43 protein-coding genes (1 of these 43 running past the window's edge) are annotated in these 49,128 nt (G+C 30.1%); 41 read left to right on the forward strand and 2 right to left on the reverse strand.

Going from position 1 to position 49,128, the window contains the following annotated elements; genetic code table 11:
* The 19 genes from F6464_RS09925 to F6464_RS10015 all read left to right on the forward strand — a co-directional run.
* Positions 1-546, forward strand: partial view of a glycosyltransferase gene (locus F6464_RS09925; protein ID WP_151107651.1) — the 3' portion only. 372 nt of this gene lie to the left of the window's left edge; 546 of the gene's 918 nt are visible here — the last part of the coding sequence; the start codon falls outside the window, past its left edge; it ends in the stop codon at positions 544-546.
* 24 nt (positions 547-570) lie between these two features.
* Complete coding sequence (locus F6464_RS09930) at positions 571-1,569, forward strand: NAD-dependent epimerase/dehydratase family protein (protein WP_151107652.1); 999 nt, start codon at positions 571-573, stop codon at positions 1,567-1,569.
* Positions 1,570-1,587: 18 nt separating this feature from the next.
* Entirely contained in the window at positions 1,588-3,186 is a 1,599-nt protein-coding gene (locus F6464_RS09935) for a glucosamine inositolphosphorylceramide transferase family protein (RefSeq protein ID WP_151107653.1), read from the forward strand.
* A gap of 2 nt (positions 3,187-3,188) precedes the next feature.
* The gene (locus F6464_RS09940; RefSeq protein WP_151107654.1) at positions 3,189-4,328 is read left to right on the forward strand and encodes a glycosyltransferase family 4 protein; all 1,140 of its coding nucleotides are present in this window, start codon (positions 3,189-3,191) and stop codon (positions 4,326-4,328) included.
* Positions 4,325-5,413 carry a glycosyltransferase family 4 protein gene (locus F6464_RS09945; RefSeq protein WP_151107655.1) on the forward strand — a complete coding sequence of 363 codons (1,089 nt, stop codon included), beginning with the start codon at positions 4,325-4,327 and terminating at the stop codon, positions 5,411-5,413. Before F6464_RS09940 ends, F6464_RS09945 begins: the two co-directional genes overlap by 4 nt.
* A complete protein-coding gene (locus tag F6464_RS09950) occupies positions 5,400-6,515 on the forward strand; it encodes a glycosyltransferase (RefSeq protein ID WP_151107656.1) in 1,116 nt (371 codons plus the stop codon). The genes F6464_RS09945 and F6464_RS09950 overlap by 14 nt, the downstream gene beginning before the upstream one ends.
* Positions 6,512-7,453, forward strand: coding sequence for a GNAT family N-acetyltransferase (locus F6464_RS09955; protein WP_151107657.1), 942 nt, complete (start codon positions 6,512-6,514; stop codon positions 7,451-7,453). Before F6464_RS09950 ends, F6464_RS09955 begins: the two co-directional genes overlap by 4 nt.
* Positions 7,454-7,558: 105 nt before the next feature.
* The gene (locus F6464_RS09960; protein ID WP_225318061.1) at positions 7,559-8,653 is read left to right on the forward strand and encodes a hypothetical protein; all 1,095 of its coding nucleotides are present in this window, start codon (positions 7,559-7,561) and stop codon (positions 8,651-8,653) included.
* Positions 8,654-8,664: 11 nt separating this feature from the next.
* On the forward strand, positions 8,665-9,621 hold the full coding sequence (locus F6464_RS09965) for a polysaccharide deacetylase family protein (protein ID WP_151107659.1): 957 nt from the start codon (positions 8,665-8,667) through the stop codon (positions 9,619-9,621).
* A gap of 33 nt (positions 9,622-9,654) precedes the next feature.
* A complete protein-coding gene (locus F6464_RS09970; protein WP_151107660.1) occupies positions 9,655-10,764 on the forward strand; it encodes a hypothetical protein in 1,110 nt (369 codons plus the stop codon).
* Entirely contained in the window at positions 10,761-11,918 is a 1,158-nt protein-coding gene (locus F6464_RS09975) for a glycosyltransferase family 4 protein (RefSeq protein WP_151107661.1), read from the forward strand. The genes F6464_RS09970 and F6464_RS09975 overlap by 4 nt, the downstream gene beginning before the upstream one ends.
* A gap of 41 nt (positions 11,919-11,959) precedes the next feature.
* On the forward strand, positions 11,960-12,589 hold the full coding sequence (locus tag F6464_RS09980; RefSeq protein ID WP_151107662.1) for a sugar transferase: 630 nt from the start codon (positions 11,960-11,962) through the stop codon (positions 12,587-12,589).
* On the forward strand, positions 12,586-13,635 hold the full coding sequence (locus F6464_RS09985; protein ID WP_151107663.1) for an ATP-grasp domain-containing protein: 1,050 nt from the start codon (positions 12,586-12,588) through the stop codon (positions 13,633-13,635). The genes F6464_RS09980 and F6464_RS09985 overlap by 4 nt, the downstream gene beginning before the upstream one ends.
* Positions 13,636-13,729: 94 nt before the next feature.
* Positions 13,730-14,539, forward strand: a complete 810-nt coding sequence (locus F6464_RS09990; protein ID WP_151107664.1) for an NAD-dependent epimerase/dehydratase family protein — start codon at positions 13,730-13,732, stop codon at positions 14,537-14,539.
* Positions 14,540-14,561: 22 nt separating this feature from the next.
* Positions 14,562-15,122, forward strand: a complete 561-nt coding sequence (locus F6464_RS09995) for a sugar transferase (RefSeq protein WP_151107665.1) — start codon at positions 14,562-14,564, stop codon at positions 15,120-15,122.
* A gap of 77 nt (positions 15,123-15,199) precedes the next feature.
* A complete protein-coding gene (locus tag F6464_RS10000; RefSeq protein WP_151107666.1) occupies positions 15,200-16,345 on the forward strand; it encodes a DegT/DnrJ/EryC1/StrS family aminotransferase in 1,146 nt (381 codons plus the stop codon).
* Between the two features lie 43 nt (positions 16,346-16,388).
* Entirely contained in the window at positions 16,389-18,368 is a 1,980-nt protein-coding gene (locus F6464_RS10005; protein WP_317132237.1) for a polysaccharide biosynthesis protein, read from the forward strand.
* Between the two features lie 114 nt (positions 18,369-18,482).
* Positions 18,483-19,253: a polysaccharide biosynthesis/export family protein gene (locus F6464_RS10010; protein WP_151107667.1), complete on the forward strand. Its 771-nt coding sequence runs from the start codon at positions 18,483-18,485 to the stop codon at positions 19,251-19,253.
* A 6-nt stretch (positions 19,254-19,259) separates the two neighbouring features.
* Entirely contained in the window at positions 19,260-21,656 is a 2,397-nt protein-coding gene (locus F6464_RS10015; RefSeq protein ID WP_151107668.1) for a GumC family protein, read from the forward strand.
* A gap of 109 nt (positions 21,657-21,765) precedes the next feature.
* On the opposite strand, the gene F6464_RS10020 is transcribed toward F6464_RS10015, so the two are convergent.
* Positions 21,766-22,503 (reverse strand): tyrosine-protein phosphatase, encoded by a 738-nt coding sequence (locus tag F6464_RS10020; protein WP_151107694.1) that lies wholly within the window; start codon positions 22,501-22,503, stop codon positions 21,766-21,768.
* 264 nt (positions 22,504-22,767) lie between these two features.
* Here F6464_RS10020 and F6464_RS10025 point away from each other — a divergent pair, with 264 nt between their 5' ends.
* The 21 genes from F6464_RS10025 (at position 22,768) to F6464_RS10125 (ending at position 43,987) form a co-directional block, all read left to right on the forward strand.
* On the forward strand, positions 22,768-23,637 hold the full coding sequence (locus F6464_RS10025) for an ABC transporter permease (RefSeq protein ID WP_151107669.1): 870 nt from the start codon (positions 22,768-22,770) through the stop codon (positions 23,635-23,637).
* 9 nt (positions 23,638-23,646) lie between these two features.
* Complete coding sequence (locus tag F6464_RS10030; RefSeq protein ID WP_151107670.1) at positions 23,647-24,915, forward strand: ABC transporter ATP-binding protein; 1,269 nt, start codon at positions 23,647-23,649, stop codon at positions 24,913-24,915.
* On the forward strand, positions 24,902-25,636 hold the full coding sequence (locus F6464_RS10035) for an FkbM family methyltransferase (protein ID WP_151107671.1): 735 nt from the start codon (positions 24,902-24,904) through the stop codon (positions 25,634-25,636). Before F6464_RS10030 ends, F6464_RS10035 begins: the two co-directional genes overlap by 14 nt.
* Positions 25,633-26,430: a glycosyltransferase family 32 protein gene (locus tag F6464_RS10040; RefSeq protein WP_151107672.1), complete on the forward strand. Its 798-nt coding sequence runs from the start codon at positions 25,633-25,635 to the stop codon at positions 26,428-26,430. Before F6464_RS10035 ends, F6464_RS10040 begins: the two co-directional genes overlap by 4 nt.
* The gene (locus F6464_RS10045) at positions 26,421-27,257 is read left to right on the forward strand and encodes a glycosyltransferase family 2 protein (RefSeq protein WP_151107673.1); all 837 of its coding nucleotides are present in this window, start codon (positions 26,421-26,423) and stop codon (positions 27,255-27,257) included. The genes F6464_RS10040 and F6464_RS10045 overlap by 10 nt, the downstream gene beginning before the upstream one ends.
* Positions 27,254-28,183: a glycosyltransferase family 2 protein gene (locus tag F6464_RS10050; protein ID WP_225318062.1), complete on the forward strand. Its 930-nt coding sequence runs from the start codon at positions 27,254-27,256 to the stop codon at positions 28,181-28,183. Before F6464_RS10045 ends, F6464_RS10050 begins: the two co-directional genes overlap by 4 nt.
* A 3-nt stretch (positions 28,184-28,186) precedes the next feature.
* A complete protein-coding gene (gene wecB / locus F6464_RS10055) occupies positions 28,187-29,293 on the forward strand; it encodes a non-hydrolyzing UDP-N-acetylglucosamine 2-epimerase (protein ID WP_151107674.1) in 1,107 nt (368 codons plus the stop codon).
* 1 nt (position 29,294) lies between these two features.
* Positions 29,295-30,527, forward strand: coding sequence for a glycosyltransferase family protein (locus F6464_RS10060; RefSeq protein ID WP_225318063.1), 1,233 nt, complete (start codon positions 29,295-29,297; stop codon positions 30,525-30,527).
* A gap of 9 nt (positions 30,528-30,536) precedes the next feature.
* Positions 30,537-31,439 carry a glycosyltransferase family 2 protein gene (locus F6464_RS10065; protein WP_151107676.1) on the forward strand — a complete coding sequence of 301 codons (903 nt, stop codon included), beginning with the start codon at positions 30,537-30,539 and terminating at the stop codon, positions 31,437-31,439.
* 31 nt (positions 31,440-31,470) lie between these two features.
* Positions 31,471-32,478, forward strand: coding sequence for an N-acetylneuraminate synthase family protein (locus F6464_RS10070; RefSeq protein ID WP_151107677.1), 1,008 nt, complete (start codon positions 31,471-31,473; stop codon positions 32,476-32,478).
* Positions 32,475-33,635, forward strand: a complete 1,161-nt coding sequence (gene neuC, locus F6464_RS10075) for a UDP-N-acetylglucosamine 2-epimerase (RefSeq protein WP_151107678.1) — start codon at positions 32,475-32,477, stop codon at positions 33,633-33,635. Before F6464_RS10070 ends, neuC begins: the two co-directional genes overlap by 4 nt.
* 4 nt (positions 33,636-33,639) lie before the next feature.
* Positions 33,640-34,761: a class I SAM-dependent methyltransferase gene (locus F6464_RS10080; RefSeq protein ID WP_151107679.1), complete on the forward strand. Its 1,122-nt coding sequence runs from the start codon at positions 33,640-33,642 to the stop codon at positions 34,759-34,761.
* Positions 34,758-35,450 (forward strand): acylneuraminate cytidylyltransferase family protein, encoded by a 693-nt coding sequence (locus tag F6464_RS10085; RefSeq protein WP_151107680.1) that lies wholly within the window; start codon positions 34,758-34,760, stop codon positions 35,448-35,450. Before F6464_RS10080 ends, F6464_RS10085 begins: the two co-directional genes overlap by 4 nt.
* A 1-nt stretch (position 35,451) precedes the next feature.
* Positions 35,452-37,146: an asparagine synthase (glutamine-hydrolyzing) gene (asnB, locus tag F6464_RS10090; RefSeq protein WP_151107681.1), complete on the forward strand. Its 1,695-nt coding sequence runs from the start codon at positions 35,452-35,454 to the stop codon at positions 37,144-37,146.
* A 9-nt stretch (positions 37,147-37,155) separates the two neighbouring features.
* Complete coding sequence (locus F6464_RS10095; protein ID WP_151107682.1) at positions 37,156-38,022, forward strand: FkbM family methyltransferase; 867 nt, start codon at positions 37,156-37,158, stop codon at positions 38,020-38,022.
* Positions 38,023-38,063: 41 nt separating this feature from the next.
* Positions 38,064-39,161 carry an acyltransferase gene (locus F6464_RS10100; RefSeq protein WP_151107683.1) on the forward strand — a complete coding sequence of 366 codons (1,098 nt, stop codon included), beginning with the start codon at positions 38,064-38,066 and terminating at the stop codon, positions 39,159-39,161.
* A 79-nt stretch (positions 39,162-39,240) separates the two neighbouring features.
* Positions 39,241-40,179 (forward strand): polysaccharide deacetylase family protein, encoded by a 939-nt coding sequence (locus tag F6464_RS10105; RefSeq protein ID WP_151107684.1) that lies wholly within the window; start codon positions 39,241-39,243, stop codon positions 40,177-40,179.
* Positions 40,170-40,565: a MaoC family dehydratase gene (locus F6464_RS10110; RefSeq protein WP_151107685.1), complete on the forward strand. Its 396-nt coding sequence runs from the start codon at positions 40,170-40,172 to the stop codon at positions 40,563-40,565. The genes F6464_RS10105 and F6464_RS10110 overlap by 10 nt, the downstream gene beginning before the upstream one ends.
* Entirely contained in the window at positions 40,562-41,395 is an 834-nt protein-coding gene (locus tag F6464_RS10115) for a GNAT family N-acetyltransferase (protein WP_151107686.1), read from the forward strand. Before F6464_RS10110 ends, F6464_RS10115 begins: the two co-directional genes overlap by 4 nt.
* Before the next feature lie 8 nt (positions 41,396-41,403).
* A complete protein-coding gene (locus tag F6464_RS10120; RefSeq protein WP_151107687.1) occupies positions 41,404-42,807 on the forward strand; it encodes a glycosyltransferase family protein in 1,404 nt (467 codons plus the stop codon).
* A gap of 4 nt (positions 42,808-42,811) precedes the next feature.
* The gene (locus F6464_RS10125; protein ID WP_151107688.1) at positions 42,812-43,987 is read left to right on the forward strand and encodes a glycosyltransferase family 4 protein; all 1,176 of its coding nucleotides are present in this window, start codon (positions 42,812-42,814) and stop codon (positions 43,985-43,987) included.
* 73 nt (positions 43,988-44,060) lie between these two features.
* On the opposite strand, the gene F6464_RS10130 is transcribed toward F6464_RS10125, so the two are convergent.
* Entirely contained in the window at positions 44,061-44,486 is a 426-nt protein-coding gene (locus tag F6464_RS10130; protein WP_151107689.1) for a CBS domain-containing protein, read from the reverse strand.
* A 616-nt stretch (positions 44,487-45,102) separates the two neighbouring features.
* Between F6464_RS10130 and F6464_RS10135 the strand changes: the two genes are divergently transcribed.
* Positions 45,103-49,128, forward strand: a 4,026-nt coding sequence (locus F6464_RS10135; RefSeq protein ID WP_191963356.1) for a beta strand repeat-containing protein, incomplete at its 3' end; no start/stop codon positions are given.

The following is a 49,128-nucleotide window of genomic DNA, read 5'->3' on the forward strand; positions in this document are numbered from 1 at the left end:
GTTGGAGTTGTTGGACAATATTTTAATCGAGTTACAGGTTTTGTAAAAAGGGTTCCAAATGAATTGTTACAATCTGAGGGTGTTTTAAAAGTAGATACCATTGCAGGAGGAATGTCAAAAATTGTGAGCGGTGAAATGATTAGGAAACATCAAATTTTCCCTGATGAGAAATTGTTCTTTGGTATGGAAGAATTAGATTTTGATTTAAAAATAAAGAAAACGGGTTATCATTTATTGGTGGACAGACCATTTTATTACAAGCATCGTTTAAAGTGGGATAGAGTTGACGTTCCCAATAAAACCCTACAAGCCAAATCTGACAATGCTCTTGTTAGAGAATATTACTCGATAAGAAATGGTTTGTATATCTATAAAAAAAACGGTTTGGTTAGTGCTTGTATGATTTTTTTCGCTTATTATGCTACAAAACAAGTTTTCAGTTTTAAATTTGGAATCAAACATGGAAAAAGTAGATTTAAGTTATTTTACAAAGCAATATCGGATTTGTTTTTTTCAAAAATGGGAAGGTTTATACCTTCAAAATAGAAAATAGTAATTAGAATATAATTCATGAAAATACTTATTACTGGCGCTGCGGGATTTATAGGAATGCATGCAGTATCAAAATTTGCTTCTTTAGGACATGATGTCATTGGTTTAGACAATATAAACGCCTATTATCAAACCGATTTAAAGTATGCTCGTTTAGCCGAGTTAGGAATTAGTAGGGATGATTTAGAATACAATAAAAAAGTGAATGGAGGTAAAAATATTCAATTCGTTTTACTCGATATTCAGGATGCAGGAAATCTAAATTCATTATTTGCAAACCAAAAATTTGATATTGTCATTCATCTCGCAGCTCAAGCTGGTGTTCGATATTCAATTACAAATCCACGAGATTATATAGATAGCAATATAATCGGTTTTTATAACATATTAGAAGCTTGCAGAAATTTTCCAGTAAAACATTTGGTTTTTGCTTCAAGTTCATCCGTTTATGGCAATACCGATGCTATTCCGTTTTCTGAAAATCAAAACACCGATTTGCCAGTAAGTTTTTATGCAGCTACCAAAAAAAGCAATGAAGTCATGGCACATGCTTATGCCGATTTGTATCAATTGAAAATTACGGGCTTACGGTTTTTTACAGTTTACGGACCATGGGGTAGGCCAGACATGGCTCCAGTTTTATTTGCTAAAGCAGGTATGGAGCATAAACCCATCAAGGTTTTTAATAATGGCGAACAAAGTCGGGATTTTACTTATATTGATGATATTATACAAGGAATTGTTTTGGTATCTCAAAGCGAATTAAACGACAAAAAGTTTCAAATTTTAAACATTGGAAAAGGCAGTCCTGTTGCTCTTATGGATTTTATACATCTTTTAGAACGCGAATTAGGCACTCCTTTTCAATACGATTTTATGCCACCTCAAAAAGGTGATGTAGTAATGACCTATTCTAGTACTAAAGAAATAGAAAAGTTAGGGTACAAAGCAACAACACCATTAGAATTAGGGATTCCTAAATTTATTGAATGGTTTAAATCGTATTATAAATATTAAAGATCTATCTTTTATTTAATGAATTCACCAATTAAAGTTATAATTCTAACAGACGGTCAGCGCGTAAAAAAGTGGGTTGCCGATATTGTTGAATATGTTGCCTCATCTTCAGATTTTGTTGTTAGCGGTGTAGTTGTAAATAAAGGGAGTAAGCATTCCAATTCTTCTTTTTTATATAGAGGGTTACGCTATTTAGATAGTAAGTTCTTTAAAGCTAAAAGCAATCCGTTTCAGACAGTATCTCTAAATTTAGATACTAATTTAATTTATTCAACCACTCCAATACAAAAACAATTTAGCGATTGGCTCGATGAAGATTGCCTTTCTTTTTTAAGAGAAAAACAGCCTGATTTAATTCTTCGTTTTGGTTTCAGAATTTTGAGAGGACCAATTTTAGCGATGCCTAAATTTGGAATTTGGTCTCTACATCACGGCGATAATAAAGTTAATCGAGGTGGGCCACCAGGTTTTTGGGAAGTGGTTAGGCAAGAAGAAATTTCTGGAGTAACATTACAACAAATCACAGAAGATTTAGATGGAGGCAAAGTCATCGGTAGAGCTTTCACAAAAACAGATCTTTTATCATTTCATAGAAATCAAGTCAATTTGTTTGAAACTGGCGTTAGGCTTTTTCATGAAAAGTTAGACAAGCTAGCAATTGGTAAGCTATTGTCTGAAAGGGAACCATTTGATTTTTATAGCAATCCACTTTTTAAAAACCCCGATAATAAAAGGGCGTTAAGAATTATTTTTGATTTTGGAATTCGAATTTTGAAACGAACTTTCGAAAATCTTTTTTATGAAGAACAATGGATTATTAGTCATTCTAAAACCAACAATTCAGAAGAATCATTCTATCGATTTCAAAATTTAATTCCTCCTAAAGGGATAAGTTGGGCAGACCCATTTCCGGTTTATCACAATAATGAATTGTGGTTATTTGCCGAAGAAATTATAGGTAAAGGATTGGGCAAAATAGTCTGTTTTAAATACATAAACGAAGAAAAGCGTTTTGGAAGTCCACAAACAATAATTCAAGAATCCTTTCATTTATCGTATCCTTTTGTTTTTCAGTATGAAAATACATGGTATATGATGCCCGAAACAGGTGATTCAGGTAATGTAATCCTTTATAAATCCAAATCGTTTCCTTACAATTGGACGAAACAAAAAATAGTTGTTGAAAATAAAAAATTATACGATGCTACTCCTTTCGAACACAATGGGAAATGGTATTGTTTTGCTTCAGAACGATCCAAAGCTACATTAACGCCTAATGATTTATTGCAACTTTACATATTAGAAGATGGACCTTTAGGTTCGTGGAAAGAACACCCTGCAAGTCCAATAAAAATAGATGTTAGAGGTGGGCGATGCGCTGGTGAAATTTTTCAGAAAGAAGGAAAAACTTTTCGTCCTGCACAATTAGGAGCTCCAAAATACGGGTATGCCATTCAAATATATGAGATTTTACAACTAGATGATTTAAATTACGAGGAGCGTTTAGTAGACACCATTTTACCAAATTGGAGAAAAGAAAATTTGGCAACACATACTTATAATCAAGCAAATGGTTGGCAATTTATTGATAGTCAACAATTGGTAAGAAAAATATAAACATGCGAATACTATTAGTTATAGATTCTTTTTTTACAGGTGGAGCAGAATTTTCTACTTTGGAATTGTTCAGCTATTTAAAGGATATGGGAGAGGAAATCCTTATTTGTAAAACAAAAGAAATGCATCCTGAATACAATCCAGAATCATTTGGATTAGACAGTAAACTGATTAAAACTTTACCACAAAAAGGATTCTGGGAGAAAAGAAAGGCATTGCAACAAATTATTTTAGATTTTAACCCAGATTGTATTCATTCGGTATTGTTTAATTCCAATTTATTGGTTCGGTCTATTCGAGTTCTCGATAATTCCTTTGTGCATTTAGAAAGTTTAGTCAATCATACATATAGCGATAATCGTTTAAATGAACCTGGAGTTACAAAGTACAAATTAGAATTTTACAGATTTTTAGACATAATTACTAGTTCTTTCGGAACTAATCATTTTCATCCAAATGGGTATTCTGTGGCAGAACATTATCAAAAGAAACTTGGTATTTCTGCCAAAAAAATGACAGTGGTTCACAGGGGTAGAAAAGGAGAAAATTATGAAGTTGCTTCTTTATCTAAATCAGATTTTGGAATAGCTGAAAATCAATTGGTATTAATCAATGTGGCACGTCAAGAATATCAAAAAGGTCAAGATGTTTTGTTTGATGCCATTTCACTTCTTCAAAAAAATATAGTAGACAAAATCCATCTGTTAGTTGTTGGAAGAGAAGGTAAAGCAACTTTATCGTTACAAAAACAAGTTCAAGAAAAAGGGATAAGTTCTTATGTTTCTTTTTTAGGACACAGAACAGATATTCCTGCACTTCTAAACATGTCAGATATTTTTGTTTTTCCATCACGATTTGAAGGTTTGCCTGGAGTTTTGATTGAAGCTGAAGCTGCGAGTTTACCAATTATTTGTACGCATTTGTCTATGATGCTTGAAGTGGTAAAAGCGAATGAAAATGCTTTAACTTTTGAAATAAATAATGCAAGTCAATTAGCTTCGGCAATTGAAAAACTAGTAACGAAAGTTGATTTAAGAACTTGTTTCTCGAAAAAAAGCAAAGAAATTTTTAAAGAAAACTTTCAAATAGAGTCAGTACATCAAAAAATGTATGATTTGTATCAAAAACTAACTCATAAATGATTATTTTTCAACTGATTCAAAAGCCTCAAAAGCGAGGTGCAGAGATTTTCGCTGCTCAACTTTCGGAACAATTACAACAGCTAGGGCATAAAGTTATTTTAATCAGTTTATTTGAAGGAGTTTGCGATTTGCCTTTTTCAGGAAAAATTATTCATTTAAATAGACCTTTATCAAAACGCTGGTATGATTTTACTGCTTGGAAAAAATTAGCGCAATTAGTAAAAGAATACAAACCTGATTTAGTACAATGTAATGCTGGAGACACACTAAAATTTGCGGTTTTGTCTAAGCTAATATTTGGTTGGAAATCTTTGATAGTAGCTCGTAATGCAAGTACTGTTAGTGGTTACATAAAATCAAAGAGTACAAAGAAGATTAATGAATTTCTTTATTCTAAAACAGATGCAATTATTTCGGTTTCTGAATATTCCAAAAAAGATTTGAATCAATTATTTCCAGCTACCAAAAATAAAACAACTGTAATTCCTATAGGAGTAGAGAAGCAGGTTATTCATAAAGTTGATTGGAAAGAAGCTAATAACACTCCCTTTAATATCATTCATGTTGGTGGATTTACTTTCGAAAAAAATCATAAAGGGCTATTAGATATTTGGGAATTGTTTTTAAAAAAACAGCCTAATGCAATTCTTCATCTTTTTGGAGATGGTCTACTACGAAAAGAAATTGAGAAAATAGTAGAAGTTAAGAAGTTAGGGTCATCCATTCTTTTTTATGGTTGGGTCACTAATCCTTTAGATTATATAGCTAAAGCAGATGTACTAGTTTTACCAAGTATTATTGAAGGTTTACCGGGTGTTATTTTAGAAGCTATGTATTGTAAAACAGTAGTAGTTGCGAATAACGTAGGTGGTATTTCGGAGATTGTAAAGCCTAATGAAACTGGATTCTTAGCAGAAAAAGGGAATGAAGAAGAATTTGCATCACTAATGAAAAAAGCAATTGATTCAAATACTAATGATATTGCTAATCAAGCTTACAGTTTAGTTGAAGAAAATTTTAGTAATGAATACATAGTTCAACAATTTGAAAAGACCTATTTAAAAATAAGTAATGGAAAAAATTAAAATACTTCACATTATTAAATCACTAGGTCGCGGTGGAGCAGAAATGCTATTGCCTGAGACTTTGAAGCAGCATGATCAAGATCAATTTGAGTTTCATTATATCTATTTTTTACCTTGGAAAAATCAATTGGTTGAGTCTATTGAAAATGCAGGAGGGAAAGTAACCTGTTTTTCTGCTAAAAACAACATTCAACTCATTTTACATTTTACAAATATTATAAAATATTGCACCGAAAACCAAATACAACTTATTCATGCACACTTACCTTGGGCAGGTTTTGTTAGTAGGGCAGTTCATAAGTTAACGAATATTCCAGTCATTTATACAGAACATAATTTGCAGGAACGGTATCATTTTATAACAAAATATATCAATAAATGGACATTTAATTACCAAACCTTGGCTATTGGTGTTTCAGAAGATGTATTAAAGTCCATAATTAAAAATATTAATCCAAAAACAGCCTCTAAGACAGTATTAAATGGAGCGAATACTCAGCATTTTACAAGGTGTATGCCAGAAGAAAGAACTTCAATAAGAAACCAATTTAATATTCCTGAAAATGCAATAGTGGTAGGTACTGTGGCTGTATTTCGTTTTCAAAAACGTCTCGATAAATGGATGGAAATCATGAAAGCAGCTATCGATGTAAATCCTAATATATATGGAATAGTTATTGGAGCTGGGGTTTTAGAAGAGGAGATTAAAGCAAAGTATGTAGAATTAAATCTAGAATCAAAAGTTTTTTTTGCAGGATTACAAGCCAATGTAAAACCCTATTATGAGGTAATGGATGTTTTTATGATGTGCTCTTCTTTTGAAGGCTTGCCAATAGCACTACTTGAAGCTATGAGTATGAGTTGCGCAGTTGTCTCAACCAATGCAGGAGGAATTAAAGAAGTATTGCGGGATGAAATTGACGGACTTATAGTTGATGTAGATAATTGGCCAAAACTGTCTACACTAATTGTTGAATTAGCAGATAATCCAGCAAAAATGGCCCATTTACAATCAAAAGCTAGACTTAGAGTAGAAAGTTCTTTTAGTATTAATACTATGGTAAAACAATTAGAAACCATATATCTTTCATACAAATTATGACAATTAAAACTTCTGAAGTAAATGATATTTCTGCTATAGTTGATTTGTTGAAACTAAGTTTGGGAGAAAGCGTAGTAGAAAAAACTGCAAATATTTGGAATTTTAAACATGTTGACAACCCATTCGGACATTCTCAGGTATTAGTAGCTCTAGAAAATGAAGCATTTATTGGGGTTAGGGCTTTTATGAAATGGAATTGGCAATTAGGTAATCATGTTTGGACAGCTTATAGAGCAGTAGATACGGCTACTCATCCTGATTTTCAGGGAAAAGGAATTTTTAAGAGACTTACTTTAAAAGCTTTAGACGACGTTCAAGAAAATCAAGAAACTTTTGTTTTTAATACACCTAATGATAAAAGTCGACCTGGATATTTAAAAATGGGTTGGGTTATAGTTGATGCTTTGCCAATTACAATTGTACCAACAATAGGATATTTTTTTCAAAATATTTTCAAAAAAATGATTGTAAATACTAATAAAATTGAGGATAAAAGATTGCAAGAACTTTGTGAAATTCACAATAAAGTTTTATCAGAAAATAACGTCATCTTTACCCCAAAGTCAGCATCATATTTGAGATGGCGTTTTGAAAATAATCCAATGCAAAAATATAAAGTAGTATCTTCTAATGATTTCTATGTAGCGATGTACGTTAAAAAACGACGGCTTTTTAAGGAATTAAGAATAGTTGAAGTTATCAGTACAAATCAAAATTTAGTTGAAAATGAAATACGAAGTGTTATAGTTAATTATGCTTTCCAAAATCGATGCTGGATAATGACATTGGCAAATAAAAATTTATTTTACTTTAGATTACATGGTAAATTTGGTCCTAAATTTACTTTTAAAGCACTAACAAAAAATGACTCATTTATTAACAAAGCCTTAAACATTTACAATTGGAAGTATAGTTTAGGAGATTTAGAATTATTTTAGATGATAGACATTGATTTTGTTCTCACTTTAATTTTCTTATTTTTTGCAAACAATTTTATGCTAAATAATTTAGCAAAAAAATATTCGTTTTTTGATAAAAAATTAATGATGAAATTGTTATGGTATCATCTTTCTTTTTTCGTAATTTATTTTATTTACAGCCTTGTATATGGTACTGATGCTGGAATATATTACATAGAAGCCTCTTCAATTTGGGATGATTGGTTTATTAATTTTAGAACAGGTACTAAATTCATCAGTTTTTTTGCGGCTCCATTTATTCAGCTGGGACTTTCATATTCCTCGATGATGCTTGTTTTTGCTTGGATGGGTTATATTGGTTTTGTTTATGCTTATCTCTATTTTAAAGAAAACATTCCAATCAACGTAATTGTATTTGGACGATTTGATTTGCTTACATTACTCCTTTTCCTTCCTAATATGCATTTTTGGACAGCATCTTTAGGTAAAGGATCAATGATTTTTATGGGATTAATGCTTTTTACTTTTGCGGTAAAATATCCTCAAAAAAGAGTTATCCCTCTTATTATTGGAGGTTTTTTTATTTATATGGTTCGTCCCCACGTTATGCTTTTTGTCTTAGTTGGTGTAATGGTTGGAATATTGTTTGGTAAAGGAAAGACTAGTATTGGTATTAAACTTCTTGTAATAGTTGCTTCTTTAGGTTTTTTAGTAGCTGCAAGTAGTTCTATTTTAGCAGTAGCTAAATTAGAAAATTCTGAAAATGTAGTAGATGATTTTGAAGATTTTACTCAGGCAAGTGCTTCAAGGCTTGAAAGCTCTGCTGATTCAGGAGTATCAATGTCTAATTATGCTTTGCCCTTAAAATTGTTTACCTTCTGGTTTCGGCCATTATTTATTGATTCTCCTGGGTTAGTTGGACAATTTAGTTCGATAGAAAATTTAATTTATTTGTTGTTATTTGCTAAAATTATGAATATGCGTTTCGTTCGTTTTATTCTAAAAGCACCCTATATGGTAAAAATGTCTGCTATAGTTTTTTTATTGTCTTCATTTGCGTTAACCTTTGTTATGTCTAATTTAGGAATTATTATGAGACAAAAGTCTATGGTAATGTATTTTGGTTTTTTTGTAATTTACTATTTTTTAGGTTTAGAAAAATGGAAGTATTTGGAAAAAATGAAGCAAAAAAATATTTCCATACCAGAAGCAGTTTAAAAAAAATGTAAATGAAAAATGGAACACTAGTTATTTCTCTAGATTTTGAACTAATATGGGGTATATTTGATCATGCAGATATATTAAATAAAAAACAATATTTTGACAATACATTGAACGTAATTCCTGAAATTATAGAATGTTTTGACAAGAATGAAGTTCGTGCAACTTGGGCTACAGTGGGAATGCTTTTTAATGATAATTGGGAAGAATGGGTGGCAAATAGTCCAAACAATAAACCCACCTATCAAAACGAAAAATTAGATGCCTATGCCTACGGAGCAATGCATAGGAAATCAGGTTTAGATCGATTTTTTTTCGCCCCAAATTTAATTAAAGAGATTCAGCAGGCTAAAGGTCAAGAAGTAGGGACTCATACATATTCTCATTATTATTGTTTAGAATCAGGTCAAAATGAAGAACAATTTGCATCTGATATTGATATAGCGATTAAATTAGCTAGTAAATTCAACATTAATCTTAAGTCTCTTGTATTTCCCAGAAACCAATTTAATGAATCCTATTTAGCATGTTGTGCTCAAAAAGGATTAAGTTCTGTTCGTTCTAATCCAAATGTTTGGTATTGGAATACAATGGCTCCACAAACAATTGCAACAAAAGTTTTTCGAACCGCCGACGCTTACTTTCCACTAGGCACAAAATCATATGGAGCAGATAGTTTAATAAAAAATATTCCTTTATGTCAGCCCTCAAGTCGGTTTTTAAGACCACAACATACAATAGAGTTGATAAATTCATTACGATTGAATCGTATAAAAAATGAGATTATACAAGCTGCTCAAAAAGGTGAAGTGTATCATTTATGGTGGCATCCTCATAATTTTGGTATAGACCCTGAAGGGGCAATTAAAACATTAAAAGCAATTATAGAAGTGTACACCTATTGTAAAGATAATTTTGGAATGGAAAGTAAAACTATGCAAGAGTTACAGCTTGATGTTTCGTAATTTTATAAGAATTAATTATTTTATTTAACAAGTTTGAATAAAAAACACTTTATTTATTTGCCAACTTTATTTCAAAAACAATGGATATCAATTCTATTTATTTATCATTGTTTATTTATTTATTTTGCATACATAATTAGAATTGTTAGAGGTAAATCTGACGCTTTATTATATTGGGCTATAACTTTTGATATAGATAAATATTCATGGTTGTCATTTGCTAAATTTGGAACTCCATTTATTATTTTTATTAATTATCCTTTTATAAAATTAGGATTTCCCTTTTGGTTTGGATTTATACTTTATGGCTTAGTTGGTTTTTTGGGAGTTTTAATGTACATTAAATGGATTCATATTGTTTTGGGAACAAAATGGTTTATTCAAGGGTTTAATATGATTCCAGTTTTGTATTTTTTACCAAATTTACATTTTTGGACTTCAGGATTAGGAAAAGAACCTTTAGTTTTCTTCGGTTTAGCTTCTGTATTCTATGCATTTACAATAGAAGCATATAAATCATTTAGTTTTGTTGTAGGCGCTTTACTGATACTAATTATAAGACCACATGTGGCATTGATGTTGCTTTTATCTTGGGCTCTAGTTTATTTTTTCAAAAGAAAAATCTCGCTTAAAAAAAGGTTGTTATTTACTTTGATATATGTTTTAATTTTGTCATTTCTTTTATATATAGTTTTTAAAATGACCCATATTCGATATTGGGATTGGCAGCGGATTAATTATTTTAACGAGTATTCTATACATTCTTTTCGATTCTCAGGTTCTTATGTGCCAATGTTAGATTATAATTGGTTTTATAAGATGTTTTCTTTCTATTTCAGACCTTTATTTTATGATGCAAATTCAATTTTATCTCTTTTTTCAAGTCTAGAAAATGTTTTTGTTCTTAGTATTCATATTATTGGTTTGTACTTTATAGTAAGATTTAGAAATAAAATCATCTTTACAGAATGGTTAAAATGGATTTTAGTATTTACTCTAGTTTGTGGAATTCTTTACGTGGAGCGATACGCTAATTTAGGTATTTTTATGAGAACAAAAATGATGTTTCAGCCCTTTATCATAGTTGGTTTGCTTTTCATTATCAAACAAAGTTTTACGTTTCAGCGCTCTAAAATCATATGAAAGAAAAAATTATTCGTATCACTACGGTTCCAATTTCTTTAGAAAAATTACTCTCAGGGCAATTGCGTTTTATGAGTTCTTTTTATGATGTAATTGCTGTTTCTTCTGAGAAAGAGAATTTAGAAAAATTAGGTAAAGCTCAAGAAGTTCCTGTTTTTCATCTTGAAATGACAAGAAAAATAACGCCAATAAAAGATATAATAGCTGTTATTAAATTATTTTTATTCTTAAAAAAAACAAAACCATTAATAGTTCATTCTCATACTCCAAAAGCGGGAATTGTTGGTATGTTGGCGGCAAAATTAGCTGGAGTTCCTCACAGGTTGCATACCGTAGCAGGTTTGCCATTGTTAGAAGTTACAGGTTTAAAAAGGAAACTATTAAATGTGGTAGAAAAATTCACTTATGCTTGTGCTAACAAAGTGTACCCAAATTCTTTTGGATTAAGAGATATTATAATTGAAAATAATTTTTGTGAACCAGAAAAACTAAAAGTTTTGGCCAATGGAAGTTCCAACGGAATTGACACTTCTTATTTTAACTCTGAATTGTTTTCAGTAAATCAAAATTTGAATCTAAAAAACGAATTAGGAATTCATCCAGACGATTTTGTTTTTGTTTTTGTAGGGCGTTTAGTTCGTGATAAAGGTATTAATGAAATGGTTCTTGCTTTCGAACTGTTGCAAAAAGAAAATGCTAAAATAAAATTACTTTTAGTTGGCGATTATGAAAATGATTTAGACCCACTATCAAGCACAACAGTCAATAGCATAAATACAAATAATTCTATACTTGCTGTGGGTTTTAAAAATGATGTTAGACCTTATTTTGCAATTGCAAATACACTTGTTTTTCCTAGTTATCGGGAAGGTTTTCCTAATGTTGTGATGCAGGCTGGAGCCATGAATTTGCCATGTATAGTCTCAAATATTAACGGTTGCAATGAAATAATAATAGAAAAAGAGAATGGATTTATAATTCCAGTAAAAAATGACTTAGCCATTTTTGAAGCCATGAAAAAAATCTTGTCAAATACTTTATTAACTACAAAAATGAAAACGAATTCACGGGCAATGATTGTTTCTAGATACGAACAAAAGGTTGTTTGGGATGCCATTCTTTCAGAATATCGTACTTTTGATCCAAGAATTTAAATGCGAATTATATTTGCCAATGAAAAATAATTTACAACGAAATGTATAAATCAATAGTTAAACCATTTTTCGATTTTAGTATAGCATTTCTTGGATTTGTAATATTGTCTCCTGTTTTTTTAGCAGTAACTTTTTTATTGTTTATAGCTAATAATGGGAAACCTTTTTTCTTTCAATTGCGTCCCGGTAAAAATGGTAATATTTTTAAAATCGTTAAGTTTAAAACCATGAACGATAAAAAAGATAAAAAAGGTAATTTGCTTTCAGACGCAGAAAGACTTACAAAAGTAGGTTCATTTGTTAGAAAGACTTCTTTAGATGAAATACCTCAATTGCTGAATGTAATAAAAGGCGAAATGAGTTTAATAGGGCCACGACCTTTACTGCCAAGTTATTTAGAAATATATAGTGATTTTGAAAATAGGCGTCATGAAGTTAAACCTGGAATTACAGGTTGGGCTCAAGTTAATGGGAGAAATACCATCTCATGGGATGAAAAATTTGAATACGATGTTTGGTATGTTGATCATGTGTCAGTTGTGTTGGATTTGAAAATACTCTTTATCACTATAAAAAAAGTACTCATTAGAGAAGGAATAAGTAATAATGATGGACACATAAGTATGCCAGCATTTACAGAATATTATGAAGAAAAAAATAAAAAACCATGATTAAAAACGTTTTGGTAACAGGTGCTGGTGCTTTATTAGGGCAAGGTATTTTACGATTATTACAAATATCAGATTTTCCAAAGAAAATATTTACTGCCGATCCTGACCCAAGGTCTTCTGGACATTGGTTAGGAGATTATGCATTAACTTTGCCTAAAGTTAACGAAGACAATTATAGTAAAGTTGTAGAAGAAATTATCGTTAAATATAAGATAGATGCTGTATTGGTAGGTACAGATGTTGAATTACCCTTTTTTGCAAAACATAAAGATATTTTTTTAAAAAAATACAATTGTAAAGTTGTGGTAAGTAGTGAAGAAGTTATTACTATTGCGAATAATAAATTTTTAACTTCCTCTTTTTTGGAGGAAAATAATTTTCCATATCCATTTTCTGTAATGGCAAACAACAAAAGCAAACTGCTAGAAATTGAAGAAAAGTTGGGGTTTCCATTATTTGCAAAACCATTTGATGGTGCTCGATCATTAGGAATTATGAAGATAGAAAATCATGAAGAATTAATGGCTATTTACCATCCAGAAAGTAATTTGGTGGTTCAACAATTTTTGTCAGAATCAGAGGGTGAGTTTACCTCAGGGTGTATAGTTGTAGATGGTAAGTGTAAAGCAATTGTTACACTGAAACGTGATTTAAGAGACGGCAATACCTATAGAGCCTATATTGATGAGGAAACGTCAAAATATGATTCATTTATAATTCCAATTGCCGAAAAGTTAAATCCAGATGGACCCGTAAATTTTCAATTTCGAATTTTTAATGGCAAGCCTGTTATTTTTGAAATTAATGGACGTTTCAGCGGAACAACTCCATTAAGACATTTCTTCGGGTTTAATGAAGTAGAAGAGTTGTTGAAATACTATTTTTTTGGAACAGAAATTAACAAACCAATACTCAAAAACGGTTTAGTTTTAAGGACTTGGTCAGATGTTTTTGTAGACGAAAAAGAATTCAATACTCTTAAAAAAGAAGGAGAATATGAGAACTTAAAACCTGATTTTTATAATTTTAGTCTAAAAAATAGGTAATGAAATCGCCATTAACAAGTAGTTTACGTAAGTATACACCTTTAAATTATTAAGCGATACCATATATGACCACTAATAAATAATTTTTACATATATGAAAACAGCCGTAGTTGTTGGTGCAAATGGTTTTCTAGGAAGTGCTTTAGTGGATAAACTTTTATCTCAAAACCATAATGTTGTTGCAATTTATAATTCAAGTTTCAATAAAATAAATAAGTTAGCAACTATTTATACAAAGACTCAACTTTTTGAATCAGAAATTCTGCCTGATTATATATACTATCTGCCAGGAAATTACTCTCTAACTCATCATGAAATGTTACAACTAAATGATGATTTGTATCAATATTCATTAAAGTTTGCAAACTCAAAAATGGTGTACATATCGAGTACTAATGTTTATGGTAATTCCGATGAAATTATAACAGAGGATTCCGTTTTCAATAATCCTGGCTTATATGCGCTTTCAAAATTATCTGGAGAATTTATTGTAAGCGCCATGAAACATTTTTCGATTTTAAGATTGACTTATGTCTATGGACCTGGGATTGCTAATAAATCATTTATCCCTCAAATCATCGATGCTGCGAGAAATAATAAAAAAATAACTTTATTCGGAAAAGGAGAAAGAAAACAAGATTACATATATATTGATGATGCAGTAAGTCTATGTATTGCATGTTTACAAAGCCATGATAATAATCGATATCTTGGTGCGACAGGAATTTCAGTTTCAAATAAAGAAATTGCTGAGGAAATAAGAAAGCATACAGGAAGCTCTATAGAATTTATTGGTGATGAAACAGGGAAATCATTTTTTTTCAATCCAATAAAAACTTTTAAAGAGCTAAATTGGTCTCCTCAAACAGCAATTTCTAAGGGAATAAAACTAATGTTGTCCTAAATTCTATTAAGAAAATAAATCAATGCCAAAGCGTATTTTTGACATAGTGTTTTCTTTTGTAGCATTATTACTATTTATATTTCCTTTACTATTATTATTTATTTTTTGTAGTTTAGATACCAATTCAAATGGCATTTTCATTCAAGAAAGAGTCGGTCAATTTGGTAACTTTTTTAAAATGTTTAAATTAAAAACAATCAGATGTGATGATAGTATTTCATTATATGGGTCGTTTTTAAGAAAATTTAAAATAGATGAATTACCGCAATTTTGGAATGTATTTAAAGGAGACATGAGCATTGTAGGGCCACGTCCTGATATTTCAGGATATTACGATTTATTAGTGGGTAATGAAAGAGACATATTAAAGTTAAAACCAGGAATAACAAGTGTAGCCTCATTAAAGTATGTAAATGAAGAAGCTATTTTACAGCAACAAATTAATCCAAAAAAATATAATGATGAGGTTATTTTTAGAGATAAAGTAAAAATGAATTTAGATTATTATCATAATAATTCATTGACAATAGATTTAATGATTGTTTTTAAGACAATCAAGAAAATAATTTTCGTTAATTTGTAAAAATTGGATATTGTAAAAATGGCTTATTTTATCCGAGCTTTTTTTAAATAGCTTAATAATTTTTTTTAAACATTAAAATGAATAATTCCAAAATTTGGCTTTCATCACCTCACATGGGGGGAAATGAACAGAAATATGTAAATGAAGCATTTGAAACCAATTGGGTTGCGCCTTTAGGGCCCAACGTAACTGGTTTTGAACGAGATTTAGAACAATATATCAATGAAAACGGTCATGTAGCAGCTTTAAGTTCTGGGACTGCAGCTATTCATTTAGGATTGGTTTTATTAGGAGTAAAGTTAGGAGATGAAGTAATTTGTCAAAGCTTTACATTTTCAGCTTCAGCTAATCCAATATTGTATCAAGGTGCAATTCCAATATTTATTGATAGTGAATATGAAACATGGAATATGTGTCCAAAAGCTTTAGAAGAAGCTATAATAGACAGAATTTCAAAAGGCAAAAAACCGAAAGCTATTATTGCAGTTCATCTTTACGGAATGCCTTTTAAGGTTGATGAGATTAAAGTGGTAGCAAATAAATATGAAATACCAATTATTGAGGATAGTGCTGAGGCTTTAGGTAGTTCATACAAGGGTAGAAAATGTGGAACTTTTGGAGATATTGGTGTTTTGTCGTTTAATGGTAATAAAATAATAACAACTTCAGGGGGTGGGGCTTTAGTTGCCTCTTCAAAAGAATTAAAAGAAAAAGCCGTTTTTTTTGCAACTCAGTCACGAGACAATGCACCTCATTACCAGCATTCTGAGATAGGTTATAATTATAGATTAAGCAATATTTGTGCAGGAATAGGAAGAGGACAAATGGAAGTGTTAGACAAACATGTTTCATTAAGAAGAGAGATGCATGATTTTTATGCAAATTATTTTGCTAATAATGATGGAATTAAGGTGTTAAGCGAGCCTAATTCAGATTATTTCTCTAATCATTGGTTGAGCGCGATTTTAGTTGATCCAAATAAAAACAATGGAAAAACAAGAGAAGATTTAAGACTAGCTTTTGAAAACGCGAACATAGAATCTAGACCTTTATGGAAACCAATGCATTTGCAACCCATTTTTGAAAAGTACCCTTATTATGGAGAAAAAGTGGCACAAGAATTGTTTGAAAATGGTCTGTGCCTTCCTTCTGGATCTAATCTAGAAAATGAGGATAAAAAGAGAATTCGACAAACATTGAATGTTTTCTTTAAAATTGATTAATTAATTTGGAATAAAATGCTATTTTTAGCTAAATTTAACTCTATTGGATAATACTACTAAATCAAATTCAATTTTTGAAACAGCAAAAGAGAGCTTTTTTAAAAAGAGATTCAACAACTTTGGATATTTACCAAGATGGATAATTTATGGAATAGATGTAGCTATTGTTTTTTTTGCTATTGTTATTACCCATTTAATTATTACAAGCCTTAATGTCAAGTTTTATGATAATCGCAACTTTAGTTTAAGTTATTTGATAATCGTTTTTGTTAATGCTATGTTTTTTCTGTTTTACAGAACATATGCAGGAATAATAAGGCATTCTACTTTTATTGATGGGGTAAAATTACTAGTGTCAACTACAGCTTCTTACTTTGTTTTGTTATTCATTAATTATTCATGGTTTTTTGTTTTTGGAGATAAAATATTTTTAACTACAGGTCTATTTATTAGCTATATAATTTCTTTTATTCTTTTATTTTTATTTCGAATAGTTGTTAAACTTTTTTTTCAAAGGTTTATGAATTTTGAAGATAAAAAGAAATTGACTAATGCAATAATCTATGGTTCTGATGCAAATGCAATTTCAGTAGCAAATGCTTTAAGAACCGAAAAACCGAGACGATTTAAGTTATTAGGTTTTATTGATAAATTTAGCAACAATAAAACAGGAAAGAGAATTTTGAATCTTCCTATTCTTAATCAAAATAAAAGTATTCATGTAATATTAAGGTCGATGAAAGCAGACTCTTTGATTATTGCTGAAAAAAGTTTGACCAAAGAAGAAATTGTGGCTATTGTTGAAGAATGCCTAGAGTACAATTTTAAAGTATTCACAGTTCCTTTAATTACAGATTGGGAAGATGAAAAGCAAATTTCTAATAAAGTCAAAAGCTTTGAAATAGAGGATTTGCTAGAAAGAAAACCTATTGTCTTAGATACAAATACAATATCTTCACAATTAAATGATAAAACTATTCTAATCACTGGAGCAGCCGGCTCAATTGGAAGTGAAATTACAAGACAGATTTTAAGTTTTAAACCTGCTAAAATTATTATTTTAGATCAGGCAGAAACGCCACTACATAGTTTAAGTCTAGAAATAGATGCAATGAATGAGGACATTAAAATAAGATCGGTGTTGGCTGATGTTAGAAATAGTAGAGCTTTAGAAATGGTATTTATCAAATATAAACCAGATATAGTTTACCATGCTGCAGCTTATAAACACGTTCCACTAATGGAAGAGAATCCTTCTCAAGCTATATATACCAACGTATTAGGGACAAAAAATTTAGCCGATTTATCAGTAAAATATAAAGTCGAACGATTTGTAATGGTTTCAACGGATAAAGCCGTAAATCCTAGTAGCGTCATGGGCGCTAGCAAACGGATTGCAGAAAAATATGTTCAAACACTTCAGGATAAATTAGATAAAGAACAAGAAAGTCAAATAAGTGATACCAAATTTATAACTACTAGATTTGGGAATGTGCTAGGGTCGAATGGTTCAATTGTTCCTTTGTTTGCCAAACAAATTCAAGAGGGAGGACCATTAACCATAACCCATCCAGAAATCATACGTTATTTTATGACGATTCCAGAGGCGTGTCAATTAGTATTAGAAGCAGGAACAATGGGTAATGGAGGAGAAATTTTTATTTTTGATATGGGACAACCAGTTAAAATTATTGATTTAGCCAAAAAAATGATTCGATTAGCTGGTTTTACCCCTGATAAAGAAATTGAAATTAAAATTATAGGTTTACGACCTGGAGAAAAGCTCTTTGAAGAATTGCTAAATGATACTTCAAAAACCCTCCCAACTCATAATGAAAAAATATTAATTGCTCAAGAAGTCCATGATGATTACCAATTGATAAATGATACAGTTATGGTTTTATTAGATAAAGTTCAAATCTTTTCTGACGAAGAAATAGTTATTGAAATGAAAAAAATTGTACCTGAATTTAGAAGTATGAATTCTAGATATGTTGCTTTTGATTTAGATGTCAAATTGTAAAGCCTTAACAATATATTAAAAAAAATTGTAAATTATAAATTGTAGATTTGCAGTCTTTAAAATAATTTAAGTTTATAAATATTTATAATCCGAGTAAAAACAAATTTTTACAGCATGAATAAAGCAGTAATAAAATCAATATTTTATTTTATTTTTTTAGTAGTAACACTTCAATCTTGCAAGTCTATAATTACCACTAGAAAAGAAGTAGAGTATTTTAATGACATACAAATAGGTTCTCAGGATAAAATCAATTATTATCAAAATAAAATTCAAATAGATGATATTTTAAGCATTAAAGTTGGAGAATTAATTCCTGAAGCTGTAGAGCCTTTTAATACCCCAATTTCGCTAGAGTCGGCTCAACTTAATGGATATTTAGTTTCTTTTGAAGGAAAGGTAGTTTTTCCTAGATTAGGATCAATTTCTGTTGCTGGAAAAACCACTACTGAAGTTGAAGGAATTATTAATAAATTACTGATTGATAAAGGATTCGTTAATGATCCAACTGTAAGTGTAAGAATAATTAATGCTAGAGTTACAGTAATAGGTCCAGTCGGGAACAATTCTGCTGGAGGTACAGTATCTTTTGGAGGAAACAATAATTTAACTATATTACAAGCTATAGGCAATATATTACCATCAGGAATAAAAAACGACATCGTTTTGATAAGAGAAGAGAATGGAATAAGGACCTATAGAAAGTTAGATATAACAAAAATAGATTTGATAAATAGCCCATACTACTATTTAAAGCAAAACGACGTAATTTATGTAAAGCCTAATGGACCAGCAGTATTACAATCAGGATGGTTAACAAGTATAACTTCGATACTGGGTATTATTTCTTCTGCTTTTGTAGTATATCTTTTATTTACACGTTAATTGAATATGGAAAATTTTGAATTTGAAAGCCAAGCGAGCACAAATGATTTTGATATACTTGGAGAAATAAATAAATACTTAAAGTATTGGTATTTATTTGTGATTTCAACTCTAGTTTTTTTTATTGCAGCTAAAATTTATTTAAGATATACAACCCCTATTTATGAGTCTTATTCTGAAATTAAGATTTTAGATAATACTTCCTCAGCATTCAAATTACCAGATAATATGATATCCATATTTGGAGGAAAAAGCAGTAAACGTGGTTTAGATAACGAAATAGAGATGATTAAGTCCTATCAGTTAATGGAACGTGTAGTTAAAAATTTAGACCTAACAACACGATATTACAGAGTAGGGTATTTTACTACTAATGAATTATGGAAAACTCAACCATTTTCTGTTAAATGGTTAAATTCATCTAAACAATTAGAATCTAAATCATTACGATTTAATGTCGAGATTATTAATAATGGATTCAAAATAATTGGAGACAATAAATATGAAACTTCGAAGCCAATTAGATTCAATTCAGTTCATATTATTTCAGGAATTCCTTTTAAAATTTTACCAAATTCAGGATTGAATATAAAGGAATATATTGGTAAACAATTTGTGTTTGAACTAGCCCCATTACGTCAAACGGCACTAAGTCTTAGTGGAGGGATTAATATAAAAAGTGTTGCTAACCAAAGTGATATATTAGGTCTTACATTAACTGGAACAAATATTGATAAGGTTGAAGCAACTCTAGACGAAATTGTAAAACAATTTGACTTAGATGGGATTAGAGATAGGCAATTAGTCTCACAACGAACTATAGATTTTGTTAATAATAGATTCAATTATTTAGGAAGTCAACTCGATTCCATTGAGAACGATAAAGAGAAATACAAACGTGAGAATGGATTAACTAATGTTGATACAGATATAACATCTGCAGCAAAAAACATAGAATCCTCAAAATCACTTATCACAGAAATACAAAATCAAATAGAATTAACAAAATATATCGAGCAATCATTAAAAACACATAAAAAATTTGAATCATTTCCATTAGAGATGGGTATTTCTAATACTATTATTAATCAATTATTTGGTAATTATAATGTTTTAGTTACAGAAAGGGAAAGACTTTTATTTAGTGCAGGAGAAAATAATCCAAAAATAAAGATTATTAATGAACAATTAGATGTACTTAAAAAGGATATGTTTAAATCTATAAAAAACTATCAAGATGAATTGGCAGTTTCACTAGCAAAAAATAATCTTTTATATCAACAATATTTAGATAAATTTAATAAAATTCCATTATATGAAAAATTTATTAGGAGTATAGAAAGACAACAAAGTATAAAAGAGGCATTGTATATTCTTTTATTACAAAAAAGAGAAGAAGCAGCTATAAACGTAGCTGTTACTGGACCTTCTATAAAAGTGGTTGATTTTGCCTCGTCAAATACAAATGCGATTTCTCCTAAAAAGGATTTAATTTATTTAGGCTCTTTAATAATTGGATTATTGATACCCTTTCTATTTGTATTTGTTAAAAATTTCTTAGATAATAAAATTCATAATAAACAAGAGTTATTAAAAATAGTTCGGGACATTCCAATTGTATCTGAAGTTCCTTTTATTGGAGATGATTTAAAAGTAATGTTAGACAATGATAGATCTGTACTTGCTGAATCTTTCAGAATTTTAAGAACAAATATTGGATATTTGTTGCCACTAAGAATTGATAAAACAGCTCCGGTTCTATTTGTAACATCAACAATTAAAGGTGAGGGTAAGACTTTTACTTCAATAAATTTAGGAATGGCTTTTGCTACTTTAGGTAAAAAAGTTTTGGTTGTAGGTGCGGATTTAAGAAACCCTCAGTTTCATAATTATACTGATATGGATAAAAACCATATTGGTCTTTCTAATTATTTGTACGATACATCAATTGACTGGAGAAGCTTAAAAGTGACTGAAAAATTTGACAGTCCTGAACTTGATTTGATTTTTTCAGGAATTATACCACCTAATCCTGCTGAACTTTTGTCTAATGGACGTTTAGAGTTATTATTAAGCGAAGCTAAAAAAGAATACGACTATATAGTAATTGATACTGCACCAACATTGTTGGTTACCGACTCACTTACAATATCTCAATTTGCCGATGTTACTTTATTTGTAGTACGAGCAGATTTTACAGAAAAGAAGTTGTTGCAATATTCTCTTGAATTGAAACAGAAAGGGAAACTGAAAAACTTAGCTTATATTTTAAATAACGTTGGAGTTAATTTAAGTTATAGGTATAAGTATGGATATGGCTATGGGTATGGATACGGATATGGAGAAGATGTATTTAAAAAATCTAAAATTAAAGAATTTTTAAATAAAAAATTTAATATCTAGTTTGAGATTAATGTTTTAAATAAACATATAAACTTGTAATTATATATTTAATTAAAAATTGTCTTACATTATAATTTTGACAGTTTTTTTAATTTTAAAGGTATGAAACTTAAAATCTAAAAAATTCATTTCTTTCTATTGCTTCTTTAAGTGGTTGTGAATCTTTTAGTAAAATTTTTCTAGAAAATCCATCTATATGATTTTTATGATGAATATCAGAGCCTACAAAATCAATCATTCCTTTTTGTAGTAATTTTTCAGAAATTTTTGCAGCTTCAATACCATAATATCCAATAGTTGACAATAAATTGAGTTGAAATAAACAACCAGAATGTTTCAGTTTTTGATATTCGTTTAAATTATGATAGAAAAAGCTGTAGCGCTCTGGGTGTGCTAAAACTGGCTTGTAACCAGCAACCTGTAAATCAAAAAGTATTTCATAAAGTTGTATAGGAGCATTTAAATATGATAATTCAACCAAAACATAATTATCTTTTAAAACTAATAAAGATTCATTTTGAAATAAAGAAGCAAAATTTGAATCTATTAAATATTCTGCGGAAGCCTTTAGTGGAATATTTTTCGCTTTAATTTCTAAATCTGAAATTGTAATGTTTAAATTATTCTCAATCCCTATTTTAGTATTATCCCAAACATTTTTCATAACGTGAGGTGTTGTTATGCACTGTTCAATACCTAATTTTTTCATCTCTGAAACTAAAAATAAAGTATCTTCAATAGTTTGAGCACCATCATCAATTCCTGGTAAAAGATGAGAATGAATATCAATATAATTATCAGGAATTAAATCTTTGAGTATAATCTTAGGTCTAAATAGTGTTAACATTTCCCAAAAATAATCAAAATTCAGCATTTATTTTACATTATGTTTAGATTTTTTAAAAATCAATATTTATAAAGTATAGATATTTATAATATTAAAAGTGTTAGTATTTAAGCTAAAATGTATTTTTATCAATAGCTTCAAATAACCTTTAAATTAGTACCTTTGAAGTAATAATAATTTACAATTTATTTAGTTTAAAGATATAATGTATCATTAATAAATTGTAATCTATATAATTAAAAATATATTTTTTAATATTTAACTATGAATCATAAACAAGATTCCGATGAGGAGTGGTTATTTGAAATAAAGCCTAAAAACAAATTTTTCGAACTTAATCTAAAAGAAGTTTGGCAATATAGAGATTTATTAACGCTTTTTGTCAAAAGAGATATAGTTACAGTATACAAACAGACTGTTTTAGGGCCGCTTTGGTATTTAATTCAGCCGTTATTAACCTCATTAATCTTTACGATTATTTTTAATAGTGTAGCGGGTATTAATACAGGATCTACACCGCCTTTTTTGTTTAATTTGGCTGGAATTACAATTTGGAATTACTTTACTTCTTGTTTAAATGATACTTCAGATACATTCAAAAAAAACGCTGCAATATTCGGAAAAGTTTACTTTCCTAGAGTAATTATGCCAATTTCAATTGTAATTTCTAATTTATTAAAATTTGGAATCCAATTTACTATTTTTATAGGTTTCTATATTTATTTCTATATAAAAGGAGCAGAAATTAGTTTAAATGAATATACTCTTCTATTTCCATTATTGATTATTATAATGGGTTTTTTAGGACTAGGATTAGGAATGATTATTTCCTCATTAGTCACTAAATATAGAGATTTTAGTTATTTAGTTAGTTTTGGAGTGCAATTATTGATGTACTTGTCTGCAGTAATGTACCCTATGGCATTAATTGTTGATAAAATCCCAAAGTATGCTTGGGTAGTTAGATACAATCCATTAGCATATGTTATAGAATCTACGCGTTTTATGCTGTTAAATGTTGGAGAAATAACACTATTGGGATTGCTATACACATCAGTAGTAACTGTAATAGTTTTTTTTGTTGGACTATTAGTTTTTAATAAAACGGAAAAGAGTTTTATTGATACCGTATAAAAGATTTCTATGAGTAAAAATATAATTTTAAAAGCCGAAAATATTTCTAAACAATACCGATTAGGACAAGTTGGTACAGGTACTATAAGTCATGATTTAAATCGATGGTGGCATCAAATTCGGGGCAAAGAGAATCCGTATTTAAAAATAGGTGATACGAATGATAGAAGTATAGTTGGAAGTAGTGATTATGTATGGGCTTTAAAAGATATTAATTTTGAAGTTGAAAGAGGAGAAGTTCTTGGAATTATTGGAAAAAATGGTGCTGGAAAATCAACGTTGTTAAAAATTTTATCTAGAGTTACTGCTCCAACAACTGGAGGTGTTAAAACTAAAGGTAGGATTGCTTCTTTGTTAGAGGTAGGAACTGGTTTCCATCCTGAATTGACGGGAAGAGAAAATATCTATTTGAACGGAGCAATTCTCGGTATGAGTAAAAATGAAATTACCCGAAAATTAGATGAAATTATTGATTTTTCAGGAGTAGAACGATATATAGATACTCCTGTTAAGCGATATTCTTCGGGAATGTATGTTCGTTTGGCTTTTGCTGTCGCAGCACATTTAGAAAGTGAAGTTCTAATTGTAGATGAGGTTTTATCGGTTGGTGACGCCGAGTTTCAAAAAAAATGTCTCAGTAAAATGGGAGATATTAGTAAAGGAGAAGGTAGAACTGTACTTTTTGTTAGTCATAATATGCCAAGCGTAAAAAGTTTATGCAACAAAGGAATTTTACTAGAGCATGGAAAAATAATCAAGGATGATAAAATAGATGAAGTCATTACAAAGTACATGACTAATGATGAAATTTCTTCCTTTGAATATGAAAATAATGAATGTGGATTGAAGAGTTTTGAAATTTTAAATTCTAAAGGCGTTCAAAGTATTAACATTTCAAATGGAGAAGATTTAACAATGATTTTGACATTAGAAATAAAAAAAGCAAATCCAGATTTTGGTTTTTGTATTGCTATATATAATGAATATGAGGAGTTAATAACTGCCATCAATTCCTATCATATTAATGAAAAAATTATAAATTTAAAAAGAGGACAATACAGTTTAAATGTTGTTGTGCCAAAATATGTTTTTAATACAGGTTTATATACTGTAAATTTCCACTTTAATAGTATTAGTGGTGTAATTTATAAAAAAATGGAAAGAATAACTGCTTTTAATATTTATGACGATGGATACAGAAGAGGTAATAAATATAGCGGATTATGGCCAGGAAAAGTGAGTATTATTCCAAATATTTATATTAATGAGACTGCGTAATACAAAAAAAGACACTAAACAAATTATTGCAAAATGTTTTGGAAATAGAATCTATTTCGGGCCGTTTTCAGGATTGAAAATTCCTGAAAAGCTATTAAATGTTCTGACATTAACCGAAATTATAGGATTTTATGAATCCTGTTTGCATTTTGTTTTTTCAGATTTATTGAACAGAAAAATAAAAAACATTATTATCATTGGTGGCAATAATGGTTATTATGCAGCTGGTTTGAGTAATTTATTTAATCCAGATAGTTTATTTATCTATGAAATGGTTCAAGACTTACATCCAAAAATAGCTTCATGGTTTGAAATTAATAATTTATCGGATTACAAAATTTTAGGTGAAGCTACTACAGAAGAGTTTAAAAAATTTGAAAAAAAAATAGATTTGTTATTTATGGATTGTGAAGGATTTGAAAAAACATTGCTTAATCCTAATGAGTTTAATTGGCAAAAAAATTCAGATATAATTGTAGAATTGCATCCATTTTATAAAGATAATTTGATAAGTGATTTTACAGATAAGTTTCAATCAACACATAGTATTCAAATTATTTATGATGATTTTGATGAAGATGATAAGGTAAATAAAATTTTGGATGGATTAAAATTAAATATCAATTATGCGCAACATCCAAGTCATAGATGGATTAATGAGAATGGGAACAAAGTATATACAAGTGGATTATTTCTTTATTTAAAGAGAAAATCAGTATGATACCAAAAACCATACATTATTGTTGGTTTGGAAATAAACCTAAACCTGAATTAATAAAACATTGTATCCAATCTTGGAATAGATACTTATCGGGTTATGAAATAATCGAATGGAATGAATCTAACTTTGACTTAGATATAAATTTATATGTTAAAGATGCCTATATAAATAAAAAATGGGCATTTGTTTCAGACTATGTTAGGGCTTATGTTTTATACCATCAAGGAGGGATTTATTTAGATACTGATGTTGAAGTAAAGCAGCGTTTAGACACCTTTTTAACTCATGGAGCTTTTTCTGGTTTTGAGAGAATAGGTTTTCCTTTTACTGCACTATGGGGTTCTGAAAAAGAACATATTTGGCCAAAAAAGGTTTTAGAGTATTATGACAAAAAACAAAATTTCGAACAGGTTACCAATACATTAATTGTTGCTCAAATATTAATTGAAGAATTTAAAGTTAATCCTAACAAGGATGAACTTCAAGAATTAGACTGTAATATTGCCATATATCCATCTACACATTTTTGTATTGACTTGTCTTCAAATTTTGCATCACATCATTTTTTAGGATCTTGGGATGATGACGAGACATCTTATAAAAGCAACATTCATAAAATTTATTATTTAAAAAAATATCTTAAAGAAATTGAAGGGCAAAAAGTGTTAGAGCAATTGTTTCAAAACGAAATTTTTTCAGCAAAAGAATTGTTTGAGTTTTCTTTAAAAATTTTTAAAAAAAGAATCAATCAAAAGTATAATCGATTGTTTAGAAAAAAAAGAGAATGCATTTAGTATCCATAATAATACCTTGTTATAATCATGCTAAGTTTCTCCCAGATGCTTTGCAATCGGTCATAGAACAGGATTGTGAAAATTGGGAATGCATTGTTGTAAACGACGGAAGTACAGACAATACAGAAGAAATTGCTTGTTTGTGGAGTAATAAAGATACGAGATTTAAATATTTTTATAAAGATAATGGAGGATTAAGCAGTGCAAGAAATTTCGGTATTGCAAAATCAAAATCCGAATACATTTTGACTTTGGATTCGGATGATAAATTCGATAAAACTTTTATTAGTAAAGCATTAAAAGTAATTAATGACGATCCAAAAATTGGAATAGTAAGTTGTTGGGGAAAACGATTTGTGGGTAATACTTATTATGACATTTTTAAACCTAATGGAAAAAATATAGAAGATTTTTTATTCCAAAATGCAGCTATAGGAAATTCAATGTTTAGAAAAAAATGTTGGATTGAAGCAGGTGGATATGACGAGAATATGAAGAAAGGGTATGAAGATTGGGAATTTTATTTGCGAATTAGTAAACTCGGTTGGAATACTGTAATTATTCAAGAGCCTTTATTTTTTTATCGTCAACATAAAACTTCTTTGAGAACGGAAGCCTTAAATAAATTTGACAAAGAAATTAGGTTATATATTTTTACCAAGCATAAAGATTTATATATAAAGTATTTTGATCAAACAGTTGAAAATTTATTAACTATTATAGATTTAAATAGAAGAAACGAACTCAAAAGAATCAATTCAATTGATTTTAAACTTGGAAATTTCATATTAAGACCTTTTCGATTTATAAAAAATAGTATTAAGTGAATCCAAAAGTTTCCATAATCATGGCAACCTACAATAGAGCTCATTTTATTGTAGAAACGCTATTATCTATTCAAAATCAAGTTTTCAAAGATTGGGAATGTATAATTATAGATGACGGAGGTACAGATAATACAACTGAAATTATTAAACCCTTTTTAAAGTCAGATGCAAGATTTAGATACTTTAACAGAGAAAGTACATATAAAAAAGGATTGCCTGGATGCCGAAATTATGGATTGGATTTGTCAAAAGGAGAATATGTTATTTTTTTTGATGACGATGATATTATTCATCCGCAAAATTTGAGTATAAGCTTTAGTAGTATTGAGTCAAGTAAAGCCGATTTTTGTCATTATGGTAAATCTCCATTTATAGATACCCATCCAGAATTAAATAATCAAGTTGTTTCCTTAAACAAACCAATAACAATAAATGATATTCAAGACATTGTAACACAAAAAATAGGATTTGCTTCCTGTACAATATTATGGAAAAAAAGTTGTTTCAGTGGCAATAAATTTAATGAAGAGTTACACTATGCTGAAGAATGGGAATGCTATATTAGATTAATAACGAATGGTTTTAGCGGGATAATGATTGATAATATTTTGTATTATAATAGAAAGCATCCTAACTCTAATACGGGAGAGTATTTTAATAACAATCCTTTAAGAAAAGAATCATATACAAAAGCAATTTTACTTGTAATTCAAAATTTAAAGCAAAGACAGTTACTTTCTTATTATTTAAAACGATATTTTATATCAAAATCAATAGGTTTTAAAGAATATAATTTATTTATGAAGATATTAAAAGTACTTGATTTACCTATTTATGAAAGATTACAATGGCAAGTATTCTCCAAAGTATTACCATACAGATTAATGATATATAGGAATAAAAGATTAATTGAAAAAAAAATATAATTCATGAAAATACTACTCTGTTTTGGTACTCGTCCTGAAGCAATAAAAATGGCTCCATTGTATCATGAACTGAAGAAAACTAATTTTCAAGTAAAAGTTTGCGTTACTGCTCAACATCGGGAAATGTTAGATCAGGTTTTGGGTTTTTTTGAAATTATTCCTGAATATGATTTAGATTTGATGCAACCCAATCAAACCTTAAACGGATTAAGTGCAACCATTTTATCTAAAATTGATTTCGTTTTAAATAAAGAGAAACCTAATTTAGTTATAGTTCATGGAGACACAACAACTTCTTCAATGGTAGCTTTAGCAGCTTTTCATCAAGGGATTAAAGTGGGACATGTAGAAGCTGGTTTAAGAACCTATAATAAAAAATCACCTTTTCCTGAAGAAATAAATAGACAATTAACCAGTCGATTAGCGGATATTCATTTTACACCAACATATCTAGCTACTCAAAACTTGTTAAACGAAGGGGTCTTACAAAAAAATATAATTGAAACAGGCAATACTGTAATAGATGCTTTGTTTTGGACACTCAGTAAGATTGAAATGCCGAATTATATAAATCCTGAAATTGAAAAGTTGACAAAAAGTATTCCGTTAAACAAAAAAATAATTTTAGTGACGGGACATCGTAGAGAAAATTTTGGACATGGATTTGAGAATTTATGCAAAGCACTTTTGAAAATTTCCGAAAGAGAAGATGTTACTATCGTATACCCAGTGCATCTTAACCCTAATGTAAAAGAAATAGTTTATAATCAATTATCAAAAAAAGAAAATATTCATCTTATTACACCAGTTTCATATCCAGCTTTTGTTTGGTTAATGAAACAATCTTATTTGATTGTAACAGACTCGGGAGGAATTCAGGAAGAAGCACCATCATTAGGAAAACCTATAATTGTAACAAGAACAGTTTCTGAAAGACCTGAGGGTGTAACTTCGGGGCATTCAATTTTAGTGGGAACAGATGAGAAAAAAATAATAGAGTCTATTGTTGCTATTTTAAATAAGGATCTGATTTATGAAAATAAAAATAATCCCTACGGTAATGGTGATGCTGCTCAACAGATTCTAAAATATTTATTAGATAACGACTAACATGAAAATACTGATTGTAGTAGATTCTATTAATGTTGAGGACAGTAGTGGCTCTAAAGCAAATGTAGCATTAATTAAAAATCTTGCTGATGCTGGATTTGAAGTTATAGTTTATCATTATACCTTAAAAAACATACAACTATCTGGGGTGTCCTGCTTTGCAATTCGCGAAATAAAGTTCAGTTATTTGTATTTTTTAAGTAGATTACAAAGGGTTATTTGGAGGAATTTCAATATTAATTTAGCACCCTTTTTACAAAAGATTTTTGGTTTTTCATTTACTTTTTTTAATGATACAAATAGTATAAATAAAGCATTAAAGGAAATTAATTTTGAATCTGATTTAGTAATAACATTAAGTAAAGGCGCAAGTTTTAGACCCCATTATGCAGTTTTAAAATTACCACAGTTTCATGACAGGTGGATGGCTTATGTTCATGACCCATTTCCATTTCATTGTTATCCAAGGCCATACGATTGGGTAGAATCAAGCTACAAACAAAAAGAGGAATTCTTTAAATTGGTTTCTGAAAAAGCCAAATATTCTGCATTTCCAAGTCAATTATTAAAAGAATGGATGGGGAGTTATTTTCCTGATTTTTCAAAAACAGGCATTATTATTCCGCATCAAAATGCAGATTATAAAATTAATGATGTAGTGCTTCCAGATTATTTTGACAACACTAAATTTAATTTATTGCATGCTGGAAATTTAATGCCTCAAAGACCTCCAAAAGGATTAATAGAAGGGTATGAATTATTTTTGAAAAACAATCCCGATGCAAAAGAATTTTCAAAATTAATATTGATAGGCCCAGCATCATCCCATACAGAAATGTTAGATGAGTATCAATTAAATAATCCGGAAATATATATTTACAATGGCACTATACCATTTGATTTAGTGTATAAACTTCAAAAAAATGTTACAGTTAATATTATACTAGAATCAAAATCGGAAATTAGCCCTTTTCTTCCTGGTAAGTTCCCCCATTGTGTCGAAGCGAATAAGCCAATAATTTCTTTAGCACCATATTATAGTGAAGTAAAAAGACTTTTAGGCGAAAAATATCCGTATTGGTCTGAAGTTGATGATAGTGCCAAAATTGCAACTATAATAGAAAATCTTTATCAACTTTGGAAAGTAAATCCTGTCGATTTAGTTTTAGACAGACAAGATTTATTAAAATACCTTTCTGCTGATTATTTAAAAGGTATAATTGATGATCTATAAAAATTGAATATGATACATTTTTCAATTTTAATTTCTACAAAAAATCGATATAACGATTTATTTCTTACACTTCAAAATACAAGACACTTATTTAGTGAAAAAGTTAAGTGTGTAGTATTTGATGATGGATCAACCGATGGAACTTTTGAAAAAGTAACCGCTCATTTTCCAGAGGTTGAAATCAAACGAAATGACACTTCAAAAGGCTATATCTATTGTAGAAACAAAATGCTTAATGAAACTACTTCTGATTTTGCTATTTCATTAGATGATGATGCTCATTTTTTGACTAAAAATCCTTTAGACAAAATTCTTAATTATTTTAATGAGAATCCAAATTGTGGTTTATTAGCATTAAGAATTTTTTGGGGTTTAGAGGAGCCAAAAAACCAACTTTCTAATGAAATCCCGAGTAGGGTTCAATCCTATGTAGGTTGCGGGCATGTATGGAGAATCGCTGGATGGAGAACGATTCCTAATTATCCGGAATGGTTTCAGTTTTATGGCGAAGAAAACTTTGCTTCTTTACAATTATTCAAAAAAAACTGGGAAGTTCATTATTTACCAGAAATTTTAGTACATCATAGAGTAGATTTAAAATCTAGAACAAAAAACAACAACGAATTTAGTTTTCGATACAGACGTTCAATTTGCTCAGGATGGTTTTTAATATTATTGTTTTATCCATCTGTAAAAATCCCAAGAATAATTACATATTCACTTTATATACAAATCAAAACTAAAGTTTTCAAAGGAAATTTTAAAGTAATAATTCCTTTGTTATTAGCTATTATTGATGTGTTTTATAAAATCCCTAATTTAATAAAAAATAAAGCTACTCTAACCAAAAAAGAATATCAAAATTATTTAGAATTAAAAGAAACAAAAATATTCTGGAAACCAGAAAAATAGTTATTTTTACTTCCATATCAATAGTTTTTTCATGAATAACAAGCCTTATCTTATAGCCGAAATTGCTCAAGCTCATGACGGAAGTTTAGGAATTTTACATTCATACATTGATGCTGTATCAAAAACAGGAGTGCAAGCTATTAAGTTTCAGATGCATATAGCTGAAGCTGAAAGCAGTATTCATGAACCTTTTCGTGTCCAATTTTCCTACGAAGATAAAACTAGGTTCGACTATTGGAAAAGAATGGAGTTTACTTTAAAGCAGTGGAAGGAAATAAAAAAGCATTGCGATGAAGTTGGTTTGGATTTTATTTGTTCGCCATTTAGTAATCTAGCTGTTGATTGGCTAGAAGAAATTGGAATTTCTATCTATAAAATAGGTTCTGGAGAAGTAAATAATTTTCTGTTACTAGAAAAAATTGCCAAAACTGGTAAACCAATTATCATTTCATCAGGAATGAGTAGTTTTGAAGAGTTAGATAAAACAGTTGATTTTTTTAAAAATAAAAAAGTAAATTTCTCTATCTTACAATGTACAACAGCTTATCCTACACAATCAGAGCAATATGGCTTTAATGTTATTCAAGAATTAAAAGAAAGATATAAAGTTCCCGTTGGTTTTTCGGATCATTCTGCTAAACTAGCTACAGGAATTGCAGCAGTTGCACTCGGAGCTGAGATTTTAGAGTTTCATGTCGTTTTTAATAGAGACATGTTCGGTCCAGACGCTATTGCTTCCTTAACTGTAGAAGAAACAAAACAATTGGTTGAGGCAGTAAATACCATTTATACGGCTAAAAATCATCCTATTGATAAAAATAATAATGAAAATTTTAAAGATTTGAAATTGATATTCGAAAAATCATTAGCTGTAAATAAGGATTTGCCAAACGGACATATAATAACTTTTGATGATTTAGAAAGTAAGAAACCAAAAGGATTTGGTATATCGGCTGAAAATTTTATTGAAGTAATTGGTAAAAAATTGAAGTATAAAAAATTGAAATGGGATTTTTTGAATGAAGAAGATATAGAATGAGTAGCAAAAGAAAAATAGCAGTTGTTATTACAGCAAGACCATCTTACAGCAGAGTTAAAACCGTTTTAACAGCAATTAAGGAGCATCCTGAATTGGAACTTCAATTGATAGTTGCGGCTTCTGCTTTACTTGATCGATACGGAAGTGCCGTAAATTATATAGAAAAAGATGGTTTTGAAATTGCCGCCAAAGTGTTTAATGTTTTAGAGGGAGAAAACTTAACTGCAGCCGCTAAAACTACTGGAATCGGAATTTTAGAATTATCGACGGTTTTCGACAACTTAAAACCAGACATTGTAGTAACTGTTGCCGATAGATTTGAAACTATGGCTACAGCAATTGCAGCTTCTTATATGAATATTCCACTCGCGCACATACAAGGTGGAGAAGTGACTGGAAATATTGACGAGAAAGTAAGGCATGCTATAACAAAATTGTCAGATTATCACTTTGTTTCTTCAGAAAACGCAAAAAATAGAGTGATACAATTGGGTGAAAACCCTGAAATGGTTTTCAATACAGGTTGTCCTTCAATAGATATAGCAAAACAAGTTTCAAAAAATGATAGATTAACCTTTAATCCTTATGAGAAATATGGTGGAGTAGGTTCAAAACCAAATCTAGATAATGGTTATATTGTTGTAATGCAACATCCCGTAACTAATGAATACCAAAATTCTAGAAAACATATTGAAGCTACTTTAAGGGCGATTCAAAAAATTAACATGCCAACGCTTTGGTTTTGGCCAAATGTTGATGCTGGTGCTGACGGTACTTCAACTGGAATACGATCTTATAGAGAAAAGTATGCACTAGAAAATGTTCATTTTTTTAAAAATATGGAAGGAGATGATTTCTTAAATCTTCTAAATTGTTCCATTTGTTTAATAGGAAATTCTAGTGTTGGTATCCGCGAATGTTCCTATTTAGGTGTTCCAGCAATTAATATCGGAACCAGACAAAATAGGCGAGATAGAGGTCAAAATAGCAGTGATGTTTCCTATAATGAAGATGAAATTACTAATGCGGTTAAAAATATTTTAGTTAAAACCGAACGCCCAAAATCTGAAGTTTATGGTGGAGGAAATGCAGGAAAAAAAATCGCAGAATTACTACAAAGTTTGCCGTTACAATTTCATAAAACAATAACGTATTAACTATATGATAACTGAAAATAAAGATATTCGTTCTACAAATAGTTATGCAGATATTGTAGATTGCATTCAGTCTCAAATTTATGGAAAGACTCCTGAAAATGTTGTGAAACTTTTTAATCAACTTCCAAAAGATAAGTTCCATGATTATTTTAGAGTTCTATCAGTACCTTTTTTATTTCATAAAACAGAAAGTATTTTTAAATCTAATGATAAACCAAAGTCTTTATTTATTGAAGTCTTGAACGAATTATTAAATTCAACTGAAAATTTAGTTAAAAATAAAGATATCCATATTTTGCTCAATAACTCTTTTGAATTTTCTAAAGTTGAAGATTTTCAAGATGAAGTGAAAACTCATACAGGTCAGCATTATGGGAATTTGTTTAAAGAATTTGATCATAAAAGCTATTTTAAAGAAGCAAAAAATCTTTTAGAAACTCGATTAAATCGAAATGGAATTGAAATTCTTGATAAAGAAAAATTAATAGTACTTGATCAAGGCTGTGGAGGCGGGAGATATACATCAGCTTGGAGACTATTAGGAATTCAAAAAGCAATTGGTGTTGATTTTTCAGACATAGGATTGCAAGATGCTACCACAAGAGCCCAATTAGCAGGTATTGAAAATATAGATTTTATAAAAGCATCCGTATTAGATATGCCATTTGAAGAGGAATCATTTGATATTGTATATAGTAATGGTGTTCTTCATCATACCGAAGATTGGAGAAAAGGTATAGCTGAACAATTAAGAGTAATGAAAACAGGGGGATTGGGTTGGCAATATTTAATTGAAAATCCAGGAGGAATATTTTGGGATAGTATAGAGATTTTAAGAGCATTAATGAAAGATGTAAATAAAAAATTTGCTCAAGATGTTTTACGTTCGTTAGGTATTCCTATGAACAGAGTTTTTTATATGCTTGACCATGTTATGGTTCCAATTAATACTCGATTAACTTCTGAAGAAATAATAGTAGAGTTAGAAAAGAATGGTGCTTGCAACATAAAAAGATTGACAAGAGGTGCTGATTTCGATAGAGTAGAAGCAATTTATAATCAAATTCCGTATGCTAAAGAAAAATTTGGAGTTGGGGAAAATCGCTTTATATTTAATAAAAAATGAGAATTTTAGGATTAATACCTGCTCGAGGTGGATCTAAAGGTGTTCCTAAAAAGAATATTAAACTTTTAGGAAAAAAACCGTTGATAGAATATACTATTAATGATACCAAGAATTCAAAATTACTTACTGAAATAGTCGTTTCTACAGATGATGCCGAAATTGCCATTGAAGCCGAAATAGCGGGTTGCAAACCTCCATTTATTCGTCCAGCTGATTTAGCTCAAGATACATCATCTTCTCTTGAAGTAGTACAACATGCGCTTGCATTTTATGAAAAACAAAATATCTTTTTTGATGCAGTATGTCTATTACAACCTACAAATCCGTTTAGAGCTATTGGTTTCATTGATAAGGCTATCGAAAAGTTTATTAATTCTAAAGCAGATAGCCTAGTAAGTGTTTTACCTGTTCCTCATGAGTACAACCCGCATTGGACATTTGAAGAAGAAAACGGTTTGTTAAAAATTGCTACTGGTGAAGAACAAATTATTACAAGAAGGCAAGAATTACCAAATGCTTTTCATCGTGATGGATGTATATATATAACAAAAGCTGACGTAATTAAAAACGGAAGTTTATACGGAAAATCTATTGCATACATCGAGAGCGACCCAGAATTGTATGTAAATATTGATACAATGCAAGACTGGAAAAAGGCTGAACAAATACTTAATAAAATCAATTTATAAAATGTGCGGAATAGCTGGAATTATTGGTCAAAAAGCCAATAAAGAGAATATTTTGCAAGTATTAGAAACCCAAAAACACCGTGGTCCAGATTTTATGGATTATTATTGTGATGATAATAAAGCTGTTGTGGGTCATAATAGATTAAGTATTATTGATTTGTCTAGTAATGCAAACCAACCATTTATAAGCGAATGTAAAAATTATGTATTGGTTTTTAATGGAGAAATCTACAATTACCTTGAACTCAAGAATGAATTACAATTTAAATATACTTTCAAAACACAATCAGATACAGAAGTTTTATTAAATAGTTATATAGAATGGGGTGAAGCTTGTTTGAATAAATGCAATGGCATGTTCTCTTTTTCCATTTGGAATAAAAAAAATAATACTCTTTTTGCAGCCAGAGATCGATTTGGAGTGAAACCATTTTATTTTTTTTTTGACAATCAAAATTTTATTTTTGCTTCCGAAATTAATACTCTTTTTGCGGCAGGTGTTCCAAAAATCACTAACGATAAAGTTTGGTTAAATTATTTTTCAGAAGGAAGCTATGGTTCACCTGAAGAAACGTTTTGGAAAAACATCCATCAATTATCAGGAGGACATTTTTTAACATTAAAGAACAATTCTTTGGAAATAAAAAAATGGTATTTTTTTGAAGAAAGAATTCATAAATTACAAAATCATTTTGAATCAAACGAAGAAGAGTATATTACAAATTTACTTCTAAAAACAGTAAATTTAAGATTTAGAGCTGATGTGCCTATTGGTTTTAATTTGAGTGGAGGTTTAGATTCTAGTCTCCTTTTAGCATTAATTGATCAACAGGATATTGATAAATCATCACTAGAAGCCTTTACTTTTATTACAAATGATGGTAGATATGATGAGCTTTTTTGGGTAAAATCGATGCTTGAAAACAGACCTTACAAGTTAAACATTTGTGCTTTAAATCCTCAAGAAGTTCCAGATTTGGCATTGAAAATCGCAAAAAATCAATCAGAACCCTATGGCGGAATTCCAACGATTGCCTATGCTAAGATTTTTCAAGCCGCAAGTCAAAAAGGTGTAAAAGTTTTGCTTGATGGTCAAGGCTCTGATGAAGCTTGGGCAGGTTATGATTATTATACAAATAATTCGCAAAATATTATTCAAGGAGTAACATCGTCCCCTTTTAGAACTAATGTATTAGATATTGAATTTTATAAAAAATATACTAAAACTATTTATGAAAAGCCTTTCAAAGATGATTTGTTAAACCTTCAATATAGGGATTTGTTTCAAACTAAAATCCCAAGAGCTTTAAGGTTTAATGATAGAATTTCAATGCTTCACGGAACGGAATTAAGAGAGCCATTTTTAGATTATGAATTAGTAGAATATGTTTTTAGTAGGCCTGAAAGTTTTAAGATTAAGGAAGGTGTTCAGAAATGGATGTTGCGAAAAATAGCTAATAAATTTTTAAAAAAAGATATCATTTTAGCACCTAAACGTCCTTTGCAAACACCGCAAAGAGAATGGTTATCTCATGATTTAAAAGATTGGGTAACTGACGAAATCGAAATACTGAAAAACAATAATTGGTTTAATAAAAAGGAACTTCAAACAGAGTTAGATTTGTTTTTTAAAGGAAATAATCAAAGTAGTTTTCATATTTGGCAATGGATAAATGCCTCACAATTGCTTAAATAAAAAAATTGAATGCAAAAAATATTTCATTTATATCGTATAGATTCTTCAAGTAGATTGATAATTCTTAGATACTTATTTAAGAGGGTGTTTCAACTTGAAACTACTTTAAAAGAGCGAATATTAAATGATTATTATTTTCATCTCATTAGTTTTGATGGGTTTTTAAAAGAAGAAACAGATTATTATTTTAATTCTTATTATCCAAAATGGGAATCAATAATCAGAACAAGGAAAAGGCCTTCAAGCGATTTAGAGGTTTTTACACAAATCTTTAATTTTTTAGAGTATAAACCTGTAGTAGAAACTTTTAAAACTAATTTTCCTTATAAAAAAGAACTGAAAATTATTGATGCAGGCAGTAATATTGGGTTAACAACGCTTTATTTTTCTCGTTTTTTTGATGATGCCACATTTATTTGTATAGAACCGAATGATTCTAATTTTGAAATTTTGAGTTTTAATTTAGAAGCCAATTCGATTCAAAATGTGCAAAAAATAAAAGGTGGAATTTGGAGTAAAAATTCAAATTTAAAACTCATTAGTGATTTTAGAGATAAAAGCGATTGGTGTTTTCGAGTTGAAGAAACTCATGAGAAAACAGGTTTAGAAGCTTTTTCAATTTCTTATTTAATAAAAAAATTTAATTGGGATACCATCGATATTTTAAAAATTGATATTGAAGGTTCTGAAAAAGAGATTTTTACGAATCCTAATTCTGATATCTCATTTTTAGCTATTACTAAATGTATTGCCATAGAAATTCATGATGAGTTTAACTGTCGAGAGGCTATTTATGATGTTTTGAAGCTATTTAATTTTACATTTTTTAATTCTGGTGATTTGACCATTGGGGTGAATCAAAACTTAAATAAATAAAGTATTGAATGATTTAGTCAAGTTTTTAATATGACAAGAATATGAATGAAATTAAGAAACGATATGATTTTATAGATTTGCTTAAGGCAATAGCTATTTTTTTTGTAGTGATGTTTCATTTTAATTATTTGCAGATAGATTTTCTTATTGGGAATGACAATATTTCTTACATTAATTATTTTATCAAATCTATTTTGTGTACCTGTGTACCACTTTTCTTCTTTGTTAATGGAGCTTTGCTTTTAAATAAGTCCTCTTTAGATTTAAAAAATCATATATTTAAAATGGGTAACATCATAATCTTGACAGTTGTTTGGGGAATAATTACGTTACTTGCACTCTCTATAATTCGCAACGAAAAATTGTCATTTTTAGAAGTAATAAAAGGAGTTTATTATTTAAAGGATGGTTGGATTAATCATATATGGTTCCTTGAAGCTTTAATTTGTATTTATATTTTTTTTCCACTTATTTTTCATGTTTTTAAAAATAATGTAAATAGTTTTTATTTTTTCTTTGCTTGTGTTATGCTATTAACTTTTGGAAATTCATTTATATCAAATTGTGCTACAGTTATAAGTTTCCTCTCTCAAAAAATGTTGGATAGTCAATTAACTCAAAATCATTTTAAGGAATTTAATCCATTTAGAGGAATGCATGGTTATTCTATAGGATATTTTCTTTTAGGCGGGCTACTATTTTATCACAAAGACTTTATTAATAGAAAAAAATACCGACTAATTGCAATTATTACCATACCACTTTCAATGCTTTTATTGTTTCTATATGGCGTAATTGTATCCAAAAAACAAAATCAAATTTGGAATATTGTATGGTATGGTTATGATACTATTTTTGCATTGATTTTGGTTGCCGCTATTTTTGTTTTATCTTTAAAATATCAGCATAAAGGGATTTTTGGGAAAGGAATACATTTGATTGGGGAGAATTCACTAGGAATCTATTTTCTTCATATCATTATTGGAGATTTTCTAAAGCCTTTTTATTCAGAAATTGAATTTAATCAGACAATTGTAGTAAATATTATCTTTGCATCAATTATTTTACTGAGTTCATTATTTATAGTATTACTTTTTAAAAAGATACCAATTGTAAAACATTTATTTATAATTAATTAAATTTTCTGAGTCTGACTTAGTTGTAATTTGTCTTTTTTGTTCTTAAATAAAGATAGATATTTGAAGAATTTTAAAAATTATGCTAACAGTTAGTAACTATCATTACATTCGAGAAGATTTTTCAGCACCATATCCAAGTATATTTGGAGTAACACCTACTGAATTTGAAAACCAACTTTGTGAGTTGGCTAAAATAGGAGAATTTATAAATCAATCTCGTTTGATAAATGATATTGATGCTATACTTAGTTCTAGTATAAATTACATTTTAATTACTTTTGACGATGGTTTAAAAGAACAATATGTTTTAGGAAAGCCAATCTTAGATAAATTGAAAATACAAGCTGTTTATTTTATTAACTCAATTAATTATATTGAAAAAGTAGTTTCTCAAGTTCATAAAATTCATTTATTGCGTTTACAAATTCCAACGTTAATGTTATTAAAAATGATAGAGAATTTGTCTAGTGAGAATAGTTTTGATTTATCTCAAGAGGATTTAAAAAACGCAAAACTTTTCTACAGATATGATGATTTTGATAGTGCTTGCCTTAAATATTTATTAAATTTTAAGTTTACTAAGGATCAAACTACCAAAATCATCGATGTCATATTTGATGATTATTATAATAGATCTACTGTTGTTAATGATTTGTATATGACGAATGCACAGTTAGTAGAGTTGTCAAGTTTGAATATGTTGGGAAGTCACACTCATAGTCATTTTTCTTTGGGACTATTAAAATCTTCTGAAATAAGAAAGGAGTTGGAAACCACCAAAAATTTTATTGATTCTTTTGGACATAAAAACTTAATAACAGTAAGTTATCCATATGGAAATAATGATTCCTGTAAATCACCTGTGCCTGATATTGCTTTAGAAGTTGGTCATAAAATTGGATTTACATTTGAACGTGGAGTCAATCATTTTGGAGAAAATCATTTACTTTTGAAACGGTATGATTGTAATGATTTAATTGGAGGTAAAAATTATCAAGAAAAGTTATTATGGAAATAAAAATAGGTCAAATAGCTATCGAAATTAAAAAATTTGATAAAGAAAGGGTTCAATTATTTGCAGAATTAACTGGTGATTATAATCCTATTCATTTTGATGAAGTCTTTGCCGAAAAGACAATTTTTAAGAAACCAATAGTACATGGGCCATTAGTTTTAACACTTATTACGACACTATTTGCGAAAGAATTACCTGGGCCGGGAAGTGTATATTTAAGTCATGATATAAAATTTATTAGTCCAGTTTATTATGATGATGTCATAACGGCAATTTTAGAAGTAACTGATATATCATCAAATGGACATGTTTTTATTAACACAATTTGTAAAAATCAAAATGGAGAAATAGTAATTGAAGGCAATGCTCGGCTTAAAATAATGATATGAAATTTAGAGAAGCTACTATTGAAGATTGGGACAATTTAGAGATTTTTTATAAAAGAATTTATAGAGATAATCACCCACTTCAAAAAAAGGAATTTTGGGAATGGCAATATGGCAATGAAAAATATGGCCGTGCTTTTATTTGTTTGGATAGCAACGATAAAATTATTGGTCATGTTGGCGCCAATTTTGGTGGCGGAATTGCTTGGATGATCAACGGCTATTTAGATGAAAAATATAGAGGAAATGGAGTTATGTCCAATTTATATAGTCTTGCTAGAGAATATTATCCACTTGCTGCAACTGCAGCAAATAATTTAGGTTTAGGTATGTATAAAAGTATGAGATGGTACCGTTATTACAACTTAGTGAGGTATGTAAAAATTAATCCTTTGATTAAAGAAATTACTCTTAGAAATGTTTGTAAAAGTGTTAACGTATCTGTCGATCATTTAGTTATAAAAGACATTCATTATTTTCGGCAACCCTCTATAAAAGGATTGCAATTATCAGATGGGTCAAGAATTGTTAGTCAAGAGAATGTTGGGGGTTTACGAGTTGTTGATTTTAAAAATATTTCATTTTTAGAAGAACAAGCATGGAAATTAGGCTATCTTTGGGTTGATTACATTACATCTTGGAATGATTTATTAACTAAAGAAATAGAAAAAAGAGGTTGGGTTTTAGATCATAAAAGCAGTGTTCCTTGGCGTTTAAATCCTATTATTGATGGCTATTTTTGTGATATTACATTTCTTTCAGAAAAACCATTAGATAATAACCTTATTGTACATCGATCATACTCTGATCATGGAAGGATTGGTAGTTTATAAAAAAAATAATGACTAAAAAAAAAATATTTATACTGCTTCCAGACGGACTTGGTTTAAGAAATTTTGGTTATTCCGATTTTTATCAAAATTCTTTAACTGAAAATAATGAAATTATTTTTTGGAATATAACTTCATTTCCACTTGCAGAAATGGGTTACAAAGAATTGAAAATCGAAAATTCTAAAATTCATCCATTAACAGATATTTATAAAAATGCAAAAGTTCAAGTTGTACTTAATCTGAATATAAAAAAATCTAATGATAAAGTTTATAACGAATATAGATTCCCTTTTTCTTATAAAAACTATAAAAATTTAATAAAAAACATTTTGATTCAATTGCTGACTCTAACACATTCGTCAGAAAAAGGATTGTTCAGAATCAGAAAAAAAATTATTGAGAATGAAACAAAAACATTGTATTATTCGCAATGTTTAGAAACTCTCCAAATAGAAAAACCTTCCATTGTTTTTTGTACGAATCAAAGACATATTACTACAGTTGCACCACTTTTAGCTGCGAAAGCACTAGATATTCCAACGGCTTCTTTAATTTTTTCCTGGGATAATTTACCAAAAGCAACTATGGTTGTAGAGACCGATTATTATTTTGTTTGGAGTAATTTTATGAAAGAAGAACTGCTTTTTTACTATCCATATATTAAGCCAGTACAAATAGTAGTAACGGGAAGTCCGCAATTTGAACTACACTTTGATTCTGATAAATTATTGTCTAGAAATACTTTTTTCCAAAGGTATGGCTTGGATTTTAATAAAAAATATATTTGTTACTCTGGAGATGATTTTACGTCAAGTCCTGACGACGAAAAGTATTTAGAAGATTTAGCAATAGCTGTAGAAAAATTGAACCAGAAAAACTATAATATTGGTATCATTTTCAGACGATGTCCTGTTGATTTTTCAAGTCGTTACGATGCTGTGCTAGAAAAATATTCAGATTGTATTACTATTGTTAATCCACTATGGAAACCATTAACGTCGATTTGGAATGCTGTTTTACCTACAAAAGACGACGACACTTTATTAAGCAGTATTGCCGAGCATTCGGAAATGGTTGTAAATTTAGGCTCATCAACTGTTTTTGATTTTGTTGCACATAAAAAACCTTGTGGTTATTTTAATTATAATCAACATTTTCAATTAAATCCAAAATGGGATATTTTCAAATGCTATCAATTTGTTCACTTTAGATCTATGCCAACTAAGGATTCTGTTTTTTGGATTAATAATCCAGAAGAAATTGCAGAAACTATTGAAAAAATGTTAAGTGATGATTCTGAAAAAGTAATTAAGAATGCACAATTATGGTTTGAAAAAATCAATCAACATCCGCCAGAATTAGCCTCTGAACGCATTTGGGATGCTATTGCAAAAATAATTGACAAAGATTAATAAAATGAAAATTGCTTTTCTAACGCCAGAATATCCACATCCAAGAACAGGAAGTTCAGGCGGAATTGGAACTAGTATTATGAATCTCTCCAACGGCCTAATACTTCAAGGTCATCAAGTGATTCTCTTAATTTACGGACAGCAGAAAGATGATTTTTTTCAGGAAAACGGGATTGATTATTATTGTATAAAAAATATAAAGTTTAAAGGGTTATCTCGATTTTTAACTCAAAAAAAAATAGAGAAATTAATAAATACTTTAGTTTTAGATAGTAAGATTGACATCATTGAAGCTCCTGATTGGACAGGAATTACTTCATTTATTCAGCCCAAATGCCCCGTAGTTATTCGGTTAAATGGTTCGGACACTTATTTTTGTCATTTAGACAATCGTCCAGTAAAATGGCTCAACAAGTTTCATGAAAAGCGCGCTTTACAAAAGGCAAATGCTCTGATTTCTGTGAGTCAGTTTACTGCTAATTTGACCAATAAAGTGTTTAGATTCAATAAGTATTTCACCATTATTCCTAATGGAATTAAAATTGATTTATTTGACAATACTACTGCTAATTCAACTAGTTTTAATGCTATAGAAGAATCCCAAAATGAGAAAACGATTTTATATTTTGGAACCTTAATTAGAAAAAAAGGGTTATTAGAGTTGCCATTAATTTTTAATGAAATAGTCAAGAAAGATAGAAGTGTAAAATTAATTCTTGTAGGGAAAGATGCTTCGGATAGTATTTCAGGAAATGCATCTACATGGCAAATGATGCAAGAGCTATTCTCTCCAGAAGCTTTATTAAGAGTTAAGTATAAAGGAAGTGTCCCTTATCATGAAATTAAAACTATAATTAGTAATGTAACTGTTTGTGTTTTTCCATCATTTGCAGAGGCTTTACCCGTTTCTTGGATTGAAGCAATGGCAATGCAAAAAGCTATTATAGCCTCAAATATTGGATGGGCTAATGAAGTTATTGATGATGGATTAAATGGTTTTTTATTTAATCCCAAAAATCATTTAGAATATGCTAACAAGATTTTATATTTACTTGATAACCCAGAATTAAGAAAGCAATTTGGAATTCAAGCTAGAATGAAAGTTGAAAATCAATTTAGTAATAATGTAGTTGCAAAAAATAGCACTGACTTCTATAATAAAACTATTTTAAAATTTTGAAATAGTTTTTAGTCAGTTACATTGTCTTCGAGGTAAAATTATGCAAACCACCCCATTCTAATACCGAGAAAACTTATTGAGAGATATACGTATGCAAATAGTCAATAGTTTCTTTTTGCATCTCAATAATGCCTTTTACAACATCGCCAATTGAAATTAGTCCTAAAACAGTATTGTTTTCCACAACAGGTAAATGTCTGATTCTTTTAGAGCTCATCAATCCCATACAATAGTCAATACTGTCTGATGGCTTTACCGTTACTAAATCGTCTTCCATGATTTCATGGACGTAGGTGTCTAAAGAAGATTTTCCTTTCAAAACGACTTTTCGGGCATAATCTCTTTCAGATAAAATTCCTTTTAAATTCTCGTTTTCTATTATAAGTACAGCACCAATATTTTTTTCGCCCATTACTTTAATAGCTTCATAAACAGTGATGTTTGAAGTTACAGAAAAGACCTGCTTTCCTTTTGTGTTTAAAATTTGGTTTACAGTCATAACAATAAAATTTTGGTGAGTTATAAAATTATATAAAAAATAAATACAAAATAATTTTTTTTATTAACAATAGTGTTTAATGTGCAATTAAAATCATTTTATCCATTAAAAATCTAAGACAAATGCTTAAAAATTTGAATGTATTGCATTGATTTAAGATTTTGTATTCGAATAACAAATGGAAATATAGAAAACAATTTTTTTTTGGATTTATGAAATACAGTTTATTTTTAAGAAAAAAGCACTAATTTAAATAATTGTTTATATGATAATAAAAAGCAAAAAAAGCAGTAATTTATTAACATGCAAACGTTATAGTTTGTTAAATACCTTTTTTTATTGTTTTTTTTTATAATATTATGTACTTTAGTTTATTGTTATTTTTATTTTAATTCTGCTACTATATCGATTTAGTAATATTAAATCGATTTTATTGCAAAATAATTAATGGAAAGGCTAATTTGAACAATAAAAGAAGCTAAATAATATTTCTTATTAAGAAATTGTAATTTTAATGTTTCTCATAGATTTGTTCTGTAAGTGGTCAGCTAAATTAAATAAAAATAATAGTATTACTGTACAAAATTCCATTTTATTACAATACAAAATACCGCATATGAAAAATTTTACTTTAAACACCAAGGACACGAATACTATATTTAATACCAAAAATATAGCTTTAAACAGTTTGGAATATAAAAAGAAAACCTCGTTTTCTATTCAAAAAAAGGGATTTGAGTTGTTGAGACTAGTATTTGCTTTTTTGACTGTTATGTTTCTAGGAACTTTCTCCGTAAGAGGGCAATACACCACCCCTACAATAAATGCAGTAATTGGCGCTAGTGAATATGGAACACATACTGATGGTAGTAATCAAAATACCAATAGTGCTGTCGTATCTTACATGACATGGGACGCAACCAATTTGTATTTTGCAGTTTCAGGATCTAATGTTAGTGAAGCTATCGTACTTTATTTAGATAAAGATCCCCAAAATCCAGTAAATAGTGGTGCTAACTCTAATGGTACTAACGTTGGGTATAATAGCTACGATGGTACCAATTATGCAGAGTTGCCTTTTAGAGCTGATTTAGTGATTTATGCTAAAAGTGGGTATAGAGAATATAGAACGGCAAATGGAAGCAACGGTTGGTCGGCTCAGACTACTGCTTTTGGTTCTTATGCTGATGGTTCTGGGGTTCAGGAGTTTTTAATTCCGTGGAGTGTAATTGGTGGTATTCCTTCTTCGTTCAACTTTTTTTCTTATAAAGCATATACTAACGGTATTTATAATCAGCAGCCTACAGCTAATCCAACAGGTTCAATAGGTACATCTGCAAGAAATGAAAGATATTACACAGTAAGTTCAACAGGTAATGGTTCTTCTACTAAACCCTTTTCTCGTGAATGTGTTTACACTAACCAAACTGGAACATCAACTTTCAGTGGTACAGGTACATTTTATGATTTTACTGTTAATCAGAATTTAACTGTGAATGTTGGTTCTAGTTTCACGGTTTCCAATCAACTTTTTGTTGGTTCAGGAAGCACTTTTGCAATGCCTAGTTCAGGAGGACAAAAAACCATTACTTTTGGTTCTGTTTCAGGTAATACACCATCGCTGGTTTGTAATGGAACCATAACTCCCAACAACGGCTCAGGTAACGACCTAATTTGCACTTTTGCCCAAGGAACATCTACCTTGTCGGGTTCTGCAAGTGATGCTAACTTTCGACTTTTTGATATTAATGTAAGTAACGGTGCGACTTTACAAGCGCCAAGTTCAGGAACGGTTACACTAGGAATACAATTCGGAACGATGACTGTCAGTGGTACAGGGATTGTTAATTTTAAGAATGGTTCAGGTGTAGTAAATGCCAATGTAGTCAGTAACGGTACAAACAATTATAATTTTAGCAATACGTCAGGCACTGTTACGTTTAATAATTTGACCATATCTTCAGGTGCAACTTTTCGTCCTATAACATCCGGAACACATTTCATCAATATAGGAGGTAACTTGGTGAATACTGGAACGTATTCTACAAGTAATACAACAGGTATTTTGCATACCACTTTTAATGGAGGTGTCGCTCAAGCCATTAGTGCCTCTACAACTTTTCAGAATGTAACGGTTACTAACGCCAGTACAGCAGTTACCCTAGGAGGGAATTCTGTAATTAATGGTACTTTAACTGTAAATGCTGCTGCTTCATTAAATCTTTCCACTTTTACACTAGGTTCACCTACTGCTTTAACGATGCAAATAGGTTCTACTGGCGCATCTATTTCAGGTTCAGGTTTATTAACTCTTGGGGGTGATATAACTGTTACTGCTCCAAGTGGTAATAATGGAGCAACGATATCTTGCCCAGTAGCATTAGGAGCAACTAGAACATTTACAGTTGCAGATGAAGGTACCGCCGCGGCAGATCTTACAGTTAGCGGAATTATCAGTGGATCGACTTTTGGTATAACAAAAGCAGGAGCTGGAAAACTAACCGTTTCAGGTAACAATACTTTTACAGGTATTACTACATTAAATGCAGGAAATATAACAGTCAGCAACACAGCAGGGTTGGGTGCAGCAGCTCAGTCTGTAGTTCTTAATGCAGGTGTGTTAGACCTTGCTACTGATACAACCGTTAACGCTTATAATGTTACGGTAGGAGGAAATGCTACAATATTATCCAATAGAGCTACGTCTGGAGCAGGGATTTCACAAGTACTAGGTACTTTATCAATAGGTGCTAGTACATTAACAACTGGAAATGGTGGTAATGCGACTTCAGGTAATCCAGTGGTTCGTTTTGGAAATGTCACGCATACAGGAGCACCAACCTATACAGTATCCAATTCTTCAGCTGTATTAACTTTAGGAGCAGTTGCTAATTCTACCTTCTTAACAACGTTCAACGGAAGCGGTAGTGTAACTCAAACAGGAGTTTTTGGTGGTGGTACTGGAGGAATTACCTACAGCGGTTCGGGCACTTTAGTCTTGAATCAGGCAAACACCTACATCGGAGCGACTTCGATATCGTCGGGTACCATACGATTGGGTGCGGCTAGCAGTTTTCCAAGCTCAAGTGCATTAACAGTAAATACACCTGGAACTTTCAATCTCTTTAATTTTAGTGCAACAGCGGCTTCGCTTGCTGGTTCGGGAACGGTATCTAGCACTGGATCATCAACTACTCCTGTACTAACAGTAGGCGATACAACTTCCACCACGTTTTCAGGAGTTATTCAAAATGGTACTACTACTTCAGTAGGATTGACCAAAGTGGGCACAGGTACTTTAACAGTATCAGGTACGAATAATACCTATACTGGTGCAACAACAATAACTACAGGAACTCTATTAGTCAATGGAAGCCTTGCTTCTGGGAGTGCTGTTTCAGTTACAAGCAACGGAACTCTTGGAGGAAATGGTACTGCTGGTGGTACGGTTGCACTAACAGCAGGTACAGTTGCTCCAGGTAATGCTCCTTCAACAGTAGGGAATTTATCTACCGGCGCTTTTACATTTGATACGAATTCAAAATACACTTTCGATATTACTAACGTTGCAGGAAATGCCGGAACCAATTGGGATTTGTTAACTTCTTCCGGTGTAATAGATATTGCTGCAACTTCAGGTTCACCGATTGTAATAAATTTATCGGGTAATAATTCAACTGGATTCAGTTCTTGTACCTCTTACACATGGAAAATAGCCGGAGGTTCAAGTATAACTAATTTCGCGGCAAATAAATTCATTGTTAATACGGCCTCATTTGCGCCCTCTTTTACAGGAACCTTTTCGGTTAGCAATACCGTGAATGATATTAATTTAGTATATACAGCTGCGTCACCAACCATCACTTTGGGAAGTAATCCATCAGTTTGTTTGGGAACTACCTCAGCAAATCTATCGTATTCAGCTACTACCAACAGTCCTAATCAGTACAGTATTGATTATGATGCTACTGCAAATACAGCTCTTTTTTCAGATGTCTCCAATGTTAGTTTACCATCAACTCCAATTGTATTGACAGTTCCCGGAGGAGCCGCTGCAGCAACGTATAATGCTACTTTAACAGTAACGAATAACACCACAGGTTGCATAAGCGGAAGCTATGCAATAACGATTGCTGTTACTTCTTGTAGTAATACCATTACCACAGATACTTCTATTGCTGGTCCGTTCTGTGCGGGAGCTTCTGTTTCAGTGCCTTTTACCATTTCAGGGACGTTTGTTTCGGGTAATATTTTTACTGCGCAACTTTCTAATAGTAGTGGTTCGTTTACAAGTCCAACGGCTATAGGTACTTTAACTCAAACAACAGCAGGCACCATTAGTGCCACCATTCCCCCAGGAGCAACAACTGGTTCTTTATATAGAATTAGAGTAGTGAGCGATAACCCTTCCATAAATGGTGCTGATAATGGAACGGATTTGACTGTAAATGCAACAGTAACTATCAATGCTTTCTCCTCAACGACATCGACACGTTGTCAAGGAGCGGGAACAGTAACTACCACCACAACGGCGAACAATTCAACAGGAATCACCTATAGTTTAGATGCTACTACGGCAGCTTTTTCAGGCAATAGTATAAATTCATCCACAGGAGCTGTTACCTATGCAGCGGGCTGGAGC

Source organism: Flavobacterium luteum, from assembly GCF_008806775.1.
Taxonomy (GTDB): Bacteria; Bacteroidota; Bacteroidia; order Flavobacteriales; family Flavobacteriaceae; genus Flavobacterium; species Flavobacterium luteum.

What these genes read in the sequence shown, in the direction of transcription:
- F6464_RS10120 (WP_151107687.1), top strand. Translation starts at nt 41,404, where the DNA reads ATGACTAAAAAAAAAATATTTATACTGCTTCCAGACGGACTTGGTTTA.
- F6464_RS10025 (WP_151107669.1), top strand. Translation starts at nt 22,768, where the DNA reads ATGAATCATAAACAAGATTCCGATGAGGAGTGGTTATTTGAAATAAAG.
- F6464_RS09990 (WP_151107664.1), top strand. Translation starts at nt 13,730, where the DNA reads ATGAAAACAGCCGTAGTTGTTGGTGCAAATGGTTTTCTAGGAAGTGCT.
- F6464_RS10080 (WP_151107679.1), top strand. Translation starts at nt 33,640, where the DNA reads ATGATAACTGAAAATAAAGATATTCGTTCTACAAATAGTTATGCAGAT.
- F6464_RS09950 (WP_151107656.1), top strand. Translation starts at nt 5,400, where the DNA reads ATGGAAAAAATTAAAATACTTCACATTATTAAATCACTAGGTCGCGGT.
- F6464_RS10035 (WP_151107671.1), top strand. Translation starts at nt 24,902, where the DNA reads ATGAGACTGCGTAATACAAAAAAAGACACTAAACAAATTATTGCAAAA.
- F6464_RS09945 (WP_151107655.1), top strand. Translation starts at nt 4,325, where the DNA reads ATGATTATTTTTCAACTGATTCAAAAGCCTCAAAAGCGAGGTGCAGAG.
- F6464_RS09965 (WP_151107659.1), top strand. Translation starts at nt 8,665, where the DNA reads ATGAAAAATGGAACACTAGTTATTTCTCTAGATTTTGAACTAATATGG.
- F6464_RS10010 (WP_151107667.1), top strand. Translation starts at nt 18,483, where the DNA reads ATGAATAAAGCAGTAATAAAATCAATATTTTATTTTATTTTTTTAGTA.
- F6464_RS09930 (WP_151107652.1), top strand. Translation starts at nt 571, where the DNA reads ATGAAAATACTTATTACTGGCGCTGCGGGATTTATAGGAATGCATGCA.
- F6464_RS10125 (WP_151107688.1), top strand. Translation starts at nt 42,812, where the DNA reads ATGAAAATTGCTTTTCTAACGCCAGAATATCCACATCCAAGAACAGGA.
- wecB (WP_151107674.1), top strand. Translation starts at nt 28,187, where the DNA reads ATGAAAATACTACTCTGTTTTGGTACTCGTCCTGAAGCAATAAAAATG.
- asnB (WP_151107681.1), top strand. Translation starts at nt 35,452, where the DNA reads ATGTGCGGAATAGCTGGAATTATTGGTCAAAAAGCCAATAAAGAGAAT.
- F6464_RS10105 (WP_151107684.1), top strand. Translation starts at nt 39,241, where the DNA reads ATGCTAACAGTTAGTAACTATCATTACATTCGAGAAGATTTTTCAGCA.
- F6464_RS10130 (WP_151107689.1), bottom strand. Translation starts at nt 44,486, where the DNA reads ATGACTGTAAACCAAATTTTAAACACAAAAGGAAAGCAGGTCTTTTCT.
- F6464_RS10065 (WP_151107676.1), top strand. Translation starts at nt 30,537, where the DNA reads ATGATACATTTTTCAATTTTAATTTCTACAAAAAATCGATATAACGAT.
- F6464_RS09995 (WP_151107665.1), top strand. Translation starts at nt 14,562, where the DNA reads ATGCCAAAGCGTATTTTTGACATAGTGTTTTCTTTTGTAGCATTATTA.
- F6464_RS10095 (WP_151107682.1), top strand. Translation starts at nt 37,156, where the DNA reads ATGCAAAAAATATTTCATTTATATCGTATAGATTCTTCAAGTAGATTG.
- F6464_RS10015 (WP_151107668.1), top strand. Translation starts at nt 19,260, where the DNA reads ATGGAAAATTTTGAATTTGAAAGCCAAGCGAGCACAAATGATTTTGAT.
- F6464_RS10115 (WP_151107686.1), top strand. Translation starts at nt 40,562, where the DNA reads ATGAAATTTAGAGAAGCTACTATTGAAGATTGGGACAATTTAGAGATT.
- neuC (WP_151107678.1), top strand. Translation starts at nt 32,475, where the DNA reads ATGAGTAGCAAAAGAAAAATAGCAGTTGTTATTACAGCAAGACCATCT.
- F6464_RS10020 (WP_151107694.1), bottom strand. Translation starts at nt 22,503, where the DNA reads ATGTTAACACTATTTAGACCTAAGATTATACTCAAAGATTTAATTCCT.
- F6464_RS09980 (WP_151107662.1), top strand. Translation starts at nt 11,960, where the DNA reads ATGTATAAATCAATAGTTAAACCATTTTTCGATTTTAGTATAGCATTT.
- F6464_RS09960 (WP_225318061.1), top strand. Translation starts at nt 7,559, where the DNA reads ATGATGAAATTGTTATGGTATCATCTTTCTTTTTTCGTAATTTATTTT.
- F6464_RS10030 (WP_151107670.1), top strand. Translation starts at nt 23,647, where the DNA reads ATGAGTAAAAATATAATTTTAAAAGCCGAAAATATTTCTAAACAATAC.
- F6464_RS10070 (WP_151107677.1), top strand. Translation starts at nt 31,471, where the DNA reads ATGAATAACAAGCCTTATCTTATAGCCGAAATTGCTCAAGCTCATGAC.
- F6464_RS10110 (WP_151107685.1), top strand. Translation starts at nt 40,170, where the DNA reads ATGGAAATAAAAATAGGTCAAATAGCTATCGAAATTAAAAAATTTGAT.
- F6464_RS10100 (WP_151107683.1), top strand. Translation starts at nt 38,064, where the DNA reads ATGAATGAAATTAAGAAACGATATGATTTTATAGATTTGCTTAAGGCA.
- F6464_RS09985 (WP_151107663.1), top strand. Translation starts at nt 12,586, where the DNA reads ATGATTAAAAACGTTTTGGTAACAGGTGCTGGTGCTTTATTAGGGCAA.
- F6464_RS09975 (WP_151107661.1), top strand. Translation starts at nt 10,761, where the DNA reads ATGAAAGAAAAAATTATTCGTATCACTACGGTTCCAATTTCTTTAGAA.
- F6464_RS10000 (WP_151107666.1), top strand. Translation starts at nt 15,200, where the DNA reads ATGAATAATTCCAAAATTTGGCTTTCATCACCTCACATGGGGGGAAAT.
- F6464_RS10085 (WP_151107680.1), top strand. Translation starts at nt 34,758, where the DNA reads ATGAGAATTTTAGGATTAATACCTGCTCGAGGTGGATCTAAAGGTGTT.
- F6464_RS09940 (WP_151107654.1), top strand. Translation starts at nt 3,189, where the DNA reads ATGCGAATACTATTAGTTATAGATTCTTTTTTTACAGGTGGAGCAGAA.
- F6464_RS09955 (WP_151107657.1), top strand. Translation starts at nt 6,512, where the DNA reads ATGACAATTAAAACTTCTGAAGTAAATGATATTTCTGCTATAGTTGAT.
- F6464_RS10040 (WP_151107672.1), top strand. Translation starts at nt 25,633, where the DNA reads ATGATACCAAAAACCATACATTATTGTTGGTTTGGAAATAAACCTAAA.
- F6464_RS10060 (WP_225318063.1), top strand. Translation starts at nt 29,295, where the DNA reads ATGAAAATACTGATTGTAGTAGATTCTATTAATGTTGAGGACAGTAGT.
- F6464_RS09935 (WP_151107653.1), top strand. Translation starts at nt 1,588, where the DNA reads ATGAATTCACCAATTAAAGTTATAATTCTAACAGACGGTCAGCGCGTA.
- F6464_RS10045 (WP_151107673.1), top strand. Translation starts at nt 26,421, where the DNA reads ATGCATTTAGTATCCATAATAATACCTTGTTATAATCATGCTAAGTTT.